We start from the raw sequence: 55,448 nt of genomic DNA on the forward strand, positions 1-55,448 counted from the left end.
TGGCCCGCGCGCGGCGCGGATCGGTGAGTTGCATACGCTGCTGGAGGCGGGAGAAATCGGTGCGGCCATGGGCGAAGGCGACGACCTCGCCGTCGACGGTGAAGCCGTCGCTCTGCTGCGCTGCGAGTGCTTCGGCGATTTCCGGATAGCTCGCCTGCACCGCGCGGCCGGTGCGGGAGAGCAGCCGTACACGGTCCGTGTCGCGGGTGGCCAGGGCCCGCATCCCGTCGAGCTTGCGCTCGAAGAGCCAGCCGGGTCCGAACTCGCGCCGGTCGGTGAGGACGGCGCGCATCGGATCCGACGCCGACTCGTGAGCTGCCGGTGCCACGCCCAGCAGCCGCTGCTGGGCCTCGGGCAGAGCCCTGAGCAGGTCATTCATCCCGCGCTCCCAGGTCCTCCACGGCGGTCTGCGGCTCCTCGTCCGCGACCTGCTTCAGAGTGCGGCCGCTGCGCACCGAGCGTGCCCGCTGCGGGTCGGGGGCGGGCTTGCCGTCGGCGCGGGCGTCCTTCTTCTTGACCAGCAGCCAGGACTCGCGCTCGCCGGACCCCTCGCCTCCGCGGAAACGAGTGAGTGCGTAGGCGCCGTGCAGTTTGGCCCCGTCGAGACGGAAGGTGGCGTGGCCGTGTTCCAGGGCCTCGGCAAAGGTGCGGCCCTTGTCGTCGGTACTGGATGCCAGGGGCTCGTATGTGCCCTCGTCCCATACGATCACCGTCCCCGCCCCGTACTCGCCCTTGGCGATGACGCCCTCGAAGGTGCGGTACTCCATCGGATGGTCCTCCGTGGGCATCGCAAGTCTTTTGTCGTGCACGTCCGCCGATGGTCCTTTCGGCACGGACCAGGACTTGAGGACCCCGTCCACCTCAAGGCGGAAGTCGAAGTGCATGGACGTCGCCTCGTGGATCTGGACCACGAAGACCGGCCTCCGGCCCGCGTCCGAGCCCTCGCCGCGCGGCTCACTCGTGCGGTCGAAGTGACGCTTCCCCCTGTACGCGGTCAATTTGCCGCTGCGGTCGTCGTTCACGCCTGCTGCCTCCTGCGGGCCGGCTACCGGCTCCCGCTCCCACTGTCGTGCCTCGGGGCAGCGGGCGCACATGCGCCCGCTGCCGGGTACGGGCGCCCCAGTCGCCGGCAGCAGCGGACCCGTCGCACTCCCCGGCGATACACCCTGGGCAACAGCCCGGTTCCGGTGCTGCTCGCGGGCTCACTGGTGCACAGCCATATGGCTTCCGCGGCTCGCCGGGCGCCCGGATCCGTGAGGTCATGGGACAGCCGGCCCGGAGTGCGACCGGGCCAGACGCTGAGGAGGGCACGATGGCAGCCTGCGAGGTATGCGGGAACGACTCCGAGATAGCCTTCGAGGTACGCGCGGCGGATGCCCTTCACACCTTCGACAGCTTCGAATGTGCCGTTCACAGGCTCGCGCCCGTCTGCGACAGCTGCGGATGCCGCGTCCTCGGGGCCGCCCACCGGTCCGGCGGCAGGTTCTACTGCTGCGGCTGTGCCCACTGCGCACACGTCCAGGACCACACCGCACGTCAGGACCACACCGCGGGCACCGGCGACGCCTGAGCGCGCACCGGCCCACGGCACACTCCGCCCCCCGGTGGTACGTCGTCACGCCTTGCGCGCGACCGCACACCACAGGGGCAGGGTGCCGCCCGGAACCTGGGTGGTACCCGCCTGCTCACCGCGCCGTCGCTCAGCTCGGTCGGGTGACGCTCCGCCCCTTGAAGCCGTGAAACGGCCCCGCGCCTCGGCGGGGCCGGACAGCCTGCATCGGTTCACGGACGGTCGCGGAATACCCTGCGGGCCTTGCCCCGTTGGCCGTTGGCGGGTGGGGTGCGGGTCAGGCCTTCGCACCGAACTCCCGGACGAACGTCTCGCAGAAGGCGGGAAGGTCGCCGGGATTACGGCTGGTGATCAGCGTGTTGGGACCTCCGGTGCACACCTTGACCTCTTCGTCGACCCAGGTACCACCCGCGTTGCGGATGTCGGTCTGCAGGCTCGGCCACGAGGTGAGGGTGCGGCCACGCAGTACGTCGGCCTCGATGAGGCTCCAGGGGGCGTGGCAGATCGCGGCGACCGGCCGGCCGTCCTCGAAGAACCCTTTGACGAAGGCGACCGCGCGCTTGTCCATGCGCAGAGCATCAGGGTTCGCCACTCCCCCGGGCAGGACGAGTGCGTCGTAGTCCTGGGAGCGGGCCGTGTCCAGATCGGCGTCGACGGGGAAGGTGTCAGCCTTGTCGAGATGGTTGAACGCCTGGATGGTGCCGGATTCGGTCGACACCAGATGGGGGGTTGATCCGGCGTCGGTGACGGCGTCCCAGGGGTCGGTCAGTTCGACCTGCTCGACGCCTTCCGGTGCTACGAGGAATGCGACCTTCATGGTGCTCGACGTCCTTCCTTGTCGGGATTTCACTGACAGGGTGCTGTCCGGCGCCCAACAGGCGCTGCGGGCACCGGGTACCCGGCGACGGACACCGGAACCGTGTCCTGCGGGAGAGCCGGCGGGCCCCCTGGTGTGGACAGGACCGTAGCGAGGGCCACGCACAGAGCCGGACGGGTGACATGCCCTTCATCGCGAACGAACGGTTCACCTGTCGCTGTGTGAGTCGTCCGTTCCCGCGGCGCCGAAAGGACTCTCGCCGAGTCGGGAAAGCAGATCGGCGGGGTCCCGGTAGACACTTCCGGCACCCGCCCGCTCCAGATCTGCCCGGGGAATCCCGCCGCAGAGCAGGGCTACGGCAGGGACCCCGGCCCGGGAGGCTGCCTCCATGTCCCAGACCGTGTCGCCGACGAACACCGCATGCTTCGCGGGGACCCCGGCCAGCTCCAGCGCGTGCTCGACCGGCTCGGCGGCCGGTTTCCCCTCGGACACGTCGTCGGCGCTCGCCGTGTCCGAGATGGCTTCGTCGGCATCGATGGCACGGCGCAGCGCAGCCAGTTCGGGCCCGCCGGCGGAGGTTGCCAGCACGATTCGCCAGCCCTGACCGGCGAGCGTGCGCAGCAGCTCACCCGCGGCTGAGAACGCGGGCAGCCGCTCGAAGTAAGTGCCGAACAGCGCTTTGTGTGCCGCGCTGATGTCCGCGTCCCTGTCCCGGTCCCGGTCCTTGCCGAGCAGGTGTTCCAGCAGGTCGCCGGAACCGAGCCCCACTGCCCGGTGGATGGCGGGCATCTGCACTGTGTGGCCGGCTTGCCTCAGCGCCTCCCACCACGTCACGACGTGCAGATGGTTGGTATCGACGAGGGTGCCGTCCACGTCGAAGAGTGCTGCTCGGTCCATGGGAACTCCTGCTCTCTGCGGTCCGCGGCATCGTGCTCCGGCAGTACGTCTCAGCGCCCGACGGCTTTACGCAACTGCCGCTTGTTCATCGATGAGCGGCCTTCGATGTTCTTCTTCTTCGCCTCTTCGTAGAGCTGGTCCCTCGTCGGCCCCTGTGAGCCGCTGTGCGAGCGCTCACCGCCACGCCGGGATGCCGACTTCGGGTCACGGACGGAGACCTTGCCGGGCGACTTGGCCTCACCGGAGCGTGCTCGTTCCTTGTTGACGGTACGAGCGGCGATTTCCTCGGCCCTGCCTTCCGGTGTGCCCCGCCTTTCGGCACTCTCCTTCACGTGCTCGTACTGACGCTCGCGCTTGCGGCTGGATCCTGCCGGCATGGCATCTCTCCTCTGCTCGTCATGTGCTCTGCTCTGCGCCTGCCCCCGTCCCGGCACACCTCACACACTCCGTCCGGGAGCGCACAGCGGCAATCCGGGAGACGGCGCCCCTCGCGGTCCGCCCCGTCGCCCACCAGGGGGTGCCTCGGATGCGCGCGAGGGTGCGGGTACGTCAGTCGTGAGCGACCCAACTGCGCAGCATGTCACTGGTGTACTGGATCTCTTCGGCAAGACGGGCTCCCTCGATCACCAGGACGCCGTACGGCTGCCGGGGGTCGCTCAGCGGCAGATTCTCGGCTGCAGCCGCCTCCGCGACCTCCCGGGCGTGTTCCAGGGCTTCTCCCGCGAGCCGCGACAGGCGGTCCGACTGCTGAGGAAGCGTGGCTTCGTCCAGCGTGCTCAACGCGAGCGCAGCTTCGGCAACCGCGTCCAGCAGGCTCGCGTAGCGGCGCAGGAAGTCCCTGTACTCGACGGGGCCCGCGGGCTCCTGCCACTGGTCGAGACTTCTTGTGAGCGATGCCATCTGGTAGAGGGCGCGCTCCAAGGCGGCCAGCACTGCCTCGTATCCGTCGAATACGACGTGCTCCCGATGGCGCCGCAGCAGCCCCCGCGGGTTGTAGTACACACTCTCCCTCGCGGTGTGCAGACCTTCGCGCGCCTGAGTGATCATGCCGCCGGTGTCCGCTGCCTGCTGCCGCCACCGCGTTGTGGCCTCTCCGTCCGGCGCTCCGTCGCGCAGGGCGGACGGGATGTCGCTCGCCAGGCCGTGAAGGGCGCCCGCGAGTACGCGGACGCTGTGTTCGGCGCTTCGGTACCTCATCGGAGGAGCGACAAGGAGGTTCACCGCGGTTCCCACCACGCAGCCGACCACCACGAGCAGCACGATCTGCGCCAACTGGGCGATCCGGGTCGAGGCGTCCGACGCACTGCTGTAGGTGGCGAAAGCGAAGAACGCCGCCGTGGCCACCTGTGGACCCTGCACGCCGAGGAGTGACCAGCGGGCGATCGACAGGGCGACCGCCGCGACGAGGACGAAGGACAGCAGGTCGGGGCCCGCGAGGAAGCCGAGGGCGGCCTGCACCGCCACACCGGCCACCACGGCCCCCACGTAACGCAGCGACTGCACCACGGACTGGTACACCGTGACGTGCATGATGACCACGGCGGAGAACGGCGCGAAGGCGGGGGATGTCGCGTCCATGAGGTAGAAGGAGATCGCCCAGGCCACGGACGCCGCCAGCGTGCTCTTGCCGATGAGCAGCAGGCTGTGCCGTGCGGGGCCTTCCGCGCCGAGGGCGTGACAGCGCCGCCGCAGGCGGCCCAGCAGGCCGTTCTGGTCCGGCCGTGCGCTCCAGCTGTCGGTCAACATCGTTCCTTTCGCGGGCGGCCGGGCGGACATGGTGCGACGCTTGTCCGGTGCACGATCCGCACGGCCAGACCCCAGGTACCCCTCCTCCGGGCGGGCAATCGCAGTGGCCCGGCCACCCCGCCGCTCACCGGCCGGGCGGCTCCGTGCACGTTGACGGGGCGTCCCGGGTGGAACGTGCGAGGGCGCCTTCGGCTCACACGCGTGCCGAGCGGCCCGCGGCAGGAGGAGATGGTCGGTCGTGAACAACCGCAAGACGATGGAGGCCCTGCTCGACGCGCACGGCAGGACGTTCGCCGACGAGGCGGGCATCCGGCTCCGGGACACCCCGCAGCCCCTGTATCAAGTACTGGTGCTCAGCCACCTCCTCAGCGCCCGGATCAGGGCGTCCGTGGCGGTGGCGGCCGCCCGAGCACTGTTCGCGCACGGCATGCGCACACCGCGGCGCATGCTCGAGTCCACGTGGCAGCAGCGTGTGGACGCGCTCGGGGAGGGCGGCTACCGCCGCTACGACGAGCGGACAGCCACCCAGCTCGCCGACGCAGCCGGACTCCTGCTCGACGCGTACGGCGGCGATCTGCGGCGTCTTCGCCGGTCTGCGGACGGGGATCTCGACGCACTGCGGACGGGTCTGCGCCGGACACCCGGCATCGGTCCGACGGGCGCCGACATCTTCCTGCGCGAGGCACAGGCGGTGTGGCCGGAGACCGTTCCGTACCTCGACAAGAAAGCACTGCAGGGTGCGGAGCGGCTGGGGCTGCCGGCCTCACCGGCGAAACTGACGCAGATCGCGAGCCGGACGGAGCGGCGGCACAACGGGCCCGCCGTCCTCGCCGCAGCGCTGGTACGCGCGGCGCTGGACAAGAGTGTCGTGGCGGACGTGCAAGCCGCCGGCTGACACCGGCGGCAGCACGGCCGGGCCGCCCGGCGGTGTCACGGTTTGAGGATGACCTTGGTCCAGCCGGCCACCCGGTCGTCGAACTTGCGGTAGGCCTCGGCCGCTTCGTCCAGCGGCAGCTCGTGGGAGACGATGAAGGACGGCTGGGCCTTTCCGTGGTGGATCAGCCGGCCCAGGTGCCGGTTGTACGCCTTGACGTTGGCCTGGCCGGTGGCGATCCGCTGGCCCTTGAACCAGAACTGCCCGAAGTCGAACGGCATCTTCCCCTGCTTCGCCAGTTCCGTCGGCCCGCCGTCGTCCTGGGGCAGGAAGACCCCGACCACCCCGATGGCTCCAGTGGCCTTCACCGATGCGACGAGATCGTTCATCGTCGATTCAGGTGACTCGCTGCCCTGCGGATCGTGTGCCTGATAGCCGACGCACTCACATCCCTTGTCGGCGCCGCCGTCGGTGAGCTCCATGATCTGCTCGACGTGGTCGCCGTTGCTGTCGTCGATCGCGATGGCGCCCGCCTGCTCGGCCAGCCGCAGCCGATCGGGATGGCGGTCGACGACGAGTACCTGGGCTGCTCCGCGCAGGTTCGCCGAGTACGCGGCCATCAGACCGACGGGTCCACCGCCGTAGACCACGACCGACTCCCCCGGTGACACGTCGGCGAGCTGCGTCGCGTGGTAGCCGGTCGGGAAGATGTCGGCCAGCATCACATAGTCGTTCTCCTTCTCCACCGCGTCCTCGGGCAGCACGAGGCAGTTGAAGTCGCCCCACGGGACGCGAAGGAATTCGGCCTGCCCGCCCGCGTATGTGCCCATGGCGGCGAAGCCGTACGCGCCACCGGGTGTGTCGGAGTCCACGGAGAGACAGAAGCCCGTCAGCCCACGTTCGCAGTTGGCGCAGAATCCGCAGCCGATGTTGAACGGCAGGCAGACCCGGTCGCCGGTCTTGATCCGGTCGACACCGCTGCCGACCTCGACCACCACGCCGAGGTTCTCGTGGCCGAGCACCCGGCCGGTCTCCATCGGGGTCCGGCCCTCGTACATGTGCAGGTCGGAACCGCAGATGTTGGTGGACGTGATCTTGACCAGAACATCCGTCGGCCGTTCGATCCTCGCGTCCGGAACGTCCTTCACTGCGACGTCGCGGGGACCTTGGTACACCAGCGCCTTCATGTCCGACTCACCGTTCTTCCTGTCGTACTGCCGTTCCGGATGCTGTGGAGGTGCCGGAAGCCGCTCAGCCGGTCCATGGCCATCGGGTGAGCGAGCTCCTGATCAACGCCTGCCCCGAGCGGCGCCGCTGTCACACCGCGCGGCGAGAACGGCAGCACTCCGTGTGGAGCAGACGGAGGAACGGCGATTCCGCACGGCGGGCCGGCCCATGACCGCCTGAGAGCATCGAAGGATGACAACTCATCCGCACATCCGGGCGCTGGTGGTCGACTGTCACGATCCCGAGCGGCTGGCGGCGTTCTGGTCCCAACTGCTCGGCACGCCCATCGTGGCGCGGACAGGCCCGTACGTGTGGCTCAGCGGGCGCGACGGCCCCACCCTGGGCTTCCAGCCAGTCACCGAGCCGAAGCCGGGGAAGAACCGCATCCATTTCGACCTGGCCACCGCCGACCCGGCCGCCGAACAGCGGCGGATCGAGGCGCTCGGCGGGGAGCGCCTCGCCCAGTACAGCGAGGGAGGGTTCCTGGTGATGGCCGACCCCGAGGGCAACGAGTTCTGTGTCATCCCGCCGGGCCCGCTCGACATGGACGCGAGCGGCCATGTCGGTTACCTGGACGGCTGAACACGTACTCGACGGCTAACACGTACTGGCGGCCGAGCAGAGAGCCGCGGCCCCGGACGGCGCGTGCCCCGGCAGCGTATCGAACTGTTTGAAGTCCGACATCTGCGGCAACACCACTTTCCATGCGGTCACTGTCATCACTGATCACCAAGCTCGTCCTCCCCGTGCCCGGCGGAGTCCGGACGGAGGGGCCGGCGGCCCGTGCCCAGGGTTTTCTGCTGAAGTCCCTCGACGCGCTGGGCGAGGCCGAACGGCTCGACGCGGCCGTCGGACCGGTACAGCGTGCGGTACGCGCGCTTCCCCTGGGGGACGTCCGCGACGTACTGCACGGGCGGCAGATCGGGCATCCGGCCCACCCGGCCCTGGTTCACCTGCCGATGGGCGCGTGGATCTCGGCAGCGGTGCTGGACGCCGTGCCCGGCGGGGGGCGCGGCGCACGGCTCCTGATCGGCGTAGGAATTCTGTCGGCCGCACCGACGGCGCTGACCGGCTGGGTGGACTGGGCGGAACAGCACGAGCAGCAGATGCGTACCGGTCTGGTGCATGCCGCATCGAATGCCGTGGCTGTCGGCCTGTACACGGGTTCCTGGGTGGCCCGCGGACGCGGCCGGACGGCTCTCGGCAAGGCCCTCGGGCTGGCTGGGCTCGCAGCGGTGAGTGCCGGCGGGATGATCGGCGGGCACCTCGCCTTCCGGATGGGCGTCGGCGCGAACAAGGCCGAGCCTGTGCCCCATCTCCTGGCCCCGGAGTGGCAGACGCTGGGGAGGGTGGAGGAGTTCCCGGTAGGTGAAGGAGTACGCCGGGAGCTGGGCGAAGTACCCGTGCTGGTGGTCCGGGAAGCGGGCGGCGAAATCCATGTGCTGGCGGACCGGTGCAGTCACTCCTCGGGCCCTTTGTCGGAGGGCGCAGTCGCGGACGGATGTGTGGAGTGTCCCTGGCACGGCAGCGTGTTCCGGCTTTCGGACGGCTGGAACGTGCGCGGTCCGGCAACTGCCCCGCAGCCGTCGTTCGACTCCCGCGTGAGCGACGACGGAACGGTGGAGGTACGGCTTCCGGGCGCCGGCTGACCCCCTCCGTACGCCACCGGCCATGTGCGGCGGGTGGGGTCCGCACGGGACAACGCTCCATGGCAGCGGCTGGGCACGGGCCATAGCCTGGCCCCACGCTTCAGCTGGGAATCCCCGTGATCGGCGTCTCCGACCTCCCCCGGGCCGTGGGCTTCTGGACGTCCGCCCTGGATCTGGTCACTTCGGGCGAGTGGGAAAGTGAGACGTGGCGGACGCTTCACCACGCTGACGGGTCCGGCCGTGCCCTGGGCCTGATGCGCAGTGAATCGCCGCCCCCGCCCCGTCCACGGATCCACCTGGACCTGTTCACGGAGACCACAGCCGAGCAGGAGACCGAAGTGGAACGGCTCGTCGCGCTGGGCGCGGAGAGGGTCGACTGGGATCTGTACCCGCCGGAACCGGACTTCGTCGTGCTGGCTGACCCGGACGGCAACATCTTCTGCGTGGTGGACCTCAGCGTGGCGCGCAGCGGCTGAACGTGCCCCTGGAGAGTCCGCTGCCCCGGTCGGCCCCCGAGCGTTGATCATGCCCGTGGCGGCCGGAGCGGTCTTGGGTGTCACTGACGGGTACTGCCGGTGTCCCGCGCCTCGCAGCGCTGAGGTCACTTGTCCCCGGAGCGCTCCTCGTCCCTGAGTCTGCGCTCCGCCGTCGCCGTGTGACGGGCGAAAGCCGGAAGTACGAACCAGCACAGCACGAACCAGAGCACCATGAGAGCGACCAGCCATACCGCGAGTGCGTTGTTCCCCGCCACTCGCAGGACGAGCAGCAGCGCCGACGCCATTGTGCACAGCAGTAGTACCAGGCCGAGGAGGGTGAGCCGGGAGGCCCAGGCCACGGTCTGTGGTTTCATCCGGTGTCCGGTCGACAGGCGGTGGAAGGACACCGGGCCGATGAGCACCCCGACGGTGGCCGCGCCCAGAACTACCGTCACCGTGTAGATGGCCGTGTCGGCGCTCGACAGTGTGGTGAACCGTTGCTGGAAGACGACGGTGAGCAGGAATCCGAACAGGATCTGCACGCCGGTCTGAGCCACCCGCAGTTCCTGGAGCTGCTCGCCCCAGAGACGGTCGGCGCGTTCCTCGACCGTCTCGTCGCGTCCGCCGACGCCCTCCCGCCTGTCAGCCGGTTCTCGGCCCTCGGTTTTCCGCATTGGGCGCCGCCCCTCCGAGCTCGATCGACATCGCCGTTCGCGACCCCGGCGCCGAGGTTTCCGCCGGCCGGCGGAGCAGCGGCCCCGATTCACCACATCGTCGCGGTCCGCAACCCCTGGCGGACGGCGACACACCAGCGTTCTCCCCCCGTGCGGGGGCAAGGCGCCGGCCACGACGGTGTCCGCCCGCGCCGGAGCACCCAGCCGTGACGATCACGTCGTTCGCGGCTGGGCGCTCATCGGATGGAGGGAGGCCGGGTGTGAAGTGCCGAAGCGGCGGAGTGAGAGTCCCACGGCGCCCGGCGTACTTACGACTTGGCCGAATGGCGTCCCAGGGCGAAGGCCGCGCCGCAGACGCCGACGACTCCAGCGGCAGCGCCCGACACGATGGCCTTGCGGTGCTTGACGACTGTCCAGGTCGTCGCCACCGCAGAAGTGGCCTTGTCAGCCGTGGACATGAGGGCCTGCTGCCCGCTCTCGACCGTCGAGATGAGGGCCTGCTGCCCGCTCTCGACACCCTGCGCGGCGGCCTCGCTGACCCGCGTGGCGGCCTCCCCTGCCGACCGCACGCTCGACTTGGCAGCAGACCCGGCGTTCTGCGTCGAGGCCTTCGCCTTGGATGTCGACGCCTTCGCCTTCGACGCGGAGCGGGCCGAGCTCTGCTTGGCGCTGCTTCCTGCGGCTGCGGCCTTCTTACCGGCAGTGCCGGCGGTTCGTCCGGCGGAATTCTTGCTTGCTTCAGTCATGTCATCCGTGTTGCCGCAAGAGCGCCTGTGAAACACCATCGGTGTGCCTCAGGAACCGTTGCCCGGAAGAAGTGAACCCAGTGGGCCGAGGTCCAGATTGAGGTCGTCCATGGTGAGTCCGTAACGCTCGCACAGTTCGGTCATACGGTCCTGCAGAATCATCAGGGTCAGGCCGATGCGCTCTTCCTGATCATCATTCAGGTCACCCTGGTCCACCCGGTGCAGGGCGGTGCGCTCCATCAGCTGGCGCAGCAACTCCACGATCGTGAGGACCAGTTTCATGAGATCACGCTCCACGGTCTCCGGATCGGTCCGCAGGCGACGTGCCATCTCACTGTGGTTCGACCCGTCCTCCGGCCCCGCTGGAACAAGGTCGAAGGCGTGCGCGGCGGCCTGGGTGAGGTCGTCCAACCTCAGGTCTGCTGAATCCCGTTGCGGGGTGTCGGCCGTCATTGCGCTCCTCACCATGGTGCCGGTTCGTCGGATGTGATCGAGCGGATGACCGCCCGCAGGTTGATGTGCACCAGCTCCACGTCCGCGATGGACAGAACGAGGTCCCCGGTGAGAACGGCGCCGCCGTTCAGGAGCCGGTCCAGGAGATCGACGAGGGCGACCTGCCTGCCCCCCAGAGAATCGCCGTCGTCGAATCCGGCGCTCTGCAGTCCGCCGCTCACTGAGACCCGCCCCCACTGGCCTCAGGAGGGGTCGCGAAGGAGTACGGGGCCCATGGCCCGGTGATTTCGATCCGCACGCCGTCGACGTCATCCGCGAGGCCGGCCATCGACCTGCAGAACTCCTCGACCCGGTCCGCAGGCACCAGATACGCCTCGTTCGCCACGTTTTCACCGGCGGAGCCGGCCAGTTCACCCTGCTGCGGGCGGTGCACCACTCGGGCGCGCGCCAGAGCGTTCGCCCGGCCGGCCGCGTCGGCGGCCAGAGACCCCGCGGCGCGGTAGGCATCCTGATGGCTGCGCTTCTGCGCCCTGCGCCGCTGCAGATAGGCCCGGCCTGGGCTTTCGGCGACAGCTGCTGGGTCCGGAGCATCCGCGCCTGCACCCACGGCGGACGTCTGCTGCGGGTCGGCATAGACCTTCACACCGAGCTCGACATGGCCTTCGAGCCACGACAGCAACTCGGCGAAGTCCTGCTGCCGCTCCTGGAGCATCGACTGCACCCGGGTGTCGTCCAGGTAGACGGTTGCCAGGCGCATCGGCAGCACTGTCGCGCTCCGGTAGGCCGCATCAACCACCGTGTGGTGCGTACGGGCCATGTTCTCCAGCCGGTCCAGATTCTCCATCTGGGCCTTCAGGCCCTCGGAGCTGAAGGCATCCTCCGGTACGGAGGACACCACGGCGGAGAGGCCGTGGGCGGACACCGTTCGCAGGGGACCGCCGTCCAGGCCGCCGGCCGACGCGTCGAGCGTCATGCCGGCCGGACCGACGGCGTAGACGTACGAGATACCGGCCGTGTGCTCGGGGGCGTGAGCACTCACTGTTGCTTCCTCTCTTCGTCCGCCTTCTCGGCCGACCGGTCCGTGGCTCCCGCCGGGAGCCCCGCAGCCGCCCGCAGTTCGGCGAGTTCTGCCTTGAGACGGTCGTTCTCCAGTGCCAGCTGTTCGCTCGGCGGCACGCGGGCACCCGACACCTCCTGCGGTGAACGGGCTTTGGAGGAGAGGGACGGGTCGTGCTCCCACCAGTCGATACCCATCTCCTTCGCCTTGTCCACGGAGGCGACGAGCAGCCGGAGCTTGATGGTGAGCAACTCGATGTCAAGAAGGTTGATCTTGATATCGCCGGCTATGACGATGCCCTTGTCCAGGACGCGTTCCAGGATGTCGGCCAGGTTGGCGGATGATCCTTGCTGGCCGTACGGGGACGCCCCGGAGGAGGTCCCCATACGGCCTGCCAGTGAATCGGACACGGTATTCAGCCTTGTCTGTGCTGTCGGCTCATGTCAGCGACTGGCCGATGCGGTGCGGCGCGGGGCACGTCGGGCGGGACGGTCGTCTTCCTCTTCCTCTTCGTCCTCATCCTGCTGGACCTCCTCGCCCCGGGGGTCGTCCTCGTCGGGGAGGTCCTCCTCGTCCTCGTCCTCGTACTCCTCCTCGTCGGCGTACTCCTCATCGGCGTCCTCGGGGGCGTCCGCTTCCTCATCGCCGGCGTCCTCCTCGGACTCGCCCTCAGCAGGCTCGTCCTCGTCGGGTCCGTTGGAGTCCTCCGCGCTCTCGGCGTCGTCCTCCTGGTCCCCGTCCGCCTCGCGGGCCTCCGCCTCTTCCTGCTCGACGGCGTCGTCGTGTTCCAGGACGACCTCGCCGTCCCGGATCTCACCCCGCCAGCCATCAGTGGCCTCACCGCGCATCATGATGAACTTGCGGTAGAGCTTGAGGTCGAGCCGGGCCCGCCGGCCCTGGGCGCGCCAGATGTTGCCGGTCTTCTCGAAGAGACCCTTGGGGAAGTACTCCAGAACCAGCAGAACCCGCGTCAGGTTGTCGGTGATGCGATGGAAGGTCACCACACCCTTGACGGTGCCCTTCGCGCCCTCCGTCGTCCAGGTGATCCGCTCGTCCGGCACCTGCTCCGTGACGTTCGCCTTCCAGCTGCGCGTGGACTTGGCGACCTTCACCTTCCAGTTGCTGCTGGTGTCGTCGGCCTTCTCGACGCTGACGACGCCCTTGGCGAAGGTGCTGAACTCCTGGAACTGCGTCCACTGGTCGTACGCCTCGCGCAGGGGAACACCGACATCGATGTCCTCGGAGATCGTCACGCTCTTGGATTTGCCACCACCGCCCTTGCGGCCCTTACCGAACATTCCCTTGACCTTGTCCTTGAGGGCGTCCTTGAGATGGGAGGTGCCTGCGCTGAGTGCTGCCTGCGCGGGAGACTTGCCCTCACTGAGGGCCTGTCCGCCCTTCGCCAGGCTGCTCGCGAGGCCACCTGCCCCCTCTCCCGGGGTGGCGAGCTTGCTGACACTCTCCCCGAGCTTGTGCCCGAGATTCGTGACGGTGTGCTCGGCCCGTGCGCGCAGATAGTTCTGCAGCTCTTCCTTGAGCCGGTCAGTGGCAGGGTTGTCCGCCACTTCCTGCTTCAGCTTGCCGAAGGCGGAGTCACTCATCGTTGCCCCCGCTCTTCTTCGCGGAGCGAGTCCGGGTGCTGCTTCCACCGCTGCTGGAGGCTGTCTTCTTGCGCGACGCGGAGGCCGCCTTGCGTGCGCCGCCCGATGCGGTCCTGCGCGCCCCGGAGGATGCCTTGCCGGCGGTCGAACGGGCGGGCTTCGACGCCCTGCGCTGCGGGCGCTCCTCCTCTTCGCCGTCGTCCTCGTCGCCCTCGTCGTCCTGGCCGGCGTCGTCCCGGACGTCGGGCTCGTCGTCCGCATCGGCGTCGCGGGCCTTCTTGCCCCGCGGGCCGTCCGGGTCGTCCAGTCCCAGTGTCCGCTCGTGCAGTGAGTCGGCGAGGCCTGTCGCGCGCTTGGTGAGAGCAGAGGTGGCAGCCGACTTCGTGGCCTCCACCAGCTCCTTGCGGACCTGGGAGTTGAGGCTGCCGAGAACCGGCGAGTCCGCGACCATCCTGCCCAGCTGTGCCGGATCCAGGCTGAGCTTCTTACCGGCCAGGAACATGCCCAGACCGATTGCCAGTTTCGCCTTCTTGGTACGCCCCAGCAGGTATCCACCCACCAGAGCCACGCCTATCTTCCCGTTGCATTTCATCGCTCGTACACCTCGTTCTCCCTGATGTCAGGGGTTGGATCGCAGACGCCGCTGGTTGGCCTCGAGCCATTCGAGCCGGTCGAGCAACTCGTCCTCACGACGGTCGAACTCGTCCTCGCCGATACCGCCACTGAGCAACTCCTTCTCCAGGGCTGCCAGTTCTTGGCGTACGGGCTCGGGGTCGTAGTACTCCTGTTCCGCTGTGAGCATCACTTGGTCAATGACCCATGCTGTTCCGCGCACAGGAGCCAGCGGCAGAGTGAGGATGTTCGTTATGAGGCCCATGACGGGGTCCTCCACCCGGGTAGTTCGCTCGCGGGATCAGACGAAGCTGTAGGGCGGCAGCGGCCCGTTGAGGGAGACGGTGTAGGCGTCGCCCCTCTTCTCGGCCTCCTCGTGAACCGCCTGCGAGAATGCGGCGCTCTCCTCGCGCTTGACGAGGAAGGAGACGTTCACGAAGTGCGACTTGGTCGGCTCGCCGAGCGAGACGCGCACCGCGGCCGGCGTCAGACGCGCCACGATCTCCTTGCTCTCGCGCTCCTCGCGGGCCTGCACCTCGTTGGAGATCAGTTCACCGAGCGCCATCATGTCGCCCTGCTGACCCGGATTCCGGCGGGTGCGTTCGTTGAGAGCGCGCACCTCTTCGGATTCGGAGACGATTTCCAGCAGGAGGTCCTGCTCGTCACGTGCAATCTTCAGGTTGTACTCGAGGCATCCGTCGACTTCACCGAGGCGTTCGGCATAGTTCTCACGCTGCTGCTCGAGTACGGCGTGCACCTGGTCGTCGTCGGGGCCCACAAGACCGAATCGCATCGGCAGGGCGGCACCATCTGCGAGCAGCCCCTCCAGCACGGTTTGATGGGCGACAAGATCGCGGCGCTTGGCCCTCAGGTCCTCGGGCGCGTCGCTGACGACCGCGCTGAGATGCTTGGTCCTGACCACACGCAGTTCCGACGCCGGCTCGCCGACGCCGACGGCGTCGTCAAGGCGCAACGGGTGGTCGGCTGCGGTGATCGCGTAAATGTAAGTGGACACGAACTACTCCTCTCGGCGGCTTGAACTACGACGGCTGCTCGAAGTGGACTTGCGCGCCGGGCGCTCTTCCTTCTCCTCCGACTTGCCGCCCTGGAGGGACTCGCTGAACGCTTCGACGGCGCCCGTCAGTGCGCCTTTCGACTTCCCTTTGGCGCCGCTCTCGGTCGCCTCCCCGACCAGGTCGGTGAGCTGGCTCGGGGCCTTCCGGCCGGATTCCAGGTCCAGCCGGTTGCACGCCTCTGCGAAACGCAGGTACGTGTCGACACTGGCGACCACTACACGAACGTCGATCTTGAGTATTTCGATGCCGACGAGGGAAACACGAACGAAGGCGTCAATGACGAGACCTCGATCAAGTATGAGCTCCAGGACATCGTAGAGATTTCCCGAGCCTCCACTGCCACTGCTCGATGCACTGCTCTGCTGAACAACACTCATGGTGAAACTCCTTTCCGATGGAGCCGAGGCAAACTCACCGCGGCCGGACCGGATTTGTTATCAGCGGTCGATCTGGCCCTTCGCATACCGGCGAACTCGCTCGTACCCCAAGAGCTGACCCTGTGCGTCGAGCGAGACACGGTACGTGGCCATAACGCTGGCGGTGTCCGGTACCTTTTCGATCTCCGTCACCTCCACATCCGCCGACCAGCCGTCTTCTGTGGCCTTCACTGCGGACACGGAGCTGGGTTCGCGCTGCAACATCTGCGCCAGCTGCTCAGCGGCTCGCTGCATTGCAGTGGAGATGTCAAGACGCTCCGGGCTGCCTTTGCTGTTCTGGCTCTCCGTCGTTGCCATGATCCCGCCCGTCGTACGTCTTCTTGTGGACTCCGGTGGACTTCGGCTGAAGTCCGGTACGCCGTTCGTTCACGGCTGGTGAACGCGTGCCCTTGGGTTGCGAACCTATTCATGTCAGGGACGGAACTTCCGGATTACATCCGGCAGGGACCAATCCGACGCACTCCCGGCACCGAATTTGCAGGGGGATCCGTACGCACGGCCTGCAATTGCATTGCGGTACTGATCGGGTTCAGCGCCAGGCCGGCCCGCCCCGTGAGCCCGAGAGCGCAGGCGCCGGCCTCGGACTCACGGCAGTACGGCCGTACCACTCCGGTCGAGTGGTACGGCCGTATGGCGAACGCCACAGTTTGGCGAGGGATGCTCCCTGCCCTCTGTCCCCTACGGGCCCGGCTCGGTGGCGGGGCCGCGCGGGGCCGTGCTCACCGAGGAGGCTTCGAGGCCACGAGAGCGAACGAGTGCCCGGCGGGATCGGCGTACATACGCACGTCGTGCCGGCCTCCGTTGTCCTTGGTGTCCAGCGGCCGCGCGCCGAGGCCGATCGCCTCGCGTTCGGCCTCGTCCATGTCCTCCTGGGACACGAGGATGCGCAGATGCGCCTGCGAGGCGTCATCGGGCCTCGGCCAGCTCGGCGGAGCGTAGCCGTGGTCCCTGTGGACCGCGAGATGGACACCGTCGTTCCCGATGATCTCCATGACATCCGGGTCGGACCCCATGCGCGTTTCCGCTCCGAGCAACTCGGCGTAGAACTCGGCGAGTTCCGCGTGTTCGGAACAGTCGAGAACAAGCACGGTCTCTTTCGGAACTGCCATGGCCCCCCTGCTTTCGGTCTCCCGCGCTTCCTTGTCCGGCTGGGGAAGCGCCTACCCCCGCCGGTAACCGGCACACCCGGCCCACGGAGTGAGGTCTCGGATGAGCCGACTCTGCCGTGTGCCTCAGAGCGAAGGCAGCCCGGCGCCGCCTGCCGGACGCGCGGCAGACCTGGACGCGAGGAGCTGAGGTGCCGTGCGTCCGTGCAGCAGGACGCCCAGTTCGGTACGGGAGCGGACGCCGGCCTTGCGGTAGATCCGGGTGAGGTTGGCCTCCACGGTCTTCACCGCCAGGAACAGGCTGGTGGCGATCTCGCGGTTGGTCGCACCCGACGTGACCATGGTGGCTACCCGGTATTCCGTGGCGGTCAGCGCGTGAATGATCCCGCCTTCCGGGTTCTCGCCGGCATCACACCTCTCCAGCCGGGCGAGTTCGGCGGTCGCCTGATGCAGCCAGGCGTGTGCCCCGCACTCCCGGAACACCGTGGCAGCCTGCTGCCACGCGGTGGCGGCCGGAGTCGTACGGCGACGGCGTCGTTCGACGGCGCCAAGGGCGAGCAGGTCCCGGCCGTATTCGATGCGCAAGCCGTGCCCGCGGTGGCAGTCGGCAGCCTGGCGCAGTACGGAGACCGCCTGCCGCGCGCCGTCCCTGCCGGTGGCCGCAGCACCCTGCAACGCCTCGGCGCGGCGCAGCGATGCGGCCACCCCGCCGCGGCCCAGCCGTTCGGCTGCGGCGAGCGCCGCGCCGGTCAGGGCCGCGGCCCGGGTGTACTCACCGACGGCGACCAGCGCCTCCGCGAGGTCGACGGCCCAGGGAACAGCCAGCGGGTCGACGATGCCGCGCCGCTCGGCGATCTCGCGTGCCCTCTCCAGGCTCTCGACCGCACCCGCGGGGTCCTGCGACCGGAGCTGCACATGTCCGAGCGAACACAGGGCCAGCGGTAAAAAGATCTGATCGTGCCTGGCCAGGGAGGTCCGGACGCCCTCACGGGCCAGCGCGGCCGCCCGCGTCAGGTCACCGCCCGCCGCCTCGGCAAGTGCGACGCTGTGGAGCACCGGACCGTGGCAGACACCGATCTCGCGGCTGAGACGGGTGACCTCGTCGGCCGACGTGAGGGCTGCCGCACTGCGGCCGGCCCGCAGATCCACGTCGATCAGGGCACAGAGCAGGAAGATCACGTCCTCCACCGTGCCGCTGTCCCTGGCGCGCTGGAGCAGGGACGCCAGCTCGGCAGCGGCCTCGCCGTGCCGGTCCGCGAACAGGTCCAGTCTCGCTTTGATGGCCCGCGGGCCGTTGTGACCACCGGAGAGACCGCTGTCCTGGGGCATCGAAAGCGCTCGCGCCAGTGGCTGCCGGGCGTCGCCGCGTCCGAGCACGGCGGCGGTGAACGCCTCCAGGGACAGCGCCATGAGCTCCGTCGTACGGTCCTGGGCACGGCACGCGAGCCCTGCGGCACGCGCTGCCTCGACCCGGGCCAGTGAGGTCTCACCGTCCGTGATGTGCGCCCGAAGTGCGCGTGCGTAGTGCAGTTGCGCGTGCAGCCCCAGGTCGTCACCGGCGCTCACCAGCATCTCGTCGAAGATATACGCCGTCTCGTGGAGGTCCTGATTGGAGGCGTGGATGACGAGGACGCAGGCCTGGACTCGCTGCGCGGGTGACGCCCTGCCGGACAGGACGCGGCGTGCCAGCTCCCGGGTGAGTTCGTAGTCGGCCGCGTCGTACGCCAGTTGGGCACCGGTCAGGGTGCGCTCGGCGACCAGTGCGCCGCGGTCGGCCGGGGTCCGTGCGACGGCCAGCCTGCCCAGTAGCGCGGCCGTCCCGGTCGCTCCGCGGCGGCGCGCCTGCTCCGCGCCTGCCGCGAGGGCCGAGGCGAGTTGCCCATCCGGCCCCGAGGTCGCCAGCGCGATATGCCGTACCCGCTCCACCGGGTCGGTCTCCGTCCCCGCCAGCAACGCGTGCGCCGCCCGGCGTTCGGCGGCGCAGCTCTGGAGGGCGGCGGCGACCATCGGGTGCGTGAAGGACAACAACTCGCCCTTGACGGTGAGCAGTCCGGCCCGGCACGCCGATGCGACCGCCCGGTCGACGTCACCCTCGTGCACCGCCTGGCCTGGGAGACACGGCGCGAGGGCCCTCCCCCGCTCCCGGTCCCGGCCGGGGTCCGCGGGAGAGCCGACTGCCCGGCGCAGACGCCGGAGCGTGGGCCGGGCGGCGACGGCCGTCAGCAGAAGCACCCACCGGGTGGCCGGATCGAGCTCGCCGAGGGGCCCGCCCACCAGGGCCCGCAGCTGTCCGGTGAGCGGCAGGGGCTCCTCCCTGACGGGCAGTTCAGGCAGGGTGGCCACGGCGCGAGTGAGTTCCAGGGCGAACAGCGGGTTCCCGGCGCTGACCTCGTACACGGCACGCAGCAGCCAGTGCGGCAGCCCCGGGTGGCCCGGCAGCACCGCGAGTTCCGGGAAGGACAGTGGCGGCAGCAGAACCTCTCGGGCCGCTGCCGGGCAGAGTGCGGGGCCGGCCACGGGCGCGGTGCCGGGCATGGTCGTCTCGGTCACGAGTATCCGCACGTGTGCCGGGTCGAGGCGCCGGACGGCGAAAGCAAGGAGCCGGGCGCTCGCGCGGTCCACCTGGTGCGCGGCGTCGATCACCAGCACGACCTGACGTGTGGCGCCGAGTGTCCCCAGCATGGACAGTACGGCGAGGCGCAGCGCGACGGGATCGGGGCCCTTCGGAGGTGTCTCCTGCCGGCGCAGTGCCTGGCGCAGGGCCGAGAGCTGGGGCTCCGGCAGGACGAGGAGCCGGTCGTCGGTGACCTTACGGAAGAGGTCGGCGAGTGCCGAATGGTCCAGCTCGCTCTCGGCATCCTCCGGTCCGGTGAACAGCACCAGGTCGCCGTGTTCGCGGCGCCGCCCGGCGAATGACCGGGCGACGAAGCTCTTGCCGATGCCGACGGGACCGTGCAGCAGGGCGCCTCCGTGCGTCGCGAGTTCGGCGTCGAGCCGCTCCAGCACGTCGCTGCGTTCCCCTTGCGCGGCGTTGAACATGCGTCCCCATCTCGCCGGGAGCACCGGCGATGTCAGCGACCGCCGCTGTCCATTCCCTGCCGGTGGTGAATGGTGACGCGCACGGCATCGGCAGTCAAGAGGTGTGGACCGCGGCCTTCCGCTCGTTGCGGGGGAACCCCTTGTTCTCCGTCGCAAGGGGTGCCGCGCGGGTTCCGGGACTCCTACGGTCCAGACGTTTCAGTCACATCCCACCTCCACCCCCACGCAAGGAGTGACGATGGCTCTGCGGAAACGCGGCACCCCGCCGGACCCTGCCGCTTCGGCTCCGGTCTCCGGACGCCGCAGCCGGAACCTCTTCCCGGCGGGCCTTGCTGCCGTCGGACTGCTCATACCGTGCGCCGCGAGCGCCACGGCCGCCGATCACAGTCCGCCGTCCGGATCGGCTGCCGGTCGGCTCGACTTCAGCGAACTGACCCAGACCCAGGACGAGTGGTGCTGGGACGCCACCGGTCTGTCCATCGCCCAGTTCCTCGGCTACGGCAGCGGCGTGAACCAGAACACCTTCTGCGACTACGCCCGCGGCCTCCCCGCCGGGTCCCCCTGCCCGAACCAGCCCGGTGAACTCACCGACGTGCAGAACGGCTGGTCCGGGACCGGTATGAGCGACGTCGGACAGGTCACAGGACCGGCTTCCTTCAACACCGTGGCGCAGTCGGTCGACGCCGGCTCCCCCGTCGAGGTCGGCATCTACTGGACCGCGGGTGGCGGGCACGCCAACGTCCTGTACGGGTACGACGCGAGCAGCCAGTCACTGATGTACGCCGACCCGTGGCCCACCAACCCGAGGTACGGCGAGATGGATTACAACTCCTACGTCAGCAACTCCCAGTTCCAGTGGGGCCAGTCACTCTACGGCGAGAGCTGAGGCGCACGATGACCCACCGCGAATCGCACCCCCGCACCCGTTCCCGGCTGCTCGCTGTCTCGGTCGCGGCGGCAGCCCTGGCACTGGCCTCGGGCACCGCCTCCGCCGCGTCCGGCCCAGCCTCCGTGCCCGGACCGTCGAAAGCCGACCTGGCAGGTGCCGCGTCGGTGGCATCCGGTCCGCAGGCAGTCGACAGCCTGTCCACGTTCTTCGCCCATCTCGACACCCGGGCCGCCGGCGGCACCGGCCTGGTGCCGCACGCCGAGAAGGCCCCGGCCGCCGCGTCGGCCGCTGAGCATCCCCGCCTCTCCAGTACGGCCCAAGCGGTATTCGTTCTCAATCCCGCTTTCGTCAAGGGCAGTTCGGCCGGGGCGCCGGTCGCACGGTTCGCTTTCGCGGCCGTCGGTGCGACCTCGGCCAAGGGCAGGGAAGCGAGCGTCTGGGTGGGCAGGAACCAGCACACCGGGCGCTGGTCCGTCATCAACAGGATCTCCGGCTCGGACGAGGCCGCCTACCCGCAGCGGGGCAGAGGCGACCTGGTCTTCTCCGAACCGCAGACGGATTCCTGGTACCGCGTCCACGGCAGCCGTGTCCTGCCGCTGAACAACTCGGCACGCCACGAGGTCGGCGCGGCCGGTGCCTCACTGTCCGCCTACCAGAAGCTCGTGCACGGCCGGTACGCCGACAAGATGCCGGGGTCGGCCTATCAGAAGGCGGGCAAGCTGGGCGGGTTTCCGACCGGGGCATCGGCGGCGCCCACCGGGGACCGCGCCCCGTCGGGCACATCGGCCGAACTCGCGGGCGGCGGCCTCGCGGCGGCCATCGTCTGCGCCGGCGCCTGGCTGCTCCACCGGAGGCGCCGGACCGCCGGCTGACCGGGCTACGGGCTGACCGCTGCCCGGAGCCGGTCCCACGGCACGGCGCGAAAGGGCGGAGGGCACCTCGACACGGGTGCCCTCCGTTTCCGACTCCCCCGAGCCCGAAGGCGGGCGGCCCCCGGCGCGGACCGTGGCCGCGCGACGACGGGCGGCGCGGCCGATGGCCGCCCGGGTGGACGGCGGGCAGGCGCCACCGGCGCCCCTGCGTACGGGTGTACGACGACGTTTGTCCCTCCGGGGCGGGGTACTGGTGTTGTTTCCTGTACGCGAGGGCTCGGCCCCTGCCCCATCCGAGAGGAACAGCGTGATCAAGGTCGAACGTGTCATCCAGCTGGCTCATTCCCCGGAAGAAGTCATCTCCTACCTGGCTGATTTCTCCAGGACCGAAAGCTGGGACCCGGGCACGGTGAGCTGCCGGCGTGTCGGCTCCGGCCCCCTGGTGGTGGGCGCACAGTGGCAGAACGTCTCGGAGTTCCGGGGGCGGCGGACCGAGCTGCGCTACACGCTGACGCAGCGGGACGCAGACCGGCTGGTGTTCACCGGCCGCAACAAGACGGCTACGTCCACCGACGATCTGAGCGTCGAGGCGCAGGGCGAGGGCACGCGGCTGACGTACCGCGCGCGAATCGCCTTTCACGGAGTCGCGCGCTTCGCGACGCCGTTCCTGAAGGGTGAGTTCGAGCGGCTGGGCGACGAGGTGTCCGAGCGGCTGCCGACCGCGCTGGACCGCGACCTGGGCTCAGCGTCACGCTGAGAGGTACGGCTGTCGCGTCAATCCGACGCCGGTCCGGGTTCCGGCAGTTGCAGCGGGAGCGCCTCGGCGTCGTACCGGGTGCCCGCTGCCAGCGCCCGAGTAAGTACGGAACGGTCGGTGACGCGGTCGGCACGGACGACGATGTCGGCTCCGGCGGGCGTGAGCAGTGACCGGCTGAAGACGATGACGGCCCACGCGTCGTCCTCGCCCATCTCCCGCACCTCCCACACACTAGTCAGCGCCACCAGCAGGCCTCTGCCCCGCCAGCGGTAGACCGTGCCGGGGCGGGAGGTCAGCCGGGTGTCCGTACCCGGGATACGGCGTGACCTGCCGCGCGCCCGGTACCCCACCTCGTCCCGCATCCTGGGCGCATCCGGGCCCCCGCCGGGCAGCGGTGTGTAGGTGAATGTGGGCTCGGTGCGCTTTCCCCCGAGCCACATGGGAAACGACGAACACACGATCTGCCACGTTCCGGCAAGCCGTTCCGGATTCGCATCGACGTGATCCATGGCAGGGAGCCTACGTCCCCGCCATCTCGGTGCCGCGAGCCGCGGAACCGGCGTCCGGCCCTTCCCGCTCGTGTGTGACAGCGCCCGGCATGCCGCAACTGTCTGTAGGGTTCGCCGACATGCACAGCGTACGGGTGGTGTTGATCGGCGGTACATCGAACACCGGGAAGTCGACGGTTGCCCAAGTGGTGGCGGAGACACTGGGGTTCGCGTACCGGTCGACCGACGGACTGGCACGTCACCCCGGGCGGCCCTGGCGGACGCCGGAGCGGCAGGTGCCGACGCACGTGGCGGAGCATTACCGGTCGCTCACGGTCGACGAGCTGATCGCGTCTGTTCTCGACCACTACGAACGGCTGTGGCCCCGTGTTCAGGAGCTGATCACGGACGCCGCGGCCGGCCGGGGCAGCGGTGCGGGCCTGGTCCTGGAGGGGTCGGGGCTGTGGCCCGCATGGGTCGCGGGCCTGACGACCCCTCGGACGGCCGCCGTGTGGCTCACCGCGGCGGACACCGTGATCCGCACCCGGATCCACGAGGCGGGCCGCTACGCGGGCGCCTCGGGCGGGGAACGGCACCTGATGGACAAATTCCTGGCTCGTACCGTGCGCTGTCAGACGCTCATGCTGGACGACGTCAACGGCCTGGGCCTCGACCGGATCGACGCGGGAGACGGCCGGTCCGTCGAGGATCTTGCCGGGGCGGTACTCGCGGCAGCCGACACGCAGTACGCGGTCGGGCGGTCGTCCGCCGGGTGAGGACCCACGGGCGAGCCGGTCCGGCGGCGATGTGACGTCCGGACGCCGGCATTCCCCCAGTCGGATCGGAGCCGCCCGGCCCAGCAGTCCACTTGACGGCACTGCCGATGCCTTCGTCCGCGGCTGCCGTGCCATATGCGCACGACCTGCCTGACAGGCACTGGCCTGATGACGGAGACCATGGCTGGGCCGGCACAGCCTTCTCCGGTTCGCAGTGCACTCCGTTCTCAGCCGGGTCTCACTGCGCGGTGATCCGGAGGATGCCCGTGACCGTGCCCTGCAGGTAGGCGCCGTCCGGTGCCACGGTCCCGGCCATTTGCAGTGTGTCGTACAGGGCCCCGATTCCGAGCAGTTTGCTGCGGAGGACCCGCCCCGTGGACGGGTCGATCTCCGCATACCGGTACGGGTCGAGCAAGCTGGTCCCTGTGGTACCGGGGATGACCGGATCGCGCAGCACCGTGTGCAGTTTCCCGTCCGCCGTGGACAGTTTCGGTACGGCTGCCGAGCGCACCTTGTTGTCCCAGACGAGGTCGCAGCCCGATCCGTCGGCGCGGACGTCCACCCGGCTGAGCCCTCCCGCGAAGGGCGCGGAGGCGGGCACGCTGTCGCCCGCGCCTTCGGGCACGGCGGGATAGGGATAGCCGTAGGTGCCGGCGACGAAGACGCTCCGGCCCGCCCCGATCGGGGAGTTCTCGCTGCCGGGGCCGTGGGAGGCGAGGAGCACAGGGACCGAGCACACGTTCTCACCGGTCGATGTGCGGTAGACCTTCAGCGCGACCGCGGAGTCGGCGTTGTCGACGATCGTGACGTAGTCAGTGCCGTCGGTGGGTCCGAAGAACGTGGGTGTGGAGCCACTGCCCCAGCTCAGCATGCCGGGTTTCCGTGCCTGGCCCCGGTCGTACGCCTGCCTCCAGGCGACCGTCGGCGTGCCGTCGGCGGACGCCCTGAGCAGGTAGGTGGCGTGCGTGGTGGTCACCGCCGTGCCTTGCGGGGCGGTCGAGATGCTGTTGGCGATCCGCTCGCCTGCGGGGAGCCTGACGGACCGCACCGTCCCGCTGGTGTCGTCCGCGGTACCGACCACGCCACCGCCGGTGGCGAACCAGACACGCCCCTGCCAGTCCGGCGAGAGGCCCGTGACGGCGTCGTCCCCGGGCACGGCCGAGGCCAGCGAGAGACTCCTGTCGACGGTCAGCCGCCATGTGCCGGAGGCGTCACGGTGGTGCCCTATGCGCAGCAGCGAGCGGCTGCCGTCGACGACGACGAGTCGGTTCAGGTTGTCGATGTAGGCGTATACGCCACCGAGCAGTGAGCCCTTGGTGAGGGCGAGCGTGGTGAGCGAGGCACCGGTGTGCGGATCGAGGAGATGCACCGTGGGCACCTGGCCGAGGATGGGCGTGCACAGGGCCACGGGGTAGTCGTCGGACCCGACCAGCACGGTGGGGCACGCGGACAGCAGCCCGTTCCGCTCGGACGAAAGGTTTCCGGCGCCCGGACCGGCGAGCGGGGTGGTGTCGGACGAGCCCGTGTCGCCGTGCATGGTGGCGGTTCCCGGTGGCCCCGCGTACGGGTTGGCCGGAGGTACGGGTGTGTAGGGCGCGGCAGGGGCGGCGGCGGCAGGCATACCGGACACCAGCAGGGCCGCTGCGGCGAGCAGGGCGGCCTGCAGCGTGGGACGCCGGACGCCGGAACGTCTCGCGCGGGCACGCCGGACGGTCAAAGGCACGGGTGTCTCCATTCGGTCGGCCCGCTCGACGCGAACCGGAAGAAGCGCGGGCGAGGCGGATTCCCTCCGCTCCCCGAGTGGAGCCAATCATCTGCGCGGCCCCGCCGGCAGACCATGCACGGAGGATGAAGAACGTGTGACAGCGGACTTCGGGTGAGCGGCCCGGCGCATGAGGTACCGCCGCACGGCGGTTGTGCGGCGAGACGGCCGCATTCGGAGCGGGTGAGCCCGCCGGCGGCCGCTCCCCACGTAAACTCACCGGGGGATCACGGGCAGTACCCCTGCTCCTGACACTGATCGCTCTGCTGGAGGTTCCGCCCGATGACATCGTCCGTGGGTATCAAGGACGTCGCCCGCGCCGCCGGGGTCTCCGTGGGGACGGTCTCGAACGTCATCAACCGCCCGGATGCCGTCGCGGAAGCCACCCGGGCCCGCGTCCTGTCGGCCATCAAGAACCTCGGTTACGTCCGCAGCGAGTCCGCGCGGCAGCTGCGCGCAGGGGACAGCCGCATGATGGGCCTGCTCGTCCTCGACATGGGCAACCCGTTCTTCGTGGACGTGGCGCGCGGCGCCGAGCGGACCGCGCGTGCGGCCGGACTCGGTGTGATGGTGTGCAACAGCGCCCAGAGCCCCGCCGAGGAGGCCGAGTATCTGTCCCTCTTCGCCGAACAGCGGGTGCGGGGACTGCTCCTCACCCCTGCCGACGCGACGGGCCGCAACATCGAGGGCTTCCGCCGCCACGGCATCCCGTTCGTCCTGGTCGACCGGGTGTCCGAGGGCACGTCGGAGTGCTCGGTCTCGGTCGACGACGTCGCCGGCGGAGCCCTCGCCGTGCGCCACCTCGTCGCCGAGGGCCACCGCAGCATCGCCTATGTGAGCGGCCCGCCCGCGCTCAAGCAGGTCGAGGACCGCCGGGCCGGCGCACTCCAGGCCCTCGCCGAAGCCGGCCTGCCGGCCGCAGCGCTGCACGAACTGCCCAGCCGGCGCCTCGATGTGACGGCGGGCCGTGACGCCGGTGCCCGGCTTCTGGGCCTCACCGACCGGCCCACCGCGGTGGTCTGCGCCAACGACCTGCTCGCGCTCGGTGTCCTCCAGGAGATGTACGCGGCCGGGGTACGGGTCCCCGAGGACGTGGCGATCGTCGGCTACGACGACATCGAGTTCGCGGCTGCCGCTGCCGTCCCGCTCACCTCCGTACGGCAGCCCGCCGTCACCATGGGCGCCATCGCCGGTGACCTCCTCCTGGCGGAGATCGACGCGATGGACGGCGAGGGCCACGAGCACCGGCGAGTGGTGCTCCAGCCGGAACTCATCGTGCGCCGCTCCAGCCTGCGCCCGCACTGACGGCTACGGACGGCGACATCAGCCGCCCAGCAGCACCACCTCCAGCGTGCGCGGACCGTGCACCCCCTCGACCCGGTCCAGCTCGATGTCGCTCGTGGCCGACGGGCCGGAGATCCAGGTCTGCGGACGTGCCGGGTCGAGGCGTTCGAGCGCCACCGGGACCGACGTGACGACCTGGTCCGGGACCCGTACGACACAGATGTGGTGGTCGGGGACGAGAGTGATCCTGCGCCTCCCCTGGTCCGGTCCGCCGTCCAGGACGAGCGTGCCGGTCTCGGCGATCGCGACCGCGCAGCCGGTGACGACGCTGTCCGTACGGTCGAGCCGCGCCGGGGTGTCCGCTGCGAGGTCCCGGACGCGGACCGGGCCCGCGCCGGGCAGCCACCCGGGCGGCAGACCGGGCGGCACCAGAACCGTCCGCGAGCCGTTCGCGGCGAGCAGCCGGCTCAGCAGGTCCGGCAGCTCTCCCGCCTCCGTACGGTGTACGACCGCCCGGTAGTCGGCCAGGTTCCGGGCGAGCAGTTCCACGGTCTGTCCGCAGGTGCGCTCACCGTGCTCGCGCAGATAGCCCCGGGTGACGGCCCTCTCGTACGGCTCCGGCGGCTGCTGTCCGCCGGACCCCGTGCCCAGCGCCCGCCGTACCCGGCCCAGGACCACGTCCCTGCTGCTCATACCGTGCCCTCCCCGCCGGTCTTCCCTCGCTGAGTGCGCTGCCACCAGTCCCTGAACGGCTCCCCCGGCAGCTGCGGCAGGTCCCGGGTCCCGCTCCACGCACGGCCGGGTCCCGGCAGCTTCCGAGGATGGAACCGGCGGGTACGCGAGGCGGCCCGCTGGCCGGCCCGGAGCACTCCGGGCCGGCTGAAGGCCCAGCGTGCCGCCCGCATCGCGGCCCGCTCGGCGGTGTGCCCCTTGGCGGGCCGTACTGTCACCTTCGCACCGTCGCGGGTGGCATCACCGCCCTGCACGACGCGCTCCCGCAGATGAACGAGGACCTCGGGGATGTCGATGGCGACAGGGCACACCTCGTAACAGGCCCCGCAGAGACTGGACGCGTACGGCAGCGACGCGTCGATCTCGCTTGTGGTTCCGCGCAGTTGGGGGCTGAGAATGGCACCGATCGGGCCGGGGTAGACGGAGCCGTAGGCATGTCCGCCGGCCCGCTCGTACACCGGGCACACGTTGAGACACGCCGAACAGCGAATGCAGCGCAGAGCCTGACGGCCGACCTCGTCGGCGAGGGTGTCCGTGCGGCCGTTGTCGAGGAGTACCAGGTGGAAGACGCGCGGCCCGTCCGCCTCGGCGGAGCCGTTGGTGCCGGTCCACATCGAGGTGTACGGGTTCATGCGCTCGGCAGTCGACGAGCGGGGCAGCGTCTGGAGGAAGACCTCCAGGTCGCGCCAGGACGGCACGGTCTTCTCGATCCCGACGACCGAGATCAGTGTCTCGGGCAGCGTGAGGCACATCCGGCCGTTGCCCTCGGACTCCACGACGACCAGCGTGCCGGTCTCGGCGACCATGAAGTTGGCGCCCGAGATTCCGACCTTCGCGCGAAGGAATTTCTCACGGAGATGGAGCCGCGCGGCCTCGGCCAGTTCGGCGGGCGTGTCGGTGAGGCCTTCGGGGGCCGGGCGCCCCCACTCGCCCATCTCCCGCTCGAAGATGTCGCGGATCTCGCCGCGGTTGCGGTGGATGGCCGGTACGAGAAGGTGCGACGGCCGGTCCTTGCCGAGCTGCACGATGAGTTCGGCCAGGTCGGTCTCATAGGCATGGATGCCCTCGGCCTCCAGCGCTTCGTTCAGCCCGATCTCCTGGGTGGCCATCGACTTGACCTTGACGACCTCGGTCTCGCCGGTCTCCCGCACCAGACCTGTCACGATCCGGTTGGCCTCCTCCGCGTCGGCCGCCCAGTGCACCTGACCGCCGGCCGCCGTGACCGACTTCTCCAACTGCTCCAGGTAGGTGTCGAGGTGGCGGAGCGTATGGTCCTTGATCTGCTTTCCCGCCTCGCGGAGCTCCGCCCAGTCCGCGAGTTCACCGACCGCCTGGGCGCGCTTGTCGCGGATGGTGTGGGTGGCGTGCCGCAGATTGGCGCGCAGCGTCGGGTTGCCGACGGCCTCGCGCGCGGCGTCAGGGAACGCGGGCATGCCCACGAAGGTGCCGCTCATATCAGGGGCTCCTCTTCCGTGCTCGCGAGTATCTCGGCGATGTGGACTGGACGTATCCGCGTACGCAGCCGGGTCATGGTGCCGCCGATGTGCATCAGACAGGAGTTGTCCGCGGCGCACAGGATTTCCGCACCGGTCGACTCCGCGCTGCGCACCTTGTCGTGCCCCATCGCGGCCGACACCGCGGAGTTCTTCACGGCGAAGGTGCCGCCGAACCCGCAGCACTCGTCGGCGCCGGGCAGTTCCACGAGGTCGAGGCCGCTGACGGCTTCGAGCAGCCTGCGCGGCCGGTCACCGAGACCGAGGGAGCGCAGGCCGTGGCAGGTCGGGTGGTAGGTCACCCGGTGCGGGTAGTGGGCGCCGACGTCCGTCACACCGAGCACATCCACCAGGAACTCGGTGAGCTCGTACGTCTTCGGTACCACCGGCGCGAGCACCGCTGCGAGGTCCGCACCACGGCCCTCGGCCCGGGATCGTGAGCCCATACGCGGATACAGCTCGCGCACCATGGCTCCGCACGACCCCGAGGGGGTCACGATCGCGTCGTACTCACCGAACACCTCGGCGAAGTGCCGGGCGAGCGGCTCGGCCTCGTGGCGGTATCCCGTGTTGTAGTGCGCCTGCCCGCAACAGGTCTGGCCCATCGGGAAGTCGACGTCCACACCCAGACGGGTCAGCAGTCTCACCACCGCGCGGCCCGTGTCCGGATAGAGGGTGTCGTTGACACATGTCAGAAAGAGCGCCACACGCATCGCAGCCCCATTGCTTCGGTCGTCGGACGGGTTGCTGTACATCACCGGCCGTGCACCCGGCGCTCGGCGGCACACCACGCAGTGGCGTTGCCCCGTGGTTCGTAACGCACCAACGGCTGGGTGCGGGCCAGGAGTTCACGCATCGCGGCCCGGTCGCCGAGCAGGCCGTACGCGCGCGCCTGGACGAGAGCGTTACCGAGGGCGGCCGCCTCGGCGGGGCCCGCCACGACGGGGAGGCCGCACGCGTCGGCGGTCAGCTGGCACAGCAGCGCGTTGCGGGCCCCGCCTCCGACGATGTGCACCACATCGACGGGATGGCCGGCGAGCCGTACGGCCGCGCCGATCGTACGGCGGTGCGCGAGGGCCAGTGAGTCGAGGATGCAGCGGACCATCTCGGCATGGGTGCCCGGCACGGGCTGCCCGGTAGCCCGGCAGGCGCCGGCGATCCGCTCGGGCATCCGGCCCGGCGCGAGGAACATGGTGTCACCCGCGTCGACGACGGATCTCAGCGGCGGCACGTCGGCCGCGTCCCGCAGCAGCGGGGCGAGGTCCGGGCCACCCCACGCACGCAGGCACTCCTGGAGCAGCCACAGGCCCATGATGTTGCGGAGGTAGCGGACGGTGCCGTCGAGGCCGAGTTCGTTGGTGAAGTTGGCGGCCCGGCTCGCCTCGCTCAGGACGGGCGCGTCCAGTTCCAGACCGGCGAGCGACCAGGTGCCGGTGCAGATGTACGCGAAGCGCTCCGTCGTGGCGGGCACCGCGGCCACGGCGGACGCGGTGTCGTGGGAGGCGACAGCGGTCACCGGAACAGGCCCGGTCAGGCCGGTCTCCTCCAGGACGTGCGGCAGCAACCGACCCGCCGGGTCGCCGGGCCGGCGCAGTGGCGCGAACATCCCGAGGCCGATGCCCAGCCGCTCGGCGATGCCGTGGGCCCAGTCACCGGTACGCGGATCGATCAGCTGTGTGGTGGAGGCGTTGGTCAGCTCGGTGCCCGGCCGGCCGGTGAGCCAGTAGGACAGCAGGTCCGGGATGAGCAACAGGCTTTCAGCCGAGTCGAGTTGTGCGGTGCCCTGCGCGGCCACCAGCTGGTAGACCGTGTTGAAGGGGGCGTACTGCAGCCCCGTCGCCGCGTACAGCTCGGCGGCCGGCACCTTCTGCCACACCTGCTCCGCCACGCCGTCCGTACGGCTGTCGCGGTAGTGCACCGGGTTGCCGAGCAGCGCCCCGTCCCCGTCGAGCAACCCGTAGTCGACGGCCCAGCTGTCGATGCCGACGGATGCCACCTGACCGGCAGCCCGGAGCCCGTCGAGTACGCCCGCGTACAGCGACAGCACATCCCAGTGCAGGGTGTCGCCCGTGCGCACGGGCCGGTTGGGAAAGCGGTGGGCCTCGGTCAGGTCCAGCACGTCCGGGCCGGCCCGGACGGTCATCACGCGCCCGGTGGAGGCGCCGAGGTCGACAGCGGCGAAGGTCTGGGAGTCGGTGGGTGGCACGGGGTCCTCGCGGAGGGCTTGTCGGGTGCGGGACGGCGGCCGCGCGGTGCGGTGCGCGGCCGCCGTGACATGGGGTGGGTACGGGTCAGCGCAGGAACGCCGCCGCGACGCCCGCGTCCACTGGGATGTGCAGACCTGTGGTGTGGGTCAGATCCCCGCCGGTCAGGGCGAACACCGCGTTCGCCACGTGCTCCGGCAGCACCTCGCGCTTGAGGATGGTGCGCTTGGCGTAGAACTCGCCGAGCTTCTCCTCCTCGATCCCGTACGTCGCCGCGCGCTGCGCGCCCCAGCCGCCGGCGAAGATCCCGGAGCCGCGCACCACGCCGTCCGGGTTGACACCGTTCACGCGAATACCGTGTTCGCCCAACTCGGCTGCCAGGAGCCTGACTTGGTGCGCCTGGTCGGCCTTCGTCGCGGAGTACGCGATGTTGTTCGGGCCGGCGAACACCGCGTTCTTGGAGGCGATGTAGACGATGTCACCGCCGAGGGACTGCGCCTGCATCACCCGGGCAGCCTCACGCGACACGAGGAAGGAACCACGCGCCATGATGTCGTGCTGCAGGTCCCAGTCCCGCGCCGTCGTCTCGAGGAGCGGCTTGGAGATGGAGATGCCCGCGTTGTTGACCACCAGGTCGACGCCGCCGAAGGCCAGCGCGGCGGCCTTGAACGCCTCGGCGATCTGATCCTCGGACGTCACGTCCACGGTCACGGCGACCGCCTTGTCGGCGCCGCCCAGTTCACCCGCCACGGCAGCGGCGTTGTCACCGTTCAGATCGGCGACCACCACACACGCGCCCTCCGCCACCAGGCGATGCGCGATCGCCTTGCCGATGCCGCTGCCCGCCCCCGTCACCAGGGCCACCCGCGTCGCCAGCGGCTTGGGCTTCGGCATGCGCCGGAGCTTCGCCTCCTCCAGCTCCCAGTACTCGATGCGGAACTTCTCGGACTCCTCGATCGGCGCGTACGTCGAGACGGCCTCGGCTCCGCGCATCACGTTGATCGCGTTGACGTAGAACTCGCCCGCCACCCGTGCCGTCTGCTTGTCCTTGCCGAAGGAGAACATCCCCACCCCGGGCACCAGCACGATCGCCGGATCGGCTCCGCGCATGGCGGGCGAGCCGGGCTCCGCATGCCGGTCGTAGTAGGCGGCGTACTCCTCCCGGTACCCGGCGTGCAGTTCCCTGAGCCTGGCGATGGCCTCGTCGGGCGACACGCTGGGAGGCAGGTCCAGGACCAGCGGCCTGACCTTCGTACGGAGGAAGTGGTCCGGACACGAGGTACCGAGCGCCGCCAGACGGGGGTGCTCGGCGCTGGCGAGGAAGTCGAGGACGGTCTCGGAGTCGTTGAAGTGGCCCACCTGAGGCCGGTCCTGGGAGGCCAGTCCCCTGATCGCCGGGGCCAGTTCCGCGGCCCGTTCCCTGCGCTGAGCGGCACCCAGGGCCGCGTACCCCTCGACCACGGGGCCGAAGGGCTCGGCCTTGCCGTGCTGGGCGAGGAACGTCTCCGCCGTACGGATGATGTGCAGTGCGTTCTGCTCGCACTCGTCCGCCGTGGCACCCCACGCGGTGATGCCATGGCCCCCCAGCACACAGCCGATCGCCTGCGGGTTGGCCTCCTTGACGGCCGCGATGTCCAGCCCGAGCTGGAAACCGGGGCGCCGCCACGGCACCCACACCACACGCGCGCCGAAGCACTCGGCGGTCAGCTTCTCGCCGTCCGCGGCGCAGGCGAGGGCGATCCCCGAGTCGGGGTGGAGGTGGTCGACGTGGGCGGCGTCCACCAGGCCGTGCATCGCGGTGTCGATGGACGGCGCGGCACCGCCCTTGCCGTGCAGGCAGTAGTCGAACGCGGCGACCATCTCGTCCTCGCGCTCCACACCGGGATATACGTCCCTGAGCGCCCTGAGCCTGTCCAGGCGCAGAACGGCGAGTCCGTCGGCAGTGAGCGTGCCGAGGTCTCCCCCCGAGCCCTTGACCCACATCAGCTCGACATCGCCGCCGGTCACCGGGTCGGTGCCGGGCCCCTTCGCGGAGGTGTTTCCGCCCGCGTAGTTGGTGTTGCGCGGGTCGGCACCGAGCCGGTGCGAGCGGGCCAGCAGTTCTTGGGAAGGGGTGGCGGAGGCCATGAGCAAGTCCTTATGAGGTGAGGGATGTGGGTGTGAACGGGGGGTCAGGCGCCCCAGCCCGCCTGCCGGCCTCCGGCACGCTCCGCGACGATGCGCTCGGCCCAGCCGGAACGGTGGTAGGCGGCGACGGGGTCGGGTGCGAGGCCCTGTTCCTCGCGGACCTCGGCGAGCAGCGGCCTTACGTCGGTGTTGTAGGCATCCATCAGCACGGCGTTCGCGGCGAGCACATCGCCGGAGCGCTGCGCGGCGGACAGCAGACCGTCATCCACGAGGAGCGCCTTGGCCGTGGCCTCCTGGACGTTCATCACCGACCGGATGACCGCCGGGATCTTCGCCTCGATGTTGTGGCACTGATCGAGCATGAAAGCGATGCCGGCGTCCAGGCCGCCGCCGCGCCGCACCTCGTACATGATCCGGAACAGCTGGAAGGGGTCGGCCGCCCCCGCCATCAGGTCGTCGTCGGCGAAGAAACGGGAGTTGAAGTCGAACGCGCCGAGCTTCCCCTCACGCAGCAGGAGCGCGACGATGAACTCGATGTTGGTGCCCGGCGCGTGGTGGCCCGTGTCCACACACACCTTCGCCTTGTCGCCGAGCTTGAGGCAGTGCGCGTACGACGTGCCCCAGTCCGGCACGTCGGTCGCGTAGAAGGCGGGCTCGAAGAACTTGTACTCCAGGACCATCCGCTGGTCCTCGCCGAGCCGCTCGTACACCGCCCGGAGCGCATCGGCCAACCGGTCCTGCCGGGCACGGATGTCGTCCTGGCCGGGGTAGTTGGTGCCGTCCGAGAACCACAGCTTCAGATCGCGCGAGCCGGTCTCGTCCATGATGTCGACGCATTCCAGGAGATGACCGAGCGCCTTGCGGCGCACGGCCGGGTCCGGGTTGGTGACACTGCCCAGCTTGTAGTCGTCGTCCTGGAAGACGTTGGAGTTGACCGTGCCGAGCTTCACTCCGCGCTCCGCGGCGTACTTGGCGAGGTCCTGGTAGCCGTCCGGCCCTTCGACCCTGTCCCACGGGATGTGCAGCGCCACCGTGGGCGCCACCCCGGTGAACTCGTGCACTTTCGCGGCGTCGTCCAGCTTTTCGCGCGGAGTGCACGGGACGCCGGCCTGGGTGAACACCTTGAAACGGGTACCCGAGTTTCCGTAGGCCCAGGACGGGGTCTCGATCGCCTGCCGCTTCAGGACCGCCTTGGCCGCCGCCGTCCGTGCGTCGTGTGCTGTGGGCTCGGTCATTTCTCTCCCGGTGTGGATCATCATCGTAATGAAACGATTCAATATGTGACGCTAGAGCGCCTGCGCAGGCCTGTCAACAGCCGTGCACGCTCTCGTTCAGGCCGCGGCCCGCTCCGCTTCGAGCTGGTCGAGGGACTTGCCTGTGGTATTCGGCATGAACAGCCCGATGATGCCGCCCACCAGCAGACAGAAGGTGAGAAAACCGGCGACCGGAGTGATCCCGGTCTTGGCCAGGGTCGGCACGAAGAAGGACCAGATGCCGAGGAAGATCCGGGCCACACCGAAGGAGATGCCCTGCGCGGTGCCGCGCAGGGTGGTCGGGAACAGCTCCTGGCTGACGGTCTTGTAGAAGCCCTCGCCCGCCATGGTCTGGCCGATGCCGAAGAGGACCACGTTGAAGATGATCGTCGAGATAGTGAAGGGAAGCACGAGGAAGAGACCGTACGCCGCTATCTGCATCACCGAACCGGTGATCCACATCGCCCTGCGGTACTTGTGGCCCTTGTCCGCGAGGCGCATATAGATGGCGACCGTGCCGACGATGGCCAGCGCGAAGCTCGCGCACGACAGCAGCACACTGGTGCCCTGGCTGCCGGCGCCCAGCGTCTTGACCATGTACGGGGTGAAGACACCGTTCGTCCCGGCGGCGAGGTTCCAGAACAGGTAGATGCCACCGGAGTAGAACAGCGCCCGCAGGTTCGGGCCGCTGAGCAGGTCCCGGACCCTGGCCTTCGCCACCTTGCCGGACTGCGACGCCTTCTTCCACGCCACGGACTCCGTCATGCCCCGGCGCAGCGCGTAGGTGACGAGCGCGACCACGAACAGTTGCAGGAAGACGATCCGGATGCCGAGCAGCCCGAGCCCGGACACCGCCCACGCCAGCAGGAGCACGACGACCGGGCCGAGGTTCCAGGTGACCTGGGTGAGACCCATCAGCCTGCCGCGCGCCTTCGCCGGGGAGAACTCACCGACCAGGGCGAGCGACGTGGGGACGTCCGCGCCGACCGCGAGGCCGACGACGAACGTACCCAGGAACAGCATGAGCGGGTTGACCGCGAAAGCGATGAGCAGCACCGCGCCCGCGTAGACGAGCAGGTCGTACTGGTAGATCCGCTTGCGCCCGAGCTTGTCTCCGAGCCGGCCGCCGATGAAGGCGCCGATGGCCGCCCCGACGGCGTTCGGGCCGATGGCCGTCAGAGTGCCCACCGCGTCACTCGACAGGCCCATCCTGTCCTGGAAGAGCGACAGTCCCGAGCCGAGGGCGACGATCGAGCCGGCGTCCAGATAGGAGGCCATGCCGGCCAGGGCGGTCCACTTCCACTGCTGCCTGGTGACGACGCCGTCCTCGGCAGCGGCCGTGGTGTCCTGTGCAGTCTCCACAGACGTCACGATGCTCCTTTGTCCTGTTGATCGGGCAGGGGGAGGACAGCCGGACAGATTCCGGCTGCCAGTATGAGGGGGATGCACATCCACACGTGCGGGCCTGCGGCCCGCCTGCCCGCTGAACGCGGACGGTCCGGTCTCCCGGGTCGTGGAGCACTGATTGAAACGACTCAAACATGACCTGTGCAGGAGAAGCCCGTCAAGACATTCAGGCGTAACTATTCAGCCATCCGCACGTTACGTCGACCTCCCCCCGGGACAAAGCGCAGGCAAACGGCACACAGAGGCTCCACGCCGGGGTTGACTGCCACTTCCGGACGCACGTACCTTCGCCAGGATTGAATTGAATCCTTTCAATCCGTGCCCCTGTGTGGCACCGGAGAGGAGCTGCCCGTGCACCGCGTCTGCTTCCTGTTGAAGGTCCGTCAGGACCGGCTCGACGCTTACCGTGAACGGCATGCCGACGTCTGGCCGGAGATGCTCACGGCGCTCGCTGAGGCCGGCTGGCACAACTACTCGCTCTTCCTACGCCAGGACGGCCTCCTCGTCGGCTATCTGGAGACCGAGGACTTCGCCGCGGCGCAGGCCGCGATGGCGGCGACCGATGTCAATGCCCGCTGGCAGGCCGACATGGCGGACTACTTCGAGGAGCTGGACGGCAGCGGGCCCGACGAAGCGATGCGGCCGCTCACCGAGGTCTTCCACCTGGCGTGACCCGACGCGCGCATGCGGCCGGGGCAACCTGGGGGCCGCCGGGCCTCAGCTCCACGGGCCTCCGCCGGAGAGAGCTCCGGCAGAGGCCCGTGGCAGCGCACCATCTCAGCGTCGGCGCCGGCGTACCGTCACGTCGTGGGTACCGCCGGACAGTCCGGACAGGATGACTCGCCCCGGTTCCGCACGGGCCCCGTGGGAGCGCGCCGCCCCGTCCCACGCGCGGGTCCCGTCGACCCGGACCGTGCATCCGCCGTCGGGCACCGGCACCACGACCTCCCCCACTTCCCCGGCCGGCGCCCCGACCTTGAGGTCGAAGCCACCGTGCGCACGCGTCCGCCACGACACCCGGATCACGCCGGAAGGCGTTGTCAACTGGCCCTCGGCACGGCTCAGTCCACCCGGCCGGGGCGCTACGCGGTAGCCCGCGCCGCCATCGGGTGACGGCGTGATGCCGAGCAGGTAGTAGGTCAGCGCTGACGTCGGACCCGTCGACCAGCCGTGGGACGCGCTCATGTAGGAACCGCTGTAGTCGGATGTGCCGTCGGTGCGGTAGCCCTCCCAGAACGTACTCGCGGTGCCATGAGGGGCGTTCAGCATGAAGCCCCACTCACGGCGGATCAGCTCCAGAGCGGTGTCGTCACGGCCCGCCGCGAAGTGGGCGTGCACCTCCATACCGCCGGGGAACGGATGGACCGATTCGGCGCTCTTCTCGGGGGTGGGCGCCCCGACCTTGGTCCAGCGTTCCGCCAGCGCCCGGCTGACGGTCGCCGCCCGTCCGTCGCCGGTCGCCAGGCCGAACCACACGGCGAGTGCGTTGCCGTCCTGCGGGTGCAGCGCCGCGCCGTCGCCCGTGGGCTTGTCCCGGTACAGGCCCGCCGACTCGTCCCAGTAGCCGCCGGCGTCGACCGCTCGCTTCAGCCTCCCGGCGTGCTGTGTGCTGGTGGCCGCGGTACCGGCGTCCCCCATCGCCGTGGCGAGCGGGGCTGCCACGACCAGCGCCCGGTACATGACCGCGTTCGCTTCCAGGTTCTTGCCGTCGGCGTCGGTACGGGCCCAGTCGGCGGTGGCGGTCACCGCCAGCAGGCCGTCGTCGTCGATCTTCGCCACCGCGTAGGCGAGTGCCTTGCGGTAGGCGCCGTAGACCGTGCGCATCCAGTCGAGGTCGCCGGAGAGCTGGACGTAGGCGGCCGTCCCGATCAGCGTCCACAGATGGTAGGCGTCCGAGTTGCCCACGGAGTTGACGGCCGGGCCCGCGTAGGGGAGCGCCCCGGTTGCCGGGTCCTGGTGGTTGTAGAGCGTCTGCAGGGCGTTGCGTACGGTGCCGAGGTCGCCCAGCGAAACATGGTCCGTCAGCACGGAGATGCCCAGGTCGCCGGGCCACACCGTACGGTCCCGCTTGGCGCCGTCCACCAGTACGGTGTCGCCCGACTCGCCGACCCGGCCGGAGTTGTCCCAGCCGGCTGCCGGTGGTCCCCAGACCCTCCCCTGGTCGCCCGCGACGATGTTCGTCTGCACCGTGTAGGCGCCCGCGTACCAGATGCGGTTCAGCAGCTCGTCGTCGCAGTGGAAGTAGTTCGGGTAGGCGCGCAGGTCGGAGGCGTTCGGCGCGAAGGTGATGCGTACCGTCACGTCGGTGAGCACCACCGCTCCGGCCGTCTCGTTGACCACGGTGAGGTAGCGGAACCCGCCCCGCAGCATTCCGGCCGGACCGGCGGCGGCCTCCGCCGGGGCTCCCGCGACCGGTGTGTCCTTCGCGGTGTCCACCGTGCCGCCGGGAGACACCGCGTAGCGCACAGCCGGCTCGTCGTTGCTGCCTCCGTTGGAACCGTCGCTCGCCGACGGGCTGACGTAGGTGGAGAGTTCGCTGTAGGTGAGTCCGACGACCTGGTCGTTGTCGCTGCCCGCCGCGAAGGCGACGGTGACGAATCCCCCGACCTCCTTGCCGAAGTCCAGGGTGACGGACGATCCCGTGCCGGTCAGGCGTGCGGCGCCCCCGCCGTGGCCGGACGAGAGGGAACCCGTGTTCTCTGCCGTGCCTGTGGTCGCGTACACGGCGACCGGACGCACCGTACGGCCGGCCGGGGACAGATTGTGGGCATCCCACGGCCCGGCCGGGGCCTTGCGGTACGCCTGCCCGGCAGTGGCTCTGACCGGAGTGACTGGAGTGGCCGGGGTCGCCGTCCCACCGGATGCGGTGTCCGGACCGGCCGGCGGCGAGGCCGCCTCGGCGGAGGTGGTGGGCAGCGCTCCCGCCGCCGCGACGACCGCTGCGATCCCGCTCGTGAGGAAGGCGCGCCGATGCGGGCCCTGGCCCGACGTGTGATGCATGAAGATCCTTAGAACGTGAGAGGACGTACCTGTGCCGTGGGTCCCGCAGGCGCGGCTCGTCCGCGGGCGCGCCGCTGCCCGGGGGCCCGGCCCGGCCGGGCCCGCTGTGTCTCAGGGTCCTTGCACTATGAGCCCGGTGAGGCCGCGTGGGCCGGTCCCCCGCATCGCGAGGCGCCGGAGAGTCCAGGAGGGGGGTCTCCCCCCACCCCTGGCCATCAATGCCTTGGGGAGGAGCCACCCGGGCTTTTCGGCAACGCCGCGAGACGCGGCACCGGTCCACGCGACCGAGCGAGCACAGTGCAAGGACCCCTCAGTGCTCGCGGACGAGAGTGAGCCGGTGGGTGCCGTGCGCGAGTCCGGTGACGGTCACCCGGTCACCGTCACGCCGCACCCCGGACCCGGTGGCCCGGTCCCCGTTCCACAGTGTTTGCCTGCCGGAGCGCACGGTGGCGCGGTGGCCGTCCGTGGGCAGAGCCACCGAGCCTCGCGACCCCCGCGGCACCCGCACGGTGAGGGTGAACGTCGTGCCGTCGTTTTCCCACTCGACGCCGAGCGGCCCCTGCGGTGTGGGGAGTTGGCCCTGCGCCCAGCCGACCGAGCCCGGATGCGGGCGCACTTCCCAGGTGGCGTACCCGGGCGACGTCGGCTTCGCGCCGAGCAGTTGGTGGGTGAGTGCCGGCAGGACCCCGGTGGACCAGCCATGTGCCATGCTCGTGAAACCCTGCTCGTACAGCGACCCGTTCGGGCCGACGCCCTCCCACTGCGTGGTGCCGGGGTCGTGGCTCTCCATCCACCCGTAGGTGCGTTTGATCTGGTCGATCGCCGAGTCGGCCAGACCGGTCTCGAAGCGCGCCACCAGCTCCGGGTAGGAGGTGAACGCGTACACCCGCTGCGAGGCACCGCCGAAGAGTGTGTCGTTGTCCATGAAGGCGTTGCCGTACCGGAGCTTCGTCGTCGCGTCGAGGTGTGCCAGCGCCGAGGCCGCACGGCGTGTGTCGGCGACACCCGCCGTGATGGCGATGGCGTTTCCGTCCTGGGCGTGCCGGACCGCGCCCGTCGAGGAGTCCAGGTAGGCGCCCGCCGTGTCGTCCCAGAGATGGGCGTTGACGGCCTCGGCCACCGTGCGGGCCCGGTCCGACCACCGCCCGGCATCCGCGTCGTGGCCCAGGAGGGCGGCGATACGCGCGGCGTCGTTCAGCGCCTGCACGTAGTTGGCGTTGTAGTAGGTGATCCGGCCGGTGCGGCCGAGGAACGCGTAGTCGCCGTAGTCGGATGTGCCGTTCAGCCCCTTGCTCAGCAGTCCCGCGTCGTCCGTCACGCTCGGGTACCAGCTGTCGAGCAGCTTCACCAGCTGCGGGTAGTAGCGCGCCGCGTAGTCCCGGTCCCCGGTGTAGAGGACGTAGTCCCAGCTGCACGTCACCCACCACAGCGGGTAGTCGAACAGCGGGAGCGTGTAGTTGTTGATGGAAGCCGGTGGGATCCATCCGTCGGCCCGCTGGTGGTCGGCGAGATCGGCCAGTACGTTGCGTGCCGCCTCGGCCGCGTCGTCATGCGTGAGGTACAGGGTGCGGCCCGACACCGCTACGTCACCGACATAGGGGTCGCGGTCCCGCTTGGCGCCGTCGTGCAGGACCAGTTTGCCGTCCAACGAGGCGCTGAAGGCGTTCCGCGGGTCCACGTCGTCCGCGCGGAAGGTGTCGGTGACGAGCTCGTTCGTGTAGGCCGCGCCGTACCAGTAGCGGTTCAGCTCCTCGTCGGAGCAGAGAAACCAGCCGCGGTAGGACTCCGGGGTGCCGAGGTAGCCGGTGAAGTCGAGAGACACCGCGTCGACGGCCACGGTGCCCCACGGCTGGGCGGCCGGCGCGTCGGCCGGCAGTGCGTCCAGTGTGATCCTCAGGTAGCGGAAGCCGTGCAGTCCGTCGGCGTACAGCTTGTCGCCGCCCGAACCGAAGCCCTTGGTGTCCGTCCACACGGCGCCTGCGGCGGGCACCGCGTACTGATCGGTGCCCTGCCCCGCTCCCCCGGCCTGGTCGGCGCGGGTGAAGTCGGACCGGTCGGTGAGATACCGCAGAGTCTCGGAGAAGGCCAGGCGGACTCCGGGGTGGTTGTCCGATGCCCAGGCGAAGTCGACCTTCGGGTATCCGACGACCACCTTGCCGAAGTCGAGCGTCACACTGGGCGCCGCCACCGGGTCGACCGCTTCCGGCCAGACCTCGTTGACGCGTGTGAACACGCCCTGCCCGTTGTCCTGGTCGGCAGTTACGCTGATCCGCACCTGGGTGGTGGTGACCGGGGAATCGAAGCGGACGGCACGCTGTACGGCACTGTTGCCGGTGACGGTGGCGACCGTCCGCCAGCTGGAGTCCGTCCGGACCTCTACGGTGAACTCGGCGGGCACACCATCGGTGTTGGACACCACCGTCACACCGGGCAGCTCGTGCTCGGCGGGAAGGGTGATGGTCAGGACGTCCGGAAAGGCGCCCTCGGTATCATCGTTCCAGAAAGTGCCGGGGTCGCCGTCGATGGCATTGTCCGCGGCATAGGTACGCGGACGGCCGTCGCTTCCGTTGTTGCCCGCGTGCACGGAGGACGCCTCGGCCGTCGTGCCCTCCGGCCAGCGTGGCGCCGCGGGCGGCTGGGCGCGCCGCAGGACGGTGACCTGGCCACCGGGGGCCAGCAATGCCTCGGGCCTGGTCACCTTCCCTGCCGACGCGACGATCCGTACGGGCCGCACGCTTCGCCGGGAGGGCCCCTGTACGTACCGTTGCCATGCCCGGGTCACCGATTGCCCGGCCGGCGGCCCGCCATCTGCTGAGGCCGGTCCGGCGGCGACGAGCGGCAGCCCGGCGGCGGCCAGCACCACACCGCCGACGCCTGCTTCGAGCACGGTGCGCCGGTCAGGCCCCGGTCCTGCTTTCGCTTCCCTCGTCACTCGGTCTCCGTCCCTCTGCGCGCAGCACTGGGCACCGCGCGACATGAATCGTTTCAATCCCTGACGTCACGGCGACGGTATACGGGCGCGGGGAGCCCGTACAGGGTGTGACGGCAGATCGTCGGCAGACGACTGCCGGACGACGGGAACGAATCGGGATAACGAATCGGGATTCGGGAGACCGCTCCGGAAGAGTCCTACAGCGGACGGCTCCCGGCCGCCGCGACGCGACCGCCGAGCTCGATCCACCCTTCGTCGCAGACGCGTGCCACGATGTCGGAGCCTTCGCCCTGGCTGATCCGCAGATCGCGGCCCAGTTCGCCCGCCAGCAGCATCGCCGCCGAGCCGGTCGCCTCGTCCTCGACGATGGCGTCGCCGCGTCGCGGGAACCCGCGCGCCCGGACGGTGCCCGCGGCCTCGTCCTCCCATGCCCACGCGTACAGCCAGCCGTCGCCTGCCGGAGGTGCGGGGAGGGCCTCGACCTCCGCGACGGACGGAAACCTCTGCGTGCGCTTGCCCGATATCCATTCCGGCCGTCCGCGGACCCAGGTGAACTCTCCGTCGGCCCAGGTGGCCGCATCACCCGCCGCCGTCCGCAGCACATCGACCGTGGTGCCGTGTTCCCGCAGCAGCCACGCCGTACCGATGAGCGGATAGCCGGCGAACGGCAACCGCACGCTCGGCGTGTAGATGTCGACCTCACCACGGGTGGCGTCATCCACGAACACAGTCTCGGAGAAGCCGAGCCGCCGGGCCACTTCCTGGCGTTCTTGCGTGCCCGGCACCGCCGCTCCGTCGCGGACCACACCGAGCGGGCTGCCCCCGGTCCCGTCGGACCGTACGAACACCCGCACCATCTCAAGATCAGTCATATGGCAACTAAAGCACGGGCTCCAACTGCCTGTCCGAGCAGCGGGTTACAGCTACCGGGAACCTGGATCCGGGACCCGCGACAGGCCCGGCAGAGCCGCCGGACCGCTGCTCGGAGGCGAAAACGACTCGTGGAGTGCTGCGCAGCCCTGGTAAGAAGCAGGCATGGCCACCGAAGCACTTGCCCCCCTGGACCATCTGCTCGCCGAGCGAGCCTGCGAGCGCCTGATCACCGAGTTCGTCCGCACACTCGACCTGGGTGAGCCGGGCGAGGTGGCTGAGCTGTTCACACACGACGGGATCTGGGAGTGGGCCGAGGGCGACCGCAGGATTGAGGGCCGTGACGCACTTCGCGCCTACTTCGGCTCCCGGCCCGACGACCGGCTTTCCCGACGGATATGCACGAACATCCTGGTGACCCTCACATCCGGCACGACCGCGACGGCAACCACCTACTTCACGACGTACCGTGTCGACGGCCATACCGAAGGCATGGAGCCCCCTCGGCTGCCCGCGCAGGTGGGACACTACGAGGACACCTTCCGCAAAGTGGACAATCAGTGGCTCCTCGGCACTCGTTCCACCTTTCTCGCTTTCGCCGGACCCACCGAGCGCATCGGACCGGCCGACGAGTCTCGAGGTGGCCAGGGCTGAGGAGTGGCTGACGCACCTCCCCCGTACGCCTTCCCGGGTCGCAGCGTCCAGGGCACCGGTCCCGTATTGGTCAGCCACCCGTCGGCGATCAGCTGCCCGACGATGAAGGCGCGGAGCGGACGCGGCTGCTTTCCCCAGCCCAGGCCTTTGCACAGCTGCTTGATGGACGGGCCGTGGCGGTGGTCCGTGCGGAATGCCGCAGCGAACTCCGCTGCCCGAGGGCCACGGTCCGGCTGGGTGTGCTGCCACTGCGTGTAGGCGGTGCGCACCTGCTCGGGGCACGGCTTGCGAACGGTCGTCTTCATGAACGCCTCCGCCACCCGCGCGGCGGAGAACCCGCACAGCGGACAGCGTTCGACGTTCTCGACGTGCCGGAGCAGCGCCGCACTCGCCTGCGCCTTCCAGCCGTCCCAACTCGGCGGCTCAGCGGCTTCTCCGGCGGGACGGCCCGGCAACGGCTGCTCGTGCGGGTGGAGATACCTCCCCGACAGGTGGCCCACGGCTTCGGACAGCCGGTACTGGTCTCCCTCGATCTCGGACAGGAAACCCTTGGCCAGGAGCTCCGGAAGAGCAGCTCGGCACTGTGCGGGAAGGCCGTCGGGAAGGCTGCCCCGGCCGTCGGACGAGCTGTGCGCGGCCATGAGAAGTGCGGCCAGCCGGGCCGGGGACGACGCCTTCTTGACCGGTTTGGCGGCCAGGGTACGCGTGGACCAGCCCGAGACCCGGGACCGGGCCGGTTTGCCGAAGGGGAGCCTGCAGCCGGCTCCGTCCGCCAGTTCGGGCACGGTGACGGACACCGGTGTATCGGGATCCCCGGTCAGCAGGTCACCATCGGGCTGCCAGCCCAGAGCGGTCACAGCGGCGACGGCGCCCTCGGCGTCCGCCAGGCGCAGGGAGCGCAGGTCCACTCCCGTCAGGTTGGCCGCCCCGCGGCGGGCGGCGCGGACGGCGACGACCACGGCAAGCAACTGGGCGTCGGAGCCGTCCAGTGGCAGTGACCCCACGTAGTCCAGCAACGTGCGGGCCGCCTCTCCTTGCCGGGCCGTCAGCAGGAAGGGACGAGGCGGGCTCTTCGCTGTCGAGGCCGCCGCTGGAGAGGATGAAGCGGGCAGAGTGTTCGGCACACCATGGACAACGTCCACGGCCAACCGAAGTCACCGTCAGGGGCGTTGTGCGTGGCCGAGCTCACACTTCACAGCGGAGCGACTGGTACGCGGGTCGGGGCCACCACAGCCTGTACAGGCCGTTGTGCGCCCGTGTCAGTCGTGGAACTCCGCCCGGGTCCGGGGGCCCGCCCGCCCGTGTCCCGGACCATTCCGCCGGGGGGGGTGCCCCTATCTGTTTGGTCAAGCCGGGTGAGGATGGTTGGCATGACGGATCGGGATCGGTTGGGGCGGATGGCGGTGCACTATGCCGCTGCCGATGGGGACGTGGATGTGCTGAGGGTGCTGTTGGCTGAGGGTGCCGACCCGGGGGCTGCTGATGCCGATGGCTGGACGCCGTTGCATTTTGCGGCGCAGGCCCAGGATCCCCTGGTCGTCGAAGCCCTGCTTGCCGCCGGTGTGACGGTCGATGCTGCGGACCGTCATGGCAATACGCCGCTGTGGAGGGCGGTGTTCTGTTCGCGGGGCGAGGGCGCGGTGATTCGGCTGCTGCTGGAAGCAGGTGCCGACTCCGACCGTGTGAACGCTCATGGAGCGAGCCCGCGGACGTTGGCGGACCGGATCGCCAATCACGACGTGGCCCGCCACCTTCCGGGTTGTGAAGAGACTCTCGCCTAGGCTCCGCTGTCGGCCGTGGCGGGTCGCGGTTCGTAGAAGGTTCCGTCGCGGAGCATCGCGAAGAGGACGTCGGCCCGTCGTCGGGCGAGGCAGAGCAGTGCTTGGGTGTGGTGCTTCCCTTGGGTGATCTTCTTGTCGTAGTAGGTCCGCGATGCCGGGTCGCCTAGGGCGGCGAAAGCGGAGAGGAAGAAGGCCCGTTTGAGCTGCTTGTTTCCTCTCCGGGATGGCTGTTCGCCGCGGATCGAGGAGCCTGAGCTGCGGGTCGCGGGGGCGAGTCCTGCATAGGCGGCGAGGTGGCCGGCGGTCGGGAAGGTGCTGCCGTCGCCGACCTCGATCAGGATCCGTGCTCCGGTCCTGACGCCGACTCCCGGCATCGACCTCAGGACCTTCGAAAGGGGGTGGGCCTCCAGGAGTTCCTCGATCCGTGCGGCCAGAAGTTTGCGCTGGTCGAGGACCGCTGTCAGGGATCCGGCCAGGCTCGGGACGATCAGTGCCGCCGCCTCGGTGCCCGGGACGGTGACGGTCTGCTCGTCCAGGGCGTCGAAGATGTCCTCGCCCAGTCGTTCTGCCATCCGTGGGGCCTTCGGCCGCAACAGCGTGACCAGGCGGCGCCGACCCGCCTTGCGGATCTGGGCGGGTGACCCGAACCGCTCCAGCAAGGTCAGGACGGCCGGGTGCTGCAACCGCGGCCCCAGAACTCGCTCCAGCGACGGATGGATCTGGGTCAGCAGGCCGTGGAGCCGGTTCGCGACCCTCGTTGCCTCCCCGGCCAGGTCGTCGTCGAACCCGACGATCATCTCCAGTTCGGCGATCGTCTCGTCCTCGCCGTCGATCGCCCGCAGCGTGTGAGGCATCGCGCGGGGCGCGTCCGCGATGATGAACGCATCCTTCGCGTCCGTCTTGGCCTCGCCCGGGTAGAGGTCGGCGATCCGCCTCATCGTCAGGCCCGGTAAGTAGGCGACCGGGCAGCCCATGTCCCGTGCGACCGCCAGCGGCAGGGCGCCGATTGAGGCCGGCTGGTCGACCACGACCAGCACCGTCCCGTGCTTGGCCTTCAGCTTGGCGAACAGCTCCCGGAGTTTGGGTTCGGTGTTGGGCAGCCGCTTGTCGAACGCCTTCTTCCCGGCCGGTGTGACGGCGGTAGCGTGGTGTTCGCCCTTGCCGACGTCCAGGCCGAGGAAGACGTCGATGTCGCCGGTATCGATCACGTGCAGGCCCCTCCATCACGCTTTCGTCCGGCCTTGCCTCGGCACCGAGCTGCCACATCCACGTTACGGAGAGCTCTTCCGGCTCGGGTGAAGCCGGTGCTCAAGCCCCTCATCAGCGGTCCGTCGATGCCTCCGGACCCGGTGACACCACCCCCCGGATCATGAACAACAAGGGGGGGAAGTCATGCCGGACCCGAAGGCCGGAGGCCCCATTGCGGAGCCACGAAAAAGGTAACGGGGGGGGACCGCGGTCCTCTGGACGGCCGGAGCACATCGGTTTGATCGGACTCTTCCCGGAGTCGGGCACGGAGTCACAGCGCCGGTCGGAGCCTCCAGTCGCATCGGGAGTGGCCGGTCGCATCGGGAGTGGCCGGGGCGGTCGCAGCCGGTCGGGGCGAGCGCCCGGGGACGCGGGCCGGTATCCGTGCTGTACGCCTTGCTGTACGGTCGGAGTATGTCGAAGCCAGTGACGATCCGGGTCGATGACGCATTGCACGCACTGCTCAAGGAGCGCGCCGAAGCCGAGGGAACGACGGTGACCGCGCTCATCGCCCGAGCCGCACACGACGCCGTCCGCGACCCCCGCCTCGAAGGCGCCGCGGAGGTGTTCCGTGCGTTCGTCCACGACAACGCCGACGCGTTCGACGACGCCTTCCCGGATGACGCGCCGTCCTTGCTCGACTCTCCGGGGCGGGCCGCCTGACGTGGAGCTCCATGTGGATATCCGCTGGCTGCTGGAGCGCCAGGCGGAGGCGCTGCCCAAACATCCGCACATCCACGACTTCTCCAGCCTCGTGGCAGCCGTCGGCCGGCACCGCGTCAACACCCCCAGGGTCGGAGCCACCGTCGACAACTCCTGGCGTGCCGCCGCCCTGATGCACTCGGTCATCAGGCTGCGGCCCCTGCCGGCCCGCAACGCCTTGTTCGGTGTGGGTCTGGTCGTCGCGTACATGGACGCCGCGGGCGAGGGTATCGACGCTCCCTACGGCGCACTGATCGACCTCGCCCGCGACATCGACACCGGCCGTTGCGACGCGTACGACGCGGCCGACCGCATCCGGTCCTGGCGGATCTGACCCGTGGGGCGGTCGCCCCTCGCCGCCCGTCTCCCGCCCGCTGCGGCCGGGGCGTGCGTGATCCGATCACGCCTGCGTCCGGGTCAGTTGGTCCGGAACGGCCCCGTGGCGGTGGCGAGGGTCCGGGAGGCCGGGGGCGCCGGCCCCGCGCCTCGGGCGACGCTCAACTCGAGCGCACGGGATGAACCGTTCCCGGACCGCCTCCGGTCACGTAGGACGTCAGGTCGCTGCCCAGGAGCTCGGAGACGAGCCGGTGGCCGGCCGGGTCCCCCGGGCCCGGTGAGTGGTGGTGACCGGACGCCTGGCCCGAATCGGCGGCCGCTGCCGCGGCGCTTCCCAGAACGGCCTGAGCGATCAGCGCACTTGCGGCCATGAGCTTGGGGAACGTTCGCATGCGACACGCCTTTCCTGGCAGAGGTTTCCGGACAGCGGGGTACGTGGCGCGCGGCCGGCCGCTGCCGGCCACGGGCTGCGAGCGCCCGGCGGCCGTCCTCGTGCCCGCGGTATTCCGTCCAGTGTGTCCGCCGGTTCCGCCGGGTCGGGCCGCAGGGATCGGTCTCGGTACTGCGTTCACTCGAAAGGGGCCTGCGGGGCCGCAGCGGGATGGAGTCCGTCATCGGCGGCCGCCGGGTTCCGGCAAGGCTGGTCGGGGGAACTCGGGGAGAGGGGCTCACTGAGTTCGTGCGGGTGCTCCCCATGGGTCCGGTACGCCGGGGGAACATCTGGCAGCCTTCGTTCCGCGGGCGCCCGGCCCGGAGCGGCGTACAACCCGGAACGAAGACTGACGATCATGGTGATAGCAGTGGAAAGAGCAGGTGGCAGGGGAACCTTGCCCACGCTGGGCGAGGTCCTGCGGAGCCTCGGACCGCACGTGCCCGGCGACCAGGACCTGGCAGGGCACGGATGCCGGCCCGTGGCGGGCGCGGTGCCCGCGAGTGAGCCGTACAGCGGCGATGACATCCGCGATCTGCTGGTCGTCGCCGAGCCCGACGAGCCATGGCTGCGGGACCCGCACGACTCCCGTCTCCGGCTGAGCGCGCTCGCACGGGCAGGGGCCGCCGGGCTCCTGGTGAACGGCGCGCTCGACCCGTCCGCGCACGCGTGCGTGATGTCGGGCGCCCGGCGCAGCGCCGTACCCGTGATCTTCGCCGACGCGGCTCTGCCGTGGCTCCGAGCTGCCCGGGTCATCAGCGATCTGCGCCGGGAAACCGCGGAGGGCCGGGCGGCTTCGCTGAGCGACCTGCTGGAGGCCGCCCGTCCCGACAGGGACGGCGATGCGGGGGTGCTGCTGGACTGGCTGTCCGCCGCGGTGGGGGGCAGCGCCGAAATCCTCGGGCCCCACGAGGACGCTTGTCGCGTGCCCGCACCCGACACCATCGGCGCCCTGCGTGAGGGGCGAGCAGCGGCCTGCGGGATCAGCAGCGGCCCCACCGAAATCCGGCTCTACGCGATCGGGCCGTCGAAGCCGCATCCGGTGCTCGTCGTGACCCGGCCGGTGGACTTCCCGCCCCGGGCGGTGGATTCGGTGCGCCGGGTGCTGCCTTTCCTGGAAAGCGCGATACGGCATCCGCTCACCGGAACCGAGGGGCTGGAGAGCGCTCAAGTCGCGGTGCTCCAGCTCCTGATGGGCGGGCTGGTCACCTGGGCCAGGCGGACTGCTCACGCCCTGCGGCTGAGCCGGACGGCCATGGCGGCGCCCTCGGTCCGTGTCCATATCCTCCAGTGCCCACCGGGGCTGCGTGACACCGCCGCGGGCCAGTGCAGGCAGCAGCTCCGCGAGACGGGCCTTGTGGTGCGGTGTCCTGTCGACGACGGACAGGTCATCATCATCGCGGCGGCGGCCGGCACCCCTCAATCCCGGGACCCGGCCCTGGACGCCCTGACCTCGCTCGTGGCCGCAGATCCGGCCTACCGCATGGGGACCAGCCGCCGCGCTCAGCTCGCGGCGACGGCGACCGCGTACGAAGAGGCGACCCAGGCGCTCGCCGTGGCCCGGAACAGGGCCGGCCGGGTCGCCGAGTACGAGCGGGGGGCGGATCTGTCACGGCTGCTCCCCCCTGCGGCGCTCTCCTGGGCGGATCGTTTCCTGCAGCCGCTCACCAGGCTGCCGGCCGGCAGGAGGACCGAGATCCTGCACTCCGTGCGCCTGGGTCTCGCCTTCGGCATCAGCGGCGCCGCGAAACTGAGCGGTCAGCACCGCAACACGGTGCGGGCGCATCTCGCACGCACCGCCGAACTGCTGGGACTCGATCTGCAGCGCCTTGGTGACCGGGCTGTGCTCGGTCTGGCAATGCGTATCCAGGACAACGCGGCGGAGGACGGCACCGGATCGGAGCAGGACGCGGGGGCGCGGGCAGCTCCCGCCGCTGACCTCATCCTCCGTGACCTGCTGCTGCACCCGCTCTGCGCGGAGTGGGCCGACCGCTTCCTCGCCCCGCTCGACACAGCCCGGCGCACGGGTCTGCGGCGGACGGTGACGGCCTGGGCGCTCCGCGACGCCAGGACGGAGGAGACCGCCCGGCGGCTCCGGATTCACTACAAGACAGTGCTCGCTCATCTGGCCGCGGCGGAGCAGGTGTTGCAGCGGCCGCTGCTCGAAACCCATCGGCGCGTCACCGAGGGTGACGACAGCTCCAACGGCTTCGACGGGCCGCACGATGTCGTGCTCGCGCTGCACGTCGCCTCCCCCGCGCTGGGCATCCTCGACGACCGGCTGCTCGACGGCTGACCCGCGTCCCGGCTTGTGCAGTCGTGCCAGGGAGCGGGGAAAACTTGTGCACTGACACCGTTCCACGCCCCCGGCGGGGCGGCTAGCGTCATCCGGGAGATCACCTTCCGCCTGCGGTCCTGACATCGTCGCCGCCCCGGGCGGTCGGGCGCATCGCACTTGGCCGCCGGTGCGGCTCCGACCGGTACAGGGGTTCGGTCGGGGCCGCCGGCCTCCGCGCTTCCCGGATGAGCACGGCCGGGAGCGCGGAGGCCGCCCTGCGGGCCGCAGTCGTCCTGTCTCCGGCCGCGCGCTCCGGCTGCTCGGAGCCCCCTCGGCCCTGCCCCGGCAGCGCCGAGGGGCAGGAAGGCCGAAGCCCACCGACAATGGGAGATCCGGGCCCGGAGAAGGCAACCGGGGCCCGGCACCTGTCGGAGCGGAGGTGCGGCATGGAGGCGAGCGGACAGCCGGAGCGTGCCACCGGTGGCACGGCGCGGCCCGGTCGGACGGAACCGGCCGGCCCCGCGGACCGGAGAGGCCGGGCCGCACACGGCACGGTGGCGCAGCAGCTGATCGCGGACCACCTGGTGGAGGGGCGGATGGAACCCGGGTCCGAGATCGGGCTCCGGGTGGACCAGACACTCACCCAGGACGCCACCGGCACGCTGGTGATGCAGGAGCTGGAGGCTCTGGGGCTCGACAGGGTGCGCACCGACGTGAGCGTTCAGTACGTGGACCACAACATCATCCAGACCGACGAGCGGAACGCCGAGGACCACGCGTTCCTCCGCTCGGCCGCCCGCCGGCTCGGCGTCTGGTACTCGAAGCCGGGCAACGGTGTGTCCCACCCTGTCCACATGCAGCATTTCGGCGTACCGGGCCGGACACTCGCCGGGTCCGACTCCCACACCTGTGCGGCCGGGGCACTGGGGATGTTCGCGGTCGGAACCGGCGGCCTGGAGGTCGCGCTGGCCATGGCGGGCCGCCCGTTGCGCATCACCATGCCGCACATCTGGGGCGTCCGGCTGAGCGGAGCCCTGCCGGAGTGGGTCAGCGCCAAGGACGTCGTACTGGAGATGCTGCGCCGGCACGGTGTGAAGGGCGCGGTGAACCGGGTCCTGGAATACCACGGCCCCGGTCTGGCGTCCCTTTCGGCCATGGACCGGCATGTGATCGCCAACATGGGCGCCGAACTGGGCGCGACCACGAGCGTGTTCCCCGCCGACGAGGCCGTACGCGACTTCCTCCGCAGCGAGGGCCGCGAAGACGCCTTCACCGCGCTGCAGGCGGAGGACGACGCGGTCTACGACCTGGACGAGGAGATCGACCTGGCACGGCTGGAACCGCTCATCGCCCGCCCCACGTCGCCGGGCAATGTGGTGACCGTGCGGAGTGTCGCGGGCGAGCCGGTGTCTCAGGCCGTGATCGGATCCTCCGCCAATCCCGGGGTGCGCGACTTCGCCATGGCGGCGGAAATGGCGCGCGGACGGCAGACACCGCCGGGCGTCAGTTTCGACGTCAATCCGGCGTCCCGGGAGATCCTTCAGGACCTCACCCGGTCCGGCGCGGTCTTCGACCTGATCGCGGCGGGGGCCCGGATCCACCAGGCGGGGTGCCTGGGCTGCATCGGTATGGGCCAGGCACCGGCCGCGGGCCGCAACTCGCTGCGGACGTTTCCGCGCAACTTCCCCGGCCGGTCCGGTACCCAGGACGACGCGGTGTGGCTCTGCTCGCCCGAGACGGCGGCCGCCTCCGCGCTGACGGGTGTCATCACCGATCCGCGCGACTGGGCGGCGGAGACCGGCCTCGCGTACCCCGCCGTGGGGTCGCTGCGGACGGAGCCGGTCAACACCGCGATGCTCGAACCCCCGCTGCCACCCGAAGAGGCCTCCCGCGTGGAGCTGGAACGCGGCCCCGGCGTCTCGGCTCTGCCCCGCCTCGATCCGCTCGAAGACACCGTGTGCCTGCCGGTGCTGCTGAAGGTGGGCGACGACGTGTCGACCGACGAGATCTCACCGGCCGGCGCGAGGGCGCTGCCCTACCGCTCCAACATCCCGCGTCTCGCGGAGTTCACTTTCACCCGCGTCGACCCCGGCTACCCGGCCCGCGCGGCCGAGTGCCGGGACGCGGGCGGGCACCTCGTCGTCGGCGGGGAGAACTACGGGCAGGGCTCCTCACGCGAGCACGCGGCGCTCACCCCCCGGTACTTGGGGATGCGGGTGGTGATCGCCAAGTCGTACGCCCGCATTCACTGGCAGAACCTCGCCAACTTCGGTGTTCTCGCGCTGGAGTTCGACGATCCCGCCGACTACGACCGCGTAGCCCAGGGCGACGGGATACGGCTGGAAGGACTGCACTCGGCTCTCACACCGGACGCGGAACCTGTACTGATGGCCGTCAACACCACGCGGGACGAGAGCTATCGGGTGCACCATCGCCTTCCGGCCCACCGCCGGCGGGCCGTCCTGGCCGGCGGCATCATCCCGGCGGTGGCTGCCGAGGAGGCCGGCCGTGGCTGAGGAGGCTTCGCCGAAGGCGTACCCGCCAGGCCGGTGGACGTGCTCGCCGCGATCCTCCGAATCCACGCGGCGAGGCCGGGTCCTGCCCATAATGACCCTGTGCCGCCGAAGGACAGGAACCGTCTCGCGACCCTGACGCTCGCCGTCGCCGGGGCGATCACACTGGTGGGGTACGCCTCACAGGCCGAGACCAGCAGCGCCCAACTCCATGCGCACCGAACGCACGGACGCCCCGGAGGCCTCCGCGCCGCAGGGGAACAGGACTGGTCCCAGGGGGCGGTCGGCGACGGGATCTCGTACACCCCCCGCAGGACACGGCAGAATGCCCGGGTGGGCGTCCTGTTCCAGAAGGACGACGCCGGTGGCCACTTCTGCACCGCGAGTGTGGTCGCGAGTCCGGGCCGGAACATGCTGGTGACGGCTGCCCACTGCGCGGTCGGGAGCAACGGGGCGCCCAAGGACGACCTGGTGTTCGCGCCCGGCTACCGGAACGGCCGGAAGCCGGCCGGTCGGTGGAAGGTCAGGAAAGTGATCGTCGACAAGCGCTGGACCAAGAACGAGGACCAGGACCTCGATGTCGCCTTCCTGCTCCTCGACAGGAACGGGGGCAAACAGATCCAGGACGTCCTCGGCGCAAACGCGCTGGGCGTCGGCAGGGGGTTCAGCAACAGGGTCGAAGTGACCGGCTATCCCAACAACAGGGATGTTCCCATCTCCTGCCGCAACCGCACCACGCGGTTCAGCGCCACGCAACTGCGGATCCACTGCACGCACTTCGCCGGCGGCACCAGCGGCAGTCCCTGGGTCACCGGTGACCCACCGGACGCGCGCCCCGGCACCGTGATCGGCGTGCTCGGCGGCTACGAAAGAGGCGGCGATCAGGACGACGTGTCCTACGCCGCCTACTTCGGCACGGGTGTCGCCGGGCTCTACCGGCATGCCGAGGCGCAGGACTGAGCCCGCGAACCGCCCGGCCCCTGACGCACTTCGGCGTGGACCGGACCACCGCGTACGTATGAGGGTGAAGTTCCGGCAGCGGGTCGCCGGGTCAGTTCGCGGTGATGTGCTGCCGCTCGGTGACAACTGCCAGGTCCGCCTCGATCCGTGCGACCGCATCGGTCAAGGGGGGCAGTACGGTGTCGAGGAACTGCTGCCGGGTGGCGCGCCCGGCGTGCTGGGACACGTTGACGGCCGCGAAGGCGTGTCCCGGACGGTCCCGCAACGGCATCGCGACGGAGCGCAGTCCCTCCTCCAGCTCCTCGTCCACCAGTGCGTAGCCGTCGCCTGAGACGGAGTCGAGGATGTCCGACAGGGCGCCGGCCGTTGTCACGGTGTGCCGCGTGAGGGGCTCGAACCTGGTCCGCGCGAGGCGGTCGGCGCGTTCCGGCGCGGGCAGGCCCGCCAGGAGGACCCGGCCCATCGATGTCGCGTAGGCGGCGAACCGGGTGCCGACCGTGATGTCCACGCTCATGATGCGGGTGGTGGGTACCCGCTCCACATAGCGGATCTCGTCGCCGTCCAGAACCGCGATGGACGCCGACTCGCCCACCCGCCGGGTGAGTTCCACGAGGTGGGGGCGGGCGATGTCACCGAAGGACAGTCTGGACAGTCCGGCGTAGCCGAGTTCGAGCACCCGTGGGAGCAGGGTGAAGACTCCTGCGTCCGCGCGTACGTAACCGAGGTACTGCAGGGTGATGAGGGAGCGGCGTGCGCTGGCCCGCGGGAGGCCGGCGGCTTCGGCTGCCGCGGTCAGGCTCAGTCCGCCCCGGGGTGATCCGAGTACACGGAGTACGGCGAGCCCCCTGGCCAGCGACTGGAGGAACTCGGGGCCCAGTTCGGCCTTGAGCCCCCTGTCCGCAGGCCCGGAGGCAACGGCCGGCGGTCCGTGGCGGGGTGCTCTACGCAGCTCCGCCTCCATGGCCGCTGCCGCCCGCCGCACGCGGGGAAGAGCGTATTCACGGAGCGACTGAGCGCTGTGGCGGCTGGTGTGGCTGACGACGCTGAGAGCGCAGACCGCCACCCCCGCCGGATCACGGACGGTGTGAGCGACCGCGACCAGGCCCGGTTCGATGAACTGGTCGTCCAGCGACCAGCCGAGGCCGGCCGCCTCCTCGACGCGCGCACCGAACTCCGCTTCGATCACGCCGGGCCGCGGGGGCGCCGCACGGGGCGGCACGGCCGGGAAACCGGCGTCCAGCGGGTCCTCCCGGCGGCGGGCCAGCCATCGCCCGCGGTCGTCGTCGTCCCATCCGGCGGCGAAGAGCGCGCCGGGCGCGCAGCGCTCCGCCGGCAGCAGATCACCGATGCGGAAGGCGAGCGACATGGCGCGCCTGCGGGTGGCCTGGGTGATGAACCTGACCCCGTCGCCGTCGGGCACGGCGATCGACACGGACTCATCCAGCTCGTCGGCGAGGGAGACCGCGTGCGGCTCCAGCGCGTCGGGCAGACCGCAGGAGGTCAGGTAGGCGTTGCCGAGCTCCATCAGCCGCGGGGCGAGCAGCAGATCACGGTCCTCGGAGCGGAGGTATCCGAGCCGTTCCAGCGTGATCGCGATCCGGTCGACGGTGGAGCGCGCCAGGCCGGTGACGCGCGCCAGGTCG

The 55,448-nt window shown here is 70.2% G+C and carries 55 protein-coding genes (2 of these 55 running past the window's edge); 18 read left to right on the forward strand and 37 right to left on the reverse strand.

The annotated features are described in order from the left end of the window. Both ligD and OG584_RS02090 read right to left on the reverse strand, forming a co-directional pair. Window positions 1-379 carry the beginning of a non-homologous end-joining DNA ligase gene (gene ligD / locus OG584_RS02085; RefSeq protein ID WP_405774368.1) on the reverse strand. It extends 638 nt beyond the left edge of the window, so 379 of the gene's 1,017 nt are visible here — the first part of the coding sequence; its start codon is at window positions 377-379; its stop codon lies off the left edge, out of view. Beyond that, window positions 372-1,022, reverse strand: coding sequence for a DNA polymerase ligase N-terminal domain-containing protein (locus OG584_RS02090; protein WP_405774370.1), 651 nt, complete (start codon window positions 1,020-1,022; stop codon window positions 372-374). Before OG584_RS02090 ends, ligD begins: the two co-directional genes overlap by 8 nt. Before the next feature lie 290 nt (window positions 1,023-1,312). On the opposite strand from OG584_RS02090, the gene OG584_RS02095 reads away from it, so the two are divergent. Beyond that, window positions 1,313-1,570, forward strand: a complete 258-nt coding sequence (locus tag OG584_RS02095; protein ID WP_405774372.1) for a hypothetical protein — start codon at window positions 1,313-1,315, stop codon at window positions 1,568-1,570. 277 nt (window positions 1,571-1,847) lie between these two features. Here OG584_RS02095 and OG584_RS02100 read toward each other — a convergent pair whose 3' ends face one another. From OG584_RS02100 to OG584_RS02115, 4 genes are all read right to left on the reverse strand, one after another. Next, the gene (locus tag OG584_RS02100; RefSeq protein ID WP_405774374.1) at window positions 1,848-2,387 is read right to left on the reverse strand and encodes a type 1 glutamine amidotransferase domain-containing protein; all 540 of its coding nucleotides are present in this window, start codon (window positions 2,385-2,387) and stop codon (window positions 1,848-1,850) included. A 207-nt stretch (window positions 2,388-2,594) separates the two neighbouring features. Beyond that, a complete protein-coding gene (locus tag OG584_RS02105) occupies window positions 2,595-3,284 on the reverse strand; it encodes an HAD family hydrolase (protein WP_405774376.1) in 690 nt (229 codons plus the stop codon). 50 nt (window positions 3,285-3,334) lie between these two features. Next, the gene (locus OG584_RS02110; protein WP_405774377.1) at window positions 3,335-3,661 is read right to left on the reverse strand and encodes a plasmid stabilization protein; all 327 of its coding nucleotides are present in this window, start codon (window positions 3,659-3,661) and stop codon (window positions 3,335-3,337) included. Between the two features lie 172 nt (window positions 3,662-3,833). Further along, window positions 3,834-5,030 (reverse strand): hypothetical protein, encoded by a 1,197-nt coding sequence (locus OG584_RS02115; protein WP_405774378.1) that lies wholly within the window; start codon window positions 5,028-5,030, stop codon window positions 3,834-3,836. 256 nt (window positions 5,031-5,286) lie between these two features. Here OG584_RS02115 and OG584_RS02120 point away from each other — a divergent pair, with 256 nt between their 5' ends. Then, on the forward strand, window positions 5,287-5,925 hold the full coding sequence (locus OG584_RS02120) for an endonuclease (RefSeq protein ID WP_405783823.1): 639 nt from the start codon (window positions 5,287-5,289) through the stop codon (window positions 5,923-5,925). A gap of 35 nt (window positions 5,926-5,960) precedes the next feature. Here OG584_RS02120 and OG584_RS02125 read toward each other — a convergent pair whose 3' ends face one another. Then, window positions 5,961-7,091: a glutathione-independent formaldehyde dehydrogenase gene (locus OG584_RS02125; protein ID WP_405774379.1), complete on the reverse strand. Its 1,131-nt coding sequence runs from the start codon at window positions 7,089-7,091 to the stop codon at window positions 5,961-5,963. 232 nt (window positions 7,092-7,323) lie between these two features. Here OG584_RS02125 and OG584_RS02130 point away from each other — a divergent pair, with 232 nt between their 5' ends. From OG584_RS02130 to OG584_RS02140, 3 genes are all read left to right on the forward strand, one after another. Beyond that, window positions 7,324-7,713 (forward strand): VOC family protein, encoded by a 390-nt coding sequence (locus OG584_RS02130; protein WP_405774380.1) that lies wholly within the window; start codon window positions 7,324-7,326, stop codon window positions 7,711-7,713. Window positions 7,714-7,835: 122 nt separating this feature from the next. After that, window positions 7,836-8,780: a Rieske 2Fe-2S domain-containing protein gene (locus tag OG584_RS02135; protein ID WP_405774382.1), complete on the forward strand. Its 945-nt coding sequence runs from the start codon at window positions 7,836-7,838 to the stop codon at window positions 8,778-8,780. Window positions 8,781-8,890: 110 nt separating this feature from the next. After that, window positions 8,891-9,256, forward strand: a complete 366-nt coding sequence (locus tag OG584_RS02140; protein ID WP_405783825.1) for a VOC family protein — start codon at window positions 8,891-8,893, stop codon at window positions 9,254-9,256. Between the two features lie 125 nt (window positions 9,257-9,381). On the opposite strand, the gene OG584_RS02145 is transcribed toward OG584_RS02140, so the two are convergent. From OG584_RS02145 to OG584_RS02210, 14 genes are all read right to left on the reverse strand, one after another. Then, window positions 9,382-9,930, reverse strand: coding sequence for a DUF6328 family protein (locus tag OG584_RS02145; RefSeq protein WP_405774384.1), 549 nt, complete (start codon window positions 9,928-9,930; stop codon window positions 9,382-9,384). A 308-nt stretch (window positions 9,931-10,238) separates the two neighbouring features. Further along, window positions 10,239-10,676: a hypothetical protein gene (locus OG584_RS02150; protein ID WP_405774386.1), complete on the reverse strand. Its 438-nt coding sequence runs from the start codon at window positions 10,674-10,676 to the stop codon at window positions 10,239-10,241. 48 nt (window positions 10,677-10,724) lie between these two features. Next, on the reverse strand, window positions 10,725-11,129 hold the full coding sequence (locus tag OG584_RS02155) for a gas vesicle protein K (RefSeq protein WP_405774387.1): 405 nt from the start codon (window positions 11,127-11,129) through the stop codon (window positions 10,725-10,727). Between the two features lie 8 nt (window positions 11,130-11,137). Beyond that, entirely contained in the window at window positions 11,138-11,350 is a 213-nt protein-coding gene (locus OG584_RS02160; RefSeq protein WP_405774389.1) for a gas vesicle protein, read from the reverse strand. Further along, complete coding sequence (locus tag OG584_RS02165; RefSeq protein WP_405774391.1) at window positions 11,347-12,168, reverse strand: GvpL/GvpF family gas vesicle protein; 822 nt, start codon at window positions 12,166-12,168, stop codon at window positions 11,347-11,349. The genes OG584_RS02160 and OG584_RS02165 overlap by 4 nt, the downstream gene beginning before the upstream one ends. Beyond that, window positions 12,165-12,596: a gas vesicle protein gene (locus OG584_RS02170; protein WP_405774393.1), complete on the reverse strand. Its 432-nt coding sequence runs from the start codon at window positions 12,594-12,596 to the stop codon at window positions 12,165-12,167. Before OG584_RS02170 ends, OG584_RS02165 begins: the two co-directional genes overlap by 4 nt. A gap of 33 nt (window positions 12,597-12,629) precedes the next feature. Continuing rightward, the gene (locus tag OG584_RS02175; protein ID WP_405774395.1) at window positions 12,630-13,787 is read right to left on the reverse strand and encodes an SRPBCC family protein; all 1,158 of its coding nucleotides are present in this window, start codon (window positions 13,785-13,787) and stop codon (window positions 12,630-12,632) included. Next, window positions 13,780-14,379, reverse strand: a complete 600-nt coding sequence (locus OG584_RS02180) for a hypothetical protein (RefSeq protein ID WP_405774397.1) — start codon at window positions 14,377-14,379, stop codon at window positions 13,780-13,782. Before OG584_RS02180 ends, OG584_RS02175 begins: the two co-directional genes overlap by 8 nt. 27 nt (window positions 14,380-14,406) lie before the next feature. Then, window positions 14,407-14,664: a gas vesicle protein GvpG gene (locus tag OG584_RS02185; protein ID WP_405774399.1), complete on the reverse strand. Its 258-nt coding sequence runs from the start codon at window positions 14,662-14,664 to the stop codon at window positions 14,407-14,409. A gap of 36 nt (window positions 14,665-14,700) precedes the next feature. Then, entirely contained in the window at window positions 14,701-15,414 is a 714-nt protein-coding gene (locus OG584_RS02190; protein ID WP_405774401.1) for a GvpL/GvpF family gas vesicle protein, read from the reverse strand. Between the two features lie 3 nt (window positions 15,415-15,417). Next, on the reverse strand, window positions 15,418-15,852 hold the full coding sequence (locus OG584_RS02195; RefSeq protein WP_405774403.1) for a gas vesicle structural protein GvpA: 435 nt from the start codon (window positions 15,850-15,852) through the stop codon (window positions 15,418-15,420). A 60-nt stretch (window positions 15,853-15,912) separates the two neighbouring features. Then, window positions 15,913-16,209: a gas vesicle protein gene (locus OG584_RS02200; protein ID WP_405774405.1), complete on the reverse strand. Its 297-nt coding sequence runs from the start codon at window positions 16,207-16,209 to the stop codon at window positions 15,913-15,915. A 422-nt stretch (window positions 16,210-16,631) separates the two neighbouring features. Then, window positions 16,632-17,021, reverse strand: coding sequence for a VOC family protein (locus OG584_RS02205; protein WP_405774407.1), 390 nt, complete (start codon window positions 17,019-17,021; stop codon window positions 16,632-16,634). 123 nt (window positions 17,022-17,144) lie between these two features. Further along, window positions 17,145-20,057 carry an AAA family ATPase gene (locus OG584_RS02210; RefSeq protein ID WP_405774409.1) on the reverse strand — a complete coding sequence of 971 codons (2,913 nt, stop codon included), beginning with the start codon at window positions 20,055-20,057 and terminating at the stop codon, window positions 17,145-17,147. 238 nt (window positions 20,058-20,295) lie between these two features. Between OG584_RS02210 and OG584_RS02215 the strand changes: the two genes are divergently transcribed. The 3 genes from OG584_RS02215 to OG584_RS02225 all read left to right on the forward strand — a co-directional run bounded on the left by OG584_RS02215 (window position 20,296) and on the right by OG584_RS02225 (window position 22,575). Continuing rightward, window positions 20,296-20,943, forward strand: a complete 648-nt coding sequence (locus tag OG584_RS02215; protein WP_405774411.1) for a papain-like cysteine protease family protein — start codon at window positions 20,296-20,298, stop codon at window positions 20,941-20,943. An 8-nt stretch (window positions 20,944-20,951) separates the two neighbouring features. Next, window positions 20,952-21,818 carry a hypothetical protein gene (locus tag OG584_RS02220; RefSeq protein ID WP_405774413.1) on the forward strand — a complete coding sequence of 289 codons (867 nt, stop codon included), beginning with the start codon at window positions 20,952-20,954 and terminating at the stop codon, window positions 21,816-21,818. A 307-nt stretch (window positions 21,819-22,125) separates the two neighbouring features. Next, entirely contained in the window at window positions 22,126-22,575 is a 450-nt protein-coding gene (locus OG584_RS02225; RefSeq protein ID WP_405774415.1) for an SRPBCC family protein, read from the forward strand. A 17-nt stretch (window positions 22,576-22,592) separates the two neighbouring features. Here the strand turns inward: OG584_RS02225 and OG584_RS02230 are convergent, their stop codons facing one another. Beyond that, window positions 22,593-23,084 (reverse strand): hypothetical protein, encoded by a 492-nt coding sequence (locus OG584_RS02230; protein ID WP_405774417.1) that lies wholly within the window; start codon window positions 23,082-23,084, stop codon window positions 22,593-22,595. A 119-nt stretch (window positions 23,085-23,203) separates the two neighbouring features. Between OG584_RS02230 and OG584_RS02235 the strand changes: the two genes are divergently transcribed. Then, complete coding sequence (locus tag OG584_RS02235; protein WP_405774419.1) at window positions 23,204-23,839, forward strand: hypothetical protein; 636 nt, start codon at window positions 23,204-23,206, stop codon at window positions 23,837-23,839. 238 nt (window positions 23,840-24,077) lie between these two features. Here the strand turns inward: OG584_RS02235 and OG584_RS02240 are convergent, their stop codons facing one another. Beyond that, entirely contained in the window at window positions 24,078-25,460 is a 1,383-nt protein-coding gene (locus OG584_RS02240) for a hypothetical protein (protein ID WP_405783827.1), read from the reverse strand. Between the two features lie 423 nt (window positions 25,461-25,883). On the opposite strand from OG584_RS02240, the gene OG584_RS02245 reads away from it, so the two are divergent. Continuing rightward, a complete protein-coding gene (locus OG584_RS02245) occupies window positions 25,884-26,906 on the forward strand; it encodes a LacI family DNA-binding transcriptional regulator (RefSeq protein ID WP_405774421.1) in 1,023 nt (340 codons plus the stop codon). An 18-nt stretch (window positions 26,907-26,924) separates the two neighbouring features. Here OG584_RS02245 and OG584_RS02250 read toward each other — a convergent pair whose 3' ends face one another. The 7 genes from OG584_RS02250 to OG584_RS02280 all read right to left on the reverse strand — a co-directional run bounded on the left by OG584_RS02250 (window position 26,925) and on the right by OG584_RS02280 (window position 36,056). Next, window positions 26,925-27,578 (reverse strand): lactate utilization protein C, encoded by a 654-nt coding sequence (locus tag OG584_RS02250; protein WP_405774422.1) that lies wholly within the window; start codon window positions 27,576-27,578, stop codon window positions 26,925-26,927. Further along, entirely contained in the window at window positions 27,575-29,071 is a 1,497-nt protein-coding gene (locus OG584_RS02255) for a LutB/LldF family L-lactate oxidation iron-sulfur protein (protein WP_405774423.1), read from the reverse strand. The genes OG584_RS02250 and OG584_RS02255 overlap by 4 nt, the downstream gene beginning before the upstream one ends. Beyond that, on the reverse strand, window positions 29,068-29,823 hold the full coding sequence (locus OG584_RS02260; protein ID WP_405774425.1) for a (Fe-S)-binding protein: 756 nt from the start codon (window positions 29,821-29,823) through the stop codon (window positions 29,068-29,070). The genes OG584_RS02255 and OG584_RS02260 overlap by 4 nt, the downstream gene beginning before the upstream one ends. Window positions 29,824-29,864: 41 nt before the next feature. After that, window positions 29,865-31,253, reverse strand: coding sequence for a rhamnulokinase family protein (locus OG584_RS02265; protein ID WP_405783829.1), 1,389 nt, complete (start codon window positions 31,251-31,253; stop codon window positions 29,865-29,867). A gap of 148 nt (window positions 31,254-31,401) precedes the next feature. Continuing rightward, the gene (locus OG584_RS02270) at window positions 31,402-33,441 is read right to left on the reverse strand and encodes a bifunctional aldolase/short-chain dehydrogenase (RefSeq protein ID WP_405774427.1); all 2,040 of its coding nucleotides are present in this window, start codon (window positions 33,439-33,441) and stop codon (window positions 31,402-31,404) included. Between the two features lie 44 nt (window positions 33,442-33,485). Continuing rightward, window positions 33,486-34,676: an L-rhamnose isomerase gene (rhaI, locus tag OG584_RS02275; protein ID WP_405774429.1), complete on the reverse strand. Its 1,191-nt coding sequence runs from the start codon at window positions 34,674-34,676 to the stop codon at window positions 33,486-33,488. A 96-nt stretch (window positions 34,677-34,772) separates the two neighbouring features. Further along, window positions 34,773-36,056 (reverse strand): MFS transporter, encoded by a 1,284-nt coding sequence (locus OG584_RS02280; RefSeq protein WP_405774431.1) that lies wholly within the window; start codon window positions 36,054-36,056, stop codon window positions 34,773-34,775. Between the two features lie 396 nt (window positions 36,057-36,452). Here OG584_RS02280 and OG584_RS02285 point away from each other — a divergent pair, with 396 nt between their 5' ends. Continuing rightward, a complete protein-coding gene (locus OG584_RS02285; protein ID WP_405774433.1) occupies window positions 36,453-36,773 on the forward strand; it encodes an L-rhamnose mutarotase in 321 nt (106 codons plus the stop codon). A 105-nt stretch (window positions 36,774-36,878) separates the two neighbouring features. On the opposite strand, the gene OG584_RS02290 is transcribed toward OG584_RS02285, so the two are convergent. The 3 genes from OG584_RS02290 to OG584_RS02300 form a co-directional block, all read right to left on the reverse strand. Beyond that, window positions 36,879-39,101: an alpha-L-rhamnosidase C-terminal domain-containing protein gene (locus OG584_RS02290; protein WP_405774435.1), complete on the reverse strand. Its 2,223-nt coding sequence runs from the start codon at window positions 39,099-39,101 to the stop codon at window positions 36,879-36,881. 310 nt (window positions 39,102-39,411) lie between these two features. Continuing rightward, window positions 39,412-42,033, reverse strand: a complete 2,622-nt coding sequence (locus OG584_RS02295) for an alpha-L-rhamnosidase C-terminal domain-containing protein (RefSeq protein ID WP_405774437.1) — start codon at window positions 42,031-42,033, stop codon at window positions 39,412-39,414. A 197-nt stretch (window positions 42,034-42,230) separates the two neighbouring features. Next, entirely contained in the window at window positions 42,231-42,905 is a 675-nt protein-coding gene (locus tag OG584_RS02300) for a PhzF family phenazine biosynthesis protein (RefSeq protein WP_405774438.1), read from the reverse strand. 163 nt (window positions 42,906-43,068) lie between these two features. Here OG584_RS02300 and OG584_RS02305 point away from each other — a divergent pair, with 163 nt between their 5' ends. Further along, window positions 43,069-43,557, forward strand: a complete 489-nt coding sequence (locus OG584_RS02305; RefSeq protein ID WP_405774440.1) for a nuclear transport factor 2 family protein — start codon at window positions 43,069-43,071, stop codon at window positions 43,555-43,557. On the opposite strand, the gene OG584_RS02310 is transcribed toward OG584_RS02305, so the two are convergent. Then, the gene (locus OG584_RS02310; protein ID WP_405774443.1) at window positions 43,461-44,573 is read right to left on the reverse strand and encodes a hypothetical protein; all 1,113 of its coding nucleotides are present in this window, start codon (window positions 44,571-44,573) and stop codon (window positions 43,461-43,463) included. The two genes, OG584_RS02305 and OG584_RS02310, sit on opposite strands and share 97 nt — an antisense overlap. Window positions 44,574-44,927: 354 nt before the next feature. Here OG584_RS02310 and OG584_RS02315 point away from each other — a divergent pair, with 354 nt between their 5' ends. Beyond that, entirely contained in the window at window positions 44,928-45,338 is a 411-nt protein-coding gene (locus OG584_RS02315) for an ankyrin repeat domain-containing protein (protein ID WP_405774445.1), read from the forward strand. Here OG584_RS02315 and OG584_RS02320 read toward each other — a convergent pair. Further along, the gene (locus OG584_RS02320) at window positions 45,335-46,546 is read right to left on the reverse strand and encodes an IS110 family transposase (RefSeq protein WP_405774447.1); all 1,212 of its coding nucleotides are present in this window, start codon (window positions 46,544-46,546) and stop codon (window positions 45,335-45,337) included. The two genes, OG584_RS02315 and OG584_RS02320, sit on opposite strands and share 4 nt — an antisense overlap. Window positions 46,547-47,000: 454 nt before the next feature. On the opposite strand from OG584_RS02320, the gene OG584_RS02325 reads away from it, so the two are divergent. Together OG584_RS02325 and OG584_RS02330 are read left to right on the forward strand one after the other, a co-directional pair. Continuing rightward, window positions 47,001-47,249, forward strand: a complete 249-nt coding sequence (locus OG584_RS02325) for a ribbon-helix-helix protein, CopG family (protein ID WP_405774449.1) — start codon at window positions 47,001-47,003, stop codon at window positions 47,247-47,249. Then, window positions 47,206-47,622, forward strand: a complete 417-nt coding sequence (locus OG584_RS02330; RefSeq protein ID WP_405774451.1) for a toxin Doc — start codon at window positions 47,206-47,208, stop codon at window positions 47,620-47,622. The genes OG584_RS02325 and OG584_RS02330 overlap by 44 nt, the downstream gene beginning before the upstream one ends. Window positions 47,623-47,785: 163 nt before the next feature. Here OG584_RS02330 and OG584_RS02335 read toward each other — a convergent pair whose 3' ends face one another. After that, a complete protein-coding gene (locus OG584_RS02335) occupies window positions 47,786-48,016 on the reverse strand; it encodes a hypothetical protein (RefSeq protein ID WP_405774453.1) in 231 nt (76 codons plus the stop codon). A gap of 396 nt (window positions 48,017-48,412) precedes the next feature. On the opposite strand from OG584_RS02335, the gene OG584_RS02340 reads away from it, so the two are divergent. From OG584_RS02340 to OG584_RS02350, 3 genes are all read left to right on the forward strand, one after another. Further along, the gene (locus tag OG584_RS02340) at window positions 48,413-50,350 is read left to right on the forward strand and encodes a helix-turn-helix domain-containing protein (protein ID WP_405774455.1); all 1,938 of its coding nucleotides are present in this window, start codon (window positions 48,413-48,415) and stop codon (window positions 50,348-50,350) included. A 428-nt stretch (window positions 50,351-50,778) separates the two neighbouring features. Next, window positions 50,779-52,848 (forward strand): aconitate hydratase, encoded by a 2,070-nt coding sequence (locus OG584_RS02345; protein ID WP_405774457.1) that lies wholly within the window; start codon window positions 50,779-50,781, stop codon window positions 52,846-52,848. Window positions 52,849-52,947: 99 nt separating this feature from the next. Beyond that, window positions 52,948-53,805, forward strand: coding sequence for a trypsin-like serine peptidase (locus OG584_RS02350; RefSeq protein WP_405774459.1), 858 nt, complete (start codon window positions 52,948-52,950; stop codon window positions 53,803-53,805). A gap of 91 nt (window positions 53,806-53,896) precedes the next feature. On the opposite strand, the gene OG584_RS02355 is transcribed toward OG584_RS02350, so the two are convergent. Further along, a protein-coding gene (locus OG584_RS02355) for an IclR family transcriptional regulator C-terminal domain-containing protein (protein WP_405774461.1) crosses the window boundary here: on the reverse strand, window positions 53,897-55,448 show its 3' portion. The gene runs 128 nt beyond the window's last position; the window shows 1,552 of its 1,680 coding nt (coding positions 129-1,680); its start codon lies beyond the right edge, outside the window — the gene reads right to left on this strand; the stop codon is at window positions 53,897-53,899.

The sequence above is a fragment of the Streptomyces sp. NBC_00859 genome, from assembly GCF_045161865.1.
In the GTDB taxonomy this organism is placed as follows: domain Bacteria; phylum Actinomycetota; class Actinomycetes; order Streptomycetales; family Streptomycetaceae; genus Streptomyces.

Excerpts from the sequence above, each read along its gene's own strand:
- OG584_RS02095 (WP_405774372.1), top strand. The coding sequence starts at position 1,313 with ATGGCAGCCTGCGAGGTATGCGGGAACGACTCCGAGATAGCCTTCGAG.
- OG584_RS02100 (WP_405774374.1), bottom strand. The coding sequence starts at position 2,387 with ATGAAGGTCGCATTCCTCGTAGCACCGGAAGGCGTCGAGCAGGTCGAA.
- OG584_RS02105 (WP_405774376.1), bottom strand. The coding sequence starts at position 3,284 with ATGGACCGAGCAGCACTCTTCGACGTGGACGGCACCCTCGTCGATACC.
- OG584_RS02110 (WP_405774377.1), bottom strand. The coding sequence starts at position 3,661 with ATGCCGGCAGGATCCAGCCGCAAGCGCGAGCGTCAGTACGAGCACGTG.
- OG584_RS02115 (WP_405774378.1), bottom strand. The coding sequence starts at position 5,030 with ATGTTGACCGACAGCTGGAGCGCACGGCCGGACCAGAACGGCCTGCTG.
- OG584_RS02120 (WP_405783823.1), top strand. The coding sequence starts at position 5,287 with ATGGAGGCCCTGCTCGACGCGCACGGCAGGACGTTCGCCGACGAGGCG.
- OG584_RS02125 (WP_405774379.1), bottom strand. The coding sequence starts at position 7,091 with ATGAAGGCGCTGGTGTACCAAGGTCCCCGCGACGTCGCAGTGAAGGAC.
- OG584_RS02130 (WP_405774380.1), top strand. The coding sequence starts at position 7,324 with ATGACAACTCATCCGCACATCCGGGCGCTGGTGGTCGACTGTCACGAT.
- OG584_RS02135 (WP_405774382.1), top strand. The coding sequence starts at position 7,836 with ATGCGGTCACTGTCATCACTGATCACCAAGCTCGTCCTCCCCGTGCCC.
- OG584_RS02145 (WP_405774384.1), bottom strand. The coding sequence starts at position 9,930 with ATGCGGAAAACCGAGGGCCGAGAACCGGCTGACAGGCGGGAGGGCGTC.
- OG584_RS02150 (WP_405774386.1), bottom strand. The coding sequence starts at position 10,676 with ATGACTGAAGCAAGCAAGAATTCCGCCGGACGAACCGCCGGCACTGCC.
- OG584_RS02155 (WP_405774387.1), bottom strand. The coding sequence starts at position 11,129 with ATGACGGCCGACACCCCGCAACGGGATTCAGCAGACCTGAGGTTGGAC.
- OG584_RS02175 (WP_405774395.1), bottom strand. The coding sequence starts at position 13,787 with ATGAGTGACTCCGCCTTCGGCAAGCTGAAGCAGGAAGTGGCGGACAAC.
- OG584_RS02180 (WP_405774397.1), bottom strand. The coding sequence starts at position 14,379 with ATGAAATGCAACGGGAAGATAGGCGTGGCTCTGGTGGGTGGATACCTG.
- OG584_RS02185 (WP_405774399.1), bottom strand. The coding sequence starts at position 14,664 with ATGGGCCTCATAACGAACATCCTCACTCTGCCGCTGGCTCCTGTGCGC.
- OG584_RS02195 (WP_405774403.1), bottom strand. The coding sequence starts at position 15,852 with ATGAGTGTTGTTCAGCAGAGCAGTGCATCGAGCAGTGGCAGTGGAGGC.
- OG584_RS02200 (WP_405774405.1), bottom strand. The coding sequence starts at position 16,209 with ATGGCAACGACGGAGAGCCAGAACAGCAAAGGCAGCCCGGAGCGTCTT.
- OG584_RS02205 (WP_405774407.1), bottom strand. The coding sequence starts at position 17,021 with ATGGCAGTTCCGAAAGAGACCGTGCTTGTTCTCGACTGTTCCGAACAC.
- OG584_RS02210 (WP_405774409.1), bottom strand. The coding sequence starts at position 20,057 with ATGTTCAACGCCGCGCAAGGGGAACGCAGCGACGTGCTGGAGCGGCTC.
- OG584_RS02215 (WP_405774411.1), top strand. The coding sequence starts at position 20,296 with ATGGCTCTGCGGAAACGCGGCACCCCGCCGGACCCTGCCGCTTCGGCT.
- OG584_RS02220 (WP_405774413.1), top strand. The coding sequence starts at position 20,952 with ATGACCCACCGCGAATCGCACCCCCGCACCCGTTCCCGGCTGCTCGCT.
- OG584_RS02230 (WP_405774417.1), bottom strand. The coding sequence starts at position 23,084 with ATGGATCACGTCGATGCGAATCCGGAACGGCTTGCCGGAACGTGGCAG.
- OG584_RS02235 (WP_405774419.1), top strand. The coding sequence starts at position 23,204 with ATGCACAGCGTACGGGTGGTGTTGATCGGCGGTACATCGAACACCGGG.
- OG584_RS02240 (WP_405783827.1), bottom strand. The coding sequence starts at position 25,460 with ATGCCTGCCGCCGCCGCCCCTGCCGCGCCCTACACACCCGTACCTCCG.
- OG584_RS02245 (WP_405774421.1), top strand. The coding sequence starts at position 25,884 with ATGACATCGTCCGTGGGTATCAAGGACGTCGCCCGCGCCGCCGGGGTC.
- OG584_RS02250 (WP_405774422.1), bottom strand. The coding sequence starts at position 27,578 with ATGAGCAGCAGGGACGTGGTCCTGGGCCGGGTACGGCGGGCGCTGGGC.
- OG584_RS02255 (WP_405774423.1), bottom strand. The coding sequence starts at position 29,071 with ATGAGCGGCACCTTCGTGGGCATGCCCGCGTTCCCTGACGCCGCGCGC.
- OG584_RS02260 (WP_405774425.1), bottom strand. The coding sequence starts at position 29,823 with ATGCGTGTGGCGCTCTTTCTGACATGTGTCAACGACACCCTCTATCCG.
- OG584_RS02265 (WP_405783829.1), bottom strand. The coding sequence starts at position 31,253 with ATGACCGTCCGGGCCGGCCCGGACGTGCTGGACCTGACCGAGGCCCAC.
- OG584_RS02270 (WP_405774427.1), bottom strand. The coding sequence starts at position 33,441 with ATGGCCTCCGCCACCCCTTCCCAAGAACTGCTGGCCCGCTCGCACCGG.
- rhaI (WP_405774429.1), bottom strand. The coding sequence starts at position 34,676 with ATGACCGAGCCCACAGCACACGACGCACGGACGGCGGCGGCCAAGGCG.
- OG584_RS02290 (WP_405774435.1), bottom strand. The coding sequence starts at position 39,101 with ATGCATCACACGTCGGGCCAGGGCCCGCATCGGCGCGCCTTCCTCACG.
- OG584_RS02300 (WP_405774438.1), bottom strand. The coding sequence starts at position 42,905 with ATGACTGATCTTGAGATGGTGCGGGTGTTCGTACGGTCCGACGGGACC.
- OG584_RS02305 (WP_405774440.1), top strand. The coding sequence starts at position 43,069 with ATGGCCACCGAAGCACTTGCCCCCCTGGACCATCTGCTCGCCGAGCGA.
- OG584_RS02315 (WP_405774445.1), top strand. The coding sequence starts at position 44,928 with ATGACGGATCGGGATCGGTTGGGGCGGATGGCGGTGCACTATGCCGCT.
- OG584_RS02325 (WP_405774449.1), top strand. The coding sequence starts at position 47,001 with ATGTCGAAGCCAGTGACGATCCGGGTCGATGACGCATTGCACGCACTG.
- OG584_RS02330 (WP_405774451.1), top strand. The coding sequence starts at position 47,206 with ATGACGCGCCGTCCTTGCTCGACTCTCCGGGGCGGGCCGCCTGACGTG.
- OG584_RS02335 (WP_405774453.1), bottom strand. The coding sequence starts at position 48,016 with ATGCGAACGTTCCCCAAGCTCATGGCCGCAAGTGCGCTGATCGCTCAG.
- OG584_RS02340 (WP_405774455.1), top strand. The coding sequence starts at position 48,413 with ATGGTGATAGCAGTGGAAAGAGCAGGTGGCAGGGGAACCTTGCCCACG.
- OG584_RS02345 (WP_405774457.1), top strand. The coding sequence starts at position 50,779 with ATGGAGGCGAGCGGACAGCCGGAGCGTGCCACCGGTGGCACGGCGCGG.